This is a genomic window from Xanthocytophaga flava (assembly GCF_030068545.1).
Taxonomy (GTDB): Bacteria; Bacteroidota; Bacteroidia; order Cytophagales; family 172606-1; genus Xanthocytophaga; species Xanthocytophaga flava.
This window is the reverse complement of record NZ_JASJOR010000021.1, coordinates 57672-115342: the sequence shown is the minus strand read 5'-3', so window position 1 is coordinate 115342 and position 57671 is coordinate 57672. Positions and strand designations below refer to the sequence as shown.

General features: G+C 38.4%; 49 protein-coding genes and 1 riboswitch (2 of these 50 cut by a window edge). Of the genes, 26 read left to right on the top strand and 23 right to left on the bottom strand.

Features of this window, described 5'->3' with window-relative positions; all coding sequences use genetic code 11:
- Window positions 1-4: the start of a sugar phosphate isomerase/epimerase family protein gene (locus tag QNI15_RS26370; RefSeq protein WP_314034577.1), read on the bottom strand. 542 nt of this gene lie to the left of the window's left edge; 4 of the gene's 546 nt are visible here — the first part of the coding sequence; its start codon is at window positions 2-4; the stop codon falls past the left edge of the window.
- On the bottom strand, window positions 1-372 hold the 5' portion of the coding sequence (locus QNI15_RS26365) for a hypothetical protein (RefSeq protein WP_314034575.1). Its footprint begins 45 nt before the window's first position; only the first 372 of its 417 coding nucleotides appear in the window; the start codon lies at window positions 370-372; its stop codon lies beyond the left edge, outside the window. Before QNI15_RS26365 ends, QNI15_RS26370 begins: the two co-directional genes overlap by 49 nt.
- Before the next feature lie 237 nt (window positions 373-609).
- Window positions 610-1425, bottom strand: coding sequence for a 3-methyl-2-oxobutanoate hydroxymethyltransferase (panB, locus tag QNI15_RS26360; RefSeq protein ID WP_313986402.1), 816 nt, complete (start codon window positions 1423-1425; stop codon window positions 610-612).
- Window positions 1426-1565: 140 nt separating this feature from the next.
- Entirely contained in the window at window positions 1566-2789 is a 1224-nt protein-coding gene (locus QNI15_RS26355; RefSeq protein ID WP_314001768.1) for an ABC transporter permease, read from the bottom strand.
- 41 nt (window positions 2790-2830) lie between these two features.
- On the bottom strand, window positions 2831-3211 hold the full coding sequence (rbfA, locus tag QNI15_RS26350) for a 30S ribosome-binding factor RbfA (RefSeq protein WP_313986404.1): 381 nt from the start codon (window positions 3209-3211) through the stop codon (window positions 2831-2833).
- A 220-nt stretch (window positions 3212-3431) separates the two neighbouring features.
- Here rbfA and QNI15_RS26345 point away from each other — a divergent pair, with 220 nt between their 5' ends.
- From QNI15_RS26345 to QNI15_RS26320, 6 genes are all read left to right on the top strand, one after another.
- Window positions 3432-4862 carry a DUF6427 family protein gene (locus QNI15_RS26345; protein WP_314034573.1) on the top strand — a complete coding sequence of 477 codons (1431 nt, stop codon included), beginning with the start codon at window positions 3432-3434 and terminating at the stop codon, window positions 4860-4862.
- Window positions 4863-5278: 416 nt separating this feature from the next.
- A complete protein-coding gene (locus tag QNI15_RS26340; RefSeq protein WP_314034571.1) occupies window positions 5279-5866 on the top strand; it encodes an RNA polymerase sigma-70 factor in 588 nt (195 codons plus the stop codon).
- A 343-nt stretch (window positions 5867-6209) separates the two neighbouring features.
- A complete protein-coding gene (locus QNI15_RS26335) occupies window positions 6210-7268 on the top strand; it encodes a FecR family protein (RefSeq protein WP_314001771.1) in 1059 nt (352 codons plus the stop codon).
- A gap of 230 nt (window positions 7269-7498) precedes the next feature.
- Window positions 7499-11104 (top strand): SusC/RagA family TonB-linked outer membrane protein, encoded by a 3606-nt coding sequence (locus QNI15_RS26330; protein WP_314034569.1) that lies wholly within the window; start codon window positions 7499-7501, stop codon window positions 11102-11104.
- A 20-nt stretch (window positions 11105-11124) separates the two neighbouring features.
- A complete protein-coding gene (locus tag QNI15_RS26325; protein ID WP_314034567.1) occupies window positions 11125-12903 on the top strand; it encodes a RagB/SusD family nutrient uptake outer membrane protein in 1779 nt (592 codons plus the stop codon).
- A 62-nt stretch (window positions 12904-12965) separates the two neighbouring features.
- Complete coding sequence (locus QNI15_RS26320; RefSeq protein WP_314034565.1) at window positions 12966-14531, top strand: FG-GAP repeat domain-containing protein; 1566 nt, start codon at window positions 12966-12968, stop codon at window positions 14529-14531.
- 32 nt (window positions 14532-14563) lie between these two features.
- Here QNI15_RS26320 and rpiB read toward each other — a convergent pair whose 3' ends face one another.
- The 3 genes from rpiB to QNI15_RS26305 form a co-directional block, all read right to left on the bottom strand.
- Window positions 14564-14995, bottom strand: a complete 432-nt coding sequence (gene rpiB / locus QNI15_RS26315; RefSeq protein WP_390902216.1) for a ribose 5-phosphate isomerase B — start codon at window positions 14993-14995, stop codon at window positions 14564-14566.
- 165 nt (window positions 14996-15160) lie between these two features.
- On the bottom strand, window positions 15161-15739 hold the full coding sequence (locus QNI15_RS26310) for a porin family protein (RefSeq protein WP_314001777.1): 579 nt from the start codon (window positions 15737-15739) through the stop codon (window positions 15161-15163).
- Window positions 15740-15925: 186 nt separating this feature from the next.
- On the bottom strand, window positions 15926-16582 hold the full coding sequence (locus QNI15_RS26305) for a hypothetical protein (RefSeq protein WP_314001778.1): 657 nt from the start codon (window positions 16580-16582) through the stop codon (window positions 15926-15928).
- Window positions 16583-16734: 152 nt separating this feature from the next.
- Here QNI15_RS26305 and QNI15_RS26300 point away from each other — a divergent pair, with 152 nt between their 5' ends.
- From QNI15_RS26300 to treZ, 4 genes are all read left to right on the top strand, one after another.
- The gene (locus QNI15_RS26300) at window positions 16735-17487 is read left to right on the top strand and encodes a LytR/AlgR family response regulator transcription factor (RefSeq protein ID WP_314034563.1); all 753 of its coding nucleotides are present in this window, start codon (window positions 16735-16737) and stop codon (window positions 17485-17487) included.
- Between the two features lie 168 nt (window positions 17488-17655).
- Entirely contained in the window at window positions 17656-18102 is a 447-nt protein-coding gene (locus tag QNI15_RS26295) for a hypothetical protein (protein ID WP_314001780.1), read from the top strand.
- A 103-nt stretch (window positions 18103-18205) separates the two neighbouring features.
- Window positions 18206-19825: an alpha-amylase family glycosyl hydrolase gene (locus QNI15_RS26290; RefSeq protein ID WP_314034561.1), complete on the top strand. Its 1620-nt coding sequence runs from the start codon at window positions 18206-18208 to the stop codon at window positions 19823-19825.
- A gap of 116 nt (window positions 19826-19941) precedes the next feature.
- Window positions 19942-21795, top strand: a complete 1854-nt coding sequence (treZ, locus tag QNI15_RS26285) for a malto-oligosyltrehalose trehalohydrolase (protein ID WP_314034559.1) — start codon at window positions 19942-19944, stop codon at window positions 21793-21795.
- Here the strand turns inward: treZ and QNI15_RS26280 are convergent.
- Both QNI15_RS26280 and QNI15_RS26275 read right to left on the bottom strand, forming a co-directional pair.
- Window positions 21744-22286 (bottom strand): DUF6992 family protein, encoded by a 543-nt coding sequence (locus QNI15_RS26280; protein ID WP_314034557.1) that lies wholly within the window; start codon window positions 22284-22286, stop codon window positions 21744-21746. The two genes, treZ and QNI15_RS26280, sit on opposite strands and share 52 nt — an antisense overlap.
- Before the next feature lie 196 nt (window positions 22287-22482).
- Window positions 22483-23367 carry a LysR substrate-binding domain-containing protein gene (locus QNI15_RS26275; RefSeq protein WP_314001784.1) on the bottom strand — a complete coding sequence of 295 codons (885 nt, stop codon included), beginning with the start codon at window positions 23365-23367 and terminating at the stop codon, window positions 22483-22485.
- Between the two features lie 151 nt (window positions 23368-23518).
- Here QNI15_RS26275 and hutH point away from each other — a divergent pair, with 151 nt between their 5' ends.
- The 4 genes from hutH to QNI15_RS26255 are packed head-to-tail and all read left to right on the top strand — an operon-like array spanning window position 23519 to window position 29013.
- Window positions 23519-25039 carry a histidine ammonia-lyase gene (gene hutH, locus QNI15_RS26270; protein ID WP_314001785.1) on the top strand — a complete coding sequence of 507 codons (1521 nt, stop codon included), beginning with the start codon at window positions 23519-23521 and terminating at the stop codon, window positions 25037-25039.
- 28 nt (window positions 25040-25067) lie between these two features.
- Window positions 25068-26744, top strand: coding sequence for a urocanate hydratase (gene hutU / locus QNI15_RS26265; RefSeq protein WP_314034556.1), 1677 nt, complete (start codon window positions 25068-25070; stop codon window positions 26742-26744).
- Between the two features lie 35 nt (window positions 26745-26779).
- Window positions 26780-28012 (top strand): imidazolonepropionase, encoded by a 1233-nt coding sequence (gene hutI, locus QNI15_RS26260; RefSeq protein ID WP_314034555.1) that lies wholly within the window; start codon window positions 26780-26782, stop codon window positions 28010-28012.
- Window positions 28009-29013, top strand: a complete 1005-nt coding sequence (locus tag QNI15_RS26255; protein WP_314034554.1) for a formimidoylglutamase — start codon at window positions 28009-28011, stop codon at window positions 29011-29013. Before hutI ends, QNI15_RS26255 begins: the two co-directional genes overlap by 4 nt.
- A gap of 102 nt (window positions 29014-29115) precedes the next feature.
- Here QNI15_RS26255 and QNI15_RS26250 read toward each other — a convergent pair whose 3' ends face one another.
- The 3 genes from QNI15_RS26250 to QNI15_RS26240 form a co-directional block, all read right to left on the bottom strand.
- Window positions 29116-29967 carry a hypothetical protein gene (locus QNI15_RS26250; RefSeq protein ID WP_314034552.1) on the bottom strand — a complete coding sequence of 284 codons (852 nt, stop codon included), beginning with the start codon at window positions 29965-29967 and terminating at the stop codon, window positions 29116-29118.
- Window positions 29968-30582: 615 nt separating this feature from the next.
- A complete protein-coding gene (locus QNI15_RS26245; RefSeq protein ID WP_314034551.1) occupies window positions 30583-31146 on the bottom strand; it encodes a hypothetical protein in 564 nt (187 codons plus the stop codon).
- A gap of 138 nt (window positions 31147-31284) precedes the next feature.
- The gene (locus tag QNI15_RS26240; protein WP_314034549.1) at window positions 31285-33660 is read right to left on the bottom strand and encodes a TonB-dependent receptor; all 2376 of its coding nucleotides are present in this window, start codon (window positions 33658-33660) and stop codon (window positions 31285-31287) included.
- A 1027-nt stretch (window positions 33661-34687) separates the two neighbouring features.
- Here QNI15_RS26240 and QNI15_RS26235 point away from each other — a divergent pair.
- Together QNI15_RS26235 and QNI15_RS26230 are read left to right on the top strand one after the other, a co-directional pair.
- Entirely contained in the window at window positions 34688-34897 is a 210-nt protein-coding gene (locus QNI15_RS26235) for a hypothetical protein (RefSeq protein ID WP_314034547.1), read from the top strand.
- A 14-nt stretch (window positions 34898-34911) separates the two neighbouring features.
- On the top strand, window positions 34912-35361 hold the full coding sequence (locus QNI15_RS26230; RefSeq protein WP_314034545.1) for a hypothetical protein: 450 nt from the start codon (window positions 34912-34914) through the stop codon (window positions 35359-35361).
- A gap of 487 nt (window positions 35362-35848) precedes the next feature.
- Here the strand turns inward: QNI15_RS26230 and QNI15_RS26225 are convergent, their stop codons facing one another.
- The gene (locus tag QNI15_RS26225; RefSeq protein ID WP_313986439.1) at window positions 35849-37513 is read right to left on the bottom strand and encodes a S41 family peptidase; all 1665 of its coding nucleotides are present in this window, start codon (window positions 37511-37513) and stop codon (window positions 35849-35851) included.
- Window positions 37514-37944: 431 nt separating this feature from the next.
- Here QNI15_RS26225 and QNI15_RS26220 point away from each other — a divergent pair, with 431 nt between their 5' ends.
- Complete coding sequence (locus tag QNI15_RS26220; protein ID WP_313986440.1) at window positions 37945-38691, top strand: hemerythrin domain-containing protein; 747 nt, start codon at window positions 37945-37947, stop codon at window positions 38689-38691.
- 51 nt (window positions 38692-38742) lie between these two features.
- The gene (ruvX, locus tag QNI15_RS26215; protein WP_313986441.1) at window positions 38743-39156 is read left to right on the top strand and encodes a Holliday junction resolvase RuvX; all 414 of its coding nucleotides are present in this window, start codon (window positions 38743-38745) and stop codon (window positions 39154-39156) included.
- A gap of 76 nt (window positions 39157-39232) precedes the next feature.
- Here ruvX and QNI15_RS26210 read toward each other — a convergent pair whose 3' ends face one another.
- Window positions 39233-39643: a 3-hydroxyacyl-ACP dehydratase FabZ family protein gene (locus QNI15_RS26210; RefSeq protein WP_313986443.1), complete on the bottom strand. Its 411-nt coding sequence runs from the start codon at window positions 39641-39643 to the stop codon at window positions 39233-39235.
- A gap of 163 nt (window positions 39644-39806) precedes the next feature.
- Here QNI15_RS26210 and def point away from each other — a divergent pair, with 163 nt between their 5' ends.
- Window positions 39807-40358 (top strand): peptide deformylase, encoded by a 552-nt coding sequence (gene def, locus QNI15_RS26205; protein WP_314034543.1) that lies wholly within the window; start codon window positions 39807-39809, stop codon window positions 40356-40358.
- A gap of 104 nt (window positions 40359-40462) precedes the next feature.
- Here def and QNI15_RS26200 read toward each other — a convergent pair whose 3' ends face one another.
- From QNI15_RS26200 to QNI15_RS26180, 5 genes are all read right to left on the bottom strand, one after another.
- A complete protein-coding gene (locus tag QNI15_RS26200; protein WP_314034541.1) occupies window positions 40463-41065 on the bottom strand; it encodes a 5-formyltetrahydrofolate cyclo-ligase in 603 nt (200 codons plus the stop codon).
- A 9-nt stretch (window positions 41066-41074) separates the two neighbouring features.
- Window positions 41075-42352: a hemolysin family protein gene (locus QNI15_RS26195; RefSeq protein ID WP_314034539.1), complete on the bottom strand. Its 1278-nt coding sequence runs from the start codon at window positions 42350-42352 to the stop codon at window positions 41075-41077.
- Between the two features lie 401 nt (window positions 42353-42753).
- The gene (gene lptC, locus QNI15_RS26190; RefSeq protein WP_314001798.1) at window positions 42754-43299 is read right to left on the bottom strand and encodes an LPS export ABC transporter periplasmic protein LptC; all 546 of its coding nucleotides are present in this window, start codon (window positions 43297-43299) and stop codon (window positions 42754-42756) included.
- Window positions 43300-43343: 44 nt separating this feature from the next.
- Window positions 43344-44639: a hypothetical protein gene (locus tag QNI15_RS26185; RefSeq protein ID WP_314001800.1), complete on the bottom strand. Its 1296-nt coding sequence runs from the start codon at window positions 44637-44639 to the stop codon at window positions 43344-43346.
- Window positions 44640-44728: 89 nt separating this feature from the next.
- Window positions 44729-45460, bottom strand: a complete 732-nt coding sequence (locus QNI15_RS26180) for a type III pantothenate kinase (protein ID WP_314034537.1) — start codon at window positions 45458-45460, stop codon at window positions 44729-44731.
- 274 nt (window positions 45461-45734) lie between these two features.
- On the opposite strand from QNI15_RS26180, the gene QNI15_RS26175 reads away from it, so the two are divergent.
- From QNI15_RS26175 to QNI15_RS26150, 6 genes are all read left to right on the top strand, one after another.
- Window positions 45735-46934 (top strand): hypothetical protein, encoded by a 1200-nt coding sequence (locus tag QNI15_RS26175; protein ID WP_314001803.1) that lies wholly within the window; start codon window positions 45735-45737, stop codon window positions 46932-46934.
- 129 nt (window positions 46935-47063) lie between these two features.
- Window positions 47064-47654, top strand: coding sequence for a TetR/AcrR family transcriptional regulator (locus QNI15_RS26170; protein ID WP_313986458.1), 591 nt, complete (start codon window positions 47064-47066; stop codon window positions 47652-47654).
- Window positions 47655-47951: 297 nt separating this feature from the next.
- A complete protein-coding gene (locus tag QNI15_RS26165; RefSeq protein WP_313986460.1) occupies window positions 47952-48194 on the top strand; it encodes a hypothetical protein in 243 nt (80 codons plus the stop codon).
- A gap of 20 nt (window positions 48195-48214) precedes the next feature.
- Complete coding sequence (locus QNI15_RS26160) at window positions 48215-49480, top strand: MFS transporter (RefSeq protein WP_314001805.1); 1266 nt, start codon at window positions 48215-48217, stop codon at window positions 49478-49480.
- Window positions 49481-49702: 222 nt separating this feature from the next.
- Window positions 49703-50173 carry a hypothetical protein gene (locus QNI15_RS26155; RefSeq protein ID WP_314001807.1) on the top strand — a complete coding sequence of 157 codons (471 nt, stop codon included), beginning with the start codon at window positions 49703-49705 and terminating at the stop codon, window positions 50171-50173.
- A 112-nt stretch (window positions 50174-50285) separates the two neighbouring features.
- Window positions 50286-51317: a bile acid:sodium symporter family protein gene (locus QNI15_RS26150; protein ID WP_314001809.1), complete on the top strand. Its 1032-nt coding sequence runs from the start codon at window positions 50286-50288 to the stop codon at window positions 51315-51317.
- Window positions 51318-51449: 132 nt separating this feature from the next.
- On the opposite strand, the gene QNI15_RS26145 is transcribed toward QNI15_RS26150, so the two are convergent.
- From QNI15_RS26145 to QNI15_RS26135, 3 genes are all read right to left on the bottom strand, one after another.
- On the bottom strand, window positions 51450-53429 hold the full coding sequence (locus tag QNI15_RS26145; protein ID WP_314034535.1) for a tetratricopeptide repeat-containing sensor histidine kinase: 1980 nt from the start codon (window positions 53427-53429) through the stop codon (window positions 51450-51452).
- Window positions 53430-54052: 623 nt separating this feature from the next.
- A complete protein-coding gene (locus tag QNI15_RS26140; RefSeq protein ID WP_314034533.1) occupies window positions 54053-55183 on the bottom strand; it encodes a nitric oxide synthase oxygenase in 1131 nt (376 codons plus the stop codon).
- Window positions 55184-55346: 163 nt separating this feature from the next.
- The gene (locus QNI15_RS26135) at window positions 55347-56024 is read right to left on the bottom strand and encodes an SOS response-associated peptidase (RefSeq protein WP_314034532.1); all 678 of its coding nucleotides are present in this window, start codon (window positions 56022-56024) and stop codon (window positions 55347-55349) included.
- 614 nt (window positions 56025-56638) lie between these two features.
- Between QNI15_RS26135 and QNI15_RS26130 the strand changes: the two genes are divergently transcribed.
- Complete coding sequence (locus QNI15_RS26130) at window positions 56639-57214, top strand: DUF4468 domain-containing protein (RefSeq protein WP_314001817.1); 576 nt, start codon at window positions 56639-56641, stop codon at window positions 57212-57214.
- Window positions 57215-57441: 227 nt separating this feature from the next.
- Window positions 57442-57545: riboswitch (SAM riboswitch) on the top strand.
- The last annotated feature ends 126 nt before the right edge of the window (window positions 57546-57671 follow it).

Sequence of the window (57671 nt, the reverse complement as noted above, 5' to 3'; positions counted from 1 at the left end):
CCATTCGTCTGACACATCCTTTTTATTTGCTTGCCAATCTGTTAGCCGAAATACAACATGACTGCTGGGTTGAGTTAATCCCATACCATCCAGAATCTTACGCAATTCTTTAGATGAATATCCATATATCTTTCGACTCTCATAGACAGATTGTTCCAGGTAAGCCGCTGGTTCCACTTCTTTATAACCTACAGATGCTAATTGTTTGAGAGTGCCAAGTGCATCTTTTTTCATTTCATCCCGAACTGAATACAACTGTAGAGGGATATGAAACTTCTCTTTTTGTGAAAATATATTTCCTGAAATAGCTGCTCCTGCCAAAAAAATAGAGCCTTTCTTTATAAAATTACGGCGCGAGGGATACGAATTCATAGGTATAAAGTTGGATGAATAGAATAATAGGCTTTATATAGTCAAATCTATTATTTTTATCCAACTTATCCGTATTGTAGTCTTATTTTAAAAAGTAGGTGAGGTATATGGAAACATTTATATAGTAATCACATATGAAAGTCTGTTTTGTAATCAGAACGATAGTTCTTTTTACAAAACAGGGCTAATAGATATGGATGTTCTATTTAAATAGTTTCATTGGAAGACCAGACTATTTCAATAGCCTTCCTTCTCATTAGGAAATTCGCGATTTTTAATATCTCTTACATAATGAGACACTGCATCTGTAATAGAAGTATATAGATCTGCGTAACGTCGAAGGAACTTGGGACTAAATTCTTTGTTGATACCAAGCATATCATGCAATACAAGTACCTGTCCGTCTACATGAGGACCTGCTCCAATACCTATTACAGGTATTCTGACAGATTCGGCTACTTGTTTGCCTAACGTTGCCGGAATTTTTTCCAAGACAACTCCAAAGCATCCAATATCTTCCAGTAGTTGTGCATCTGCCATTAATTTTTGTGCTTCTGCTTCTTCTCTGGCTCTGACCGCATAGGTTCCAAACTTATAAATTGATTGAGGAGTAAGCCCCAGATGTCCCATCACGGGTACGCCTGCACTTAATACACGAGTGATAGATTCCTTTATTTCACTACCACCTTCCATCTTTACTGCGTGGGCACCTGATTCTTTCATAATCCGGATCGCAGATCGGAGTGCTTCTGACGAATTACCCTGATAGGAACCAAAGGGTAAATCTACCACTACTAATGCACGTCTGACTGCACGTACTACAGACGATGCATGATAAATCATCTGATCAAGTGTGATTGGAAGGGTTGTTTCATGGCCTGCCATTACATTCGAAGCAGAATCCCCAACCAGAATGATATCCATTCCTGCGCCATCTACGAGACGTGCCATTGAAAAGTCATAGGCTGTCAGCATGGATATTTTCTCACCCCGCAGCTTCATTTCCTGCAATATATGGGTGGTAATACGTTTGATCTCACTATGTGTAGACATTGTATTCTTGTTTTACGCTTGGTTTATATTCTGTTTTGAAACAGAAATAATCTGTTTGAGGGCATAAAAATAGAATCTTTTTGAATACTCAGTCTGTAATACTTGTGATTTTAATACACAATAGTAAGTAAACAATTGTATTATAGGCGAATGTCGATGTCTTTGGCTGCTTTCACTGCGGGAAAGTATGAAGCTACAAAGGTAATAAGAGCAATTGTAATACCTGTTGCTACAAAATCCGGCAATTGCATCTTTACAGGGTATGCATCTACAATTGCACTTTCCATACCCATCTTAAAGATCCCAAACGTTTGTTGTGCAAGGCATATGAGAAAGCCTGATCCCAGTCCTGCCAGTGTACCCACTGTGGCAATAATAGCTCCCTCTGTCATAAAAACTCTTCTGATAAAATTAGGAGCAGCCCCCATGGCTGATAATACGGCTACATCCTTTCGTTTATCTATAGCCAGCATCGTGAGAGAGAAGAAGATATTAAAAGATGCTACAGCAAGAATCACAGAGAATGTGATGTAGACAAATAACTTTTCAATACGAATTGCTTGTAGTAAACTTGCATGTTGCTCATCTCTGTCTTGTACAAGATAGTTAGCTCCCAAAGCTTTTTTGAGTTGAACTTTTATCTGATCTACATCTTCTCCATCTTTAAGACTGATTTCCAGAGAACTCCGTTTGTTACCCATTTGCAGTAAGTCTGCTGCAAATGAGAGTGGAACAAATATATAATCTTTATCATACCGCTGTTCCAATGCGAAAACCCCACCTGCACGGATAGCACTCTTTCGAATAGATTCTGGCGAACTGACATTTATGGTTTTACGTGAGTTATCAGGATACCAAATCTGGATGGGATTCATTTCATCCTTAAGGGCAATGGATAAAATATATTGTACACCGCTGCCAACAATTGCATAAGATTTGTCATTATATTTTAATCGGGCATTGCCTGCAATAATAGCCTGGTCAAGCCCGTTTTGCCGGATAAACTGATCTGGTACCCCACGCATTCGTGCAGGCATATGTCCCTTTCTATAGGATAGAAACACATTGTCTTCAATAATTTCTGCAACAAAGCCTACCCCTTCTACTGCCCGAATCTTCGCTAATAGTTGTGGTGTTACAGTGAGTGATTTGCCATAGGCTGGCTTGATATTAATTTCAGAATCAAATGTGCCATGCAAGCTACGAAACAGGTCCTCTAATCCATTGAATACTGACAGAACAATTACCAGTGCCATTGTGCCAACTCCAACTCCAATCATAGAAATAATGGATATGATGTTGATGAAATTGGTTTTCTTTTTGGATAGAAAGTAACGCCGGGCAATAAAATAGGATAAGTTCATTTCAGCTATTGAGATGCATAGTGGACCTTAAACAAAAAATATTATTCTTCCTCGTCTTTATCTTTGGATGCTGCCGGAATAGTAAGACCAGAAATCAACGCATCCATTTTGGCTGCATATTCAGCTGTGTCATCCAGATAAAAAATCAATTCAGGAATAATACGAACCTGATGTCGTATCTTGGCTGCTAAAGTTTGGCGAATTGCTTTGTTTTTCTCATTTACATCTGCCAGACTTTGCTCTTTGTTATCAGTCATCAAAAAGCTAAGGTACACTTTTGCTACACTTAAGTCAGGACTTACACGTACCTGAGTAACGGTAATCCATACATTTCCAAACAGACTTTTACTGTCTCGTTGAAAAATTTCTCCCAATTCCTTTTGGATTAAACGGGAAAATTTCTGTTGTCTTTTACTATCCATAGTCGCAAAGATAATGAATCTGGTAAGGAATGACGGTTTTGGTTGCCATATTTATTGAATAGTTGCAATAAATATGGATTTTGCCGTTAAATAGCGATCGGAGAACTATCTTATTATAATTCTCTTCTTAATTTTGCAATAATCTTTTACTAAAGAATTTATCCTGTATTCATTTATACCTATAGATAAGGATAAGTCGTGAATATATTATATTTTAGATATGCTTCGTTTTTTACTTACAGGAGGGTTTAGTTCTGTTTTTGTTGCCTGGTTTTTTCTGGTAGTGATACGATTGCCCTTGCTTATACATGGGTTGCCAATGATACAGCCTGAATTAAACTGGCTGCTGATAGGAGAAAGGTTGCATCGGGGGTTTATGATCTATACAGAAACATGGGATAGTCTAAGTCCTTTATCTGCTGGTGTATATGCATTAATTGATATACTATTTGGGCGATCCCAAACGGCTTATCATATCATTGCCATGTTATTAGTGATGCTTCAATCAGCCTATTTCAGCATGTTTTTACAAAGACATGAATTATATACTGAACGGACTCATTTGCCTGCATTATTGTATTGTTTGTGTGCTACTCTATTCTATGACTTTTATACTTTATCACCTGTCTTACTGGGGCTTACATTTCTGTTGATAGGCCTTAATGCATTATTTACCCAACTTGACAGAGATGATGTTGATGATGAGGCATTTGGGATTGGATTTTATCTGAGTATGGCAACACTCTTTTATATTCCTTTTGGTTGGTTTATCGGATTTGCTTTTGTCGCATTGGTTTTATTATCTGCAGTTCGGCTTCGTAAGTTTTTGTTGTTATTATTCGGTTTTACATTACCACTTGCTATTCTTTTATTATCTTTTTATCTGGTAAATGAATACGATGCTATTTATTTTAACTGGATTGCTGTGTTTTGGGAGCGATATAGTGTGATTTACGCAGACTTTAAAACTTTTATTATTATTCTGCAACCATTGGGATTATTACTGGTATTAGCTGCTAGTCAACTGATTGGAGGAAATACCCGTTTTATTAACTATCAGATACGTTGTCAGCAGGCTATGTTTATGTGGTTATTGGCTGCGGGTGTATCTCTTTTCTTTGCTGATGATTTTGCTCCTTATGTTTTCCTGGTATTTGTACCCCCTGTTGCTTTTTTTGGAACTTACTATTTTGCATTAGTCAGAAAGGCATGGTTGGGAGAACTGGTATTCTGGTTGCTGCTCGTATACATAGGATTCAATAATTTAGGGAAATTCTACCTTCCTGCATCTGCTACACTTTGGAATGATACTGCTCTGATTGTTAAGAAGAATCCGGAACACTATAATTTTCGTCAAAAACGCTTACTGGTGATAGGGCAGGGTTTAGATGAATATAAAGATAACATCCCTGCAACTCCCTATCTCACCTGGCGTTTATCTCGCAGGCATTTTGAAAATCTAGACAGTTATACAACGGTTATAGATCTTTATAATAACTTTCTGCAAGACCCACCAGAAGTTATCGTTGATAAACACAATATAGTACCTACATTATTTAAGAGGTTACCAGCTTTGGGACAAGAATATTCCAAAGGGACAGATCCGAATGTCTATTTCCGAAAGAGCCCTATTAAAACCGCAAAACACTAATTCCCTAAATGTAAATAGCTATCACTGGCAGGTATCTCTGCTAGTGATAGGTGTATATATGGTATAACTTATCTGGCTGTAACAGTTTAACAAGCTGCACCTCTTGACTTTAACAGGAAAATAACCTGTTTATCCTTCTCTATTCTTCTTTATTTTTAAGTGTCTTTTTCACATTTTAGTTAAAAAATAGGTTATTATTATTCAATAACTAGTAGAAATACTAAGAAATATTTGTATTAAATAAATATTAAATATAATTTATGTCAAAAAAAGGTTTTGTGTAATGGATTGGTTATTTTTGTACTTAATATGTTCGAAAATGGATGAAATTAAGATTTTTCACTATCTGAAATGACCTTCTTATTTTTCATATTTGACTCTACTACAACCACAATTTCAGCATACTTTCATTCGCGATGGATAGCAAGAATACAGAATTATCTGAACAGGAGTTATTGGAAGCATTCTTGAGTGGAGATAGAAAAGCCTTTACAGCTATTTATCAACTCTATTGGCAAAAAATGTATCTGGTGGCTTATCGGAAACTGAAAGATAAACAAGCCGCAGAAGAGATTATTCAGGATATATTCGTGAAGTTATGGAAGAATAGAGCAACTGTACACATTACCAGACTGGATTACTATCTGTTTACTGCTGTCAGATATTCAATTATAGATCATATTCGTTCTGAAATAGTTCATGGAGAATATGAACAGTACTATAAAGCATTTTTATCAATAGAAGATTCAAATACAGAAAACACAATAGCTTTTAATGAATTAATATCTACTATTACAAATGGGTTGGATATACTCCCAGAAAAATCAAGGGAAGTTTTCAGACTGAACCGGTTGGAACATTGGCCTGTTGCTCAAATTGCCGAACATCTGGAACTTTCTGAGAAAGCGGTTCAGTATCATTTGACTAAATCGCTGAAATCTATGAGAGTATATTTGAAAGACCATTTACTCTTGATCCTTGTTGTACTTTCAGCTTTGTTCTAAAAAATACGTTGTTTTTGGTTCTTCCTGTTAATGCTCTCAGTATAAGCAATATTTGTTTGTACTGAGAGCATTATTTGTTAAATAATAAACTGGCTACCATACTTTTATCCGATTACTTAGCTATTCCTTCCTGTTTTTAATTAACAGGTAAAATTATTCTGATTTATATCGACCCTCCTTCTTTATATCGGCAAGAATAAGTTATATATTTTGAAGAATATTACATATTTATATTCAATAATATATAAATTTTTCAAGAAAATATAAAAACATTTAGGATAAGTGTCTAGTTGTACGACTTCTATATATGAAAGGGTAATCTGCTTTGTTCATCTCTGAAGTTATGACTAAAATAGAATTTCATCAATTACTGCAACGATATCTTCAAGGTAACTGTACCAAAGAAGAAATGCTGAAGATACATCGATGGTATTCTCTTCTGGAAAATCAATCACAGTTGGATTTAACACATGAAGAGAAAGACCAGTTAGAACACAGATTATGGGCGAATATCAATGATGAAATAGATGAGTCAGAGAAAGTCATTCCGTTAACATCTGGCAGAAGGAAAAATAAGGTTTTTGTTTATGCAGGAGTCGCAGCAGCTTGTGTTATAATAACCGTTGCTTCTTTTCTTTTTTTTACAAGAAGGATCTTTCCTGAAAAAGAGATTAGTGTATTTGAAACAAATATCGAATTAGTCTCTGAGCAAAATCAAAGTACTATAATAAAAAAAATAGTTCTACAGGATAAGAGTATCATACATCTTTCACCCAATAGTAGTATTTCATATCCCAAAATCTTTGATTCTCATAAAAGAGAAATACAATTAGTTGGAGATGCATTCTTTGAGATTACTAAAGATCCTGAAAAACCATTCTTAGTATACACAGGCCGACTTGTTACAAAGGTATTAGGGACTAGCTTCTGGATCAAAACAAAAGATCAATCAAACTCTATAGAAGTAGATGTAGCAACGGGTAAAGTCTCTGTATATGAAAATTCAGCCGAGTCAGATCAAAATATTACAGCTAGTGAGAAGCCTACTAATAATGGTGTAATTCTTACTCCAAATCAACGAGTTGAGTTTTTCGAAAAAGGTGGGCATTGGGTGACAGGGCTGGTCGAAAAGCCTATTGAAATCAAAGAGATTAAGAATACACCTTTACCAGAGAAGTTAGTTTACAATGATAAGCCAATTCTGGAAATATTGAGTGGTCTGGAACAACGCTATGGGATAGAGATTGTTCCTGCAAGTGAAAAACTAAACGCCTGCACCTTTACGGGTGACATTACCGAGATGCCATTATACGAGAAGCTAGATTTGTTGTGCCAGTCAATTGGAGCAACGTATGAAATCAAAGGAACTCGGATATTGATCTCAGGTAATGGATGTGACTAAGTATTGAATTGCCTCATATTTTTTCAATCAATGTTTATTAATCCATCACCTTGTTCAAATGATATAACAATCCACCATTTACTAAATCAGAGAAGCTAAAAAAGCCAATAGTGCGCTACCACCATTGGCTTTTATGAGCCTTGTCTCAAAAAGACACATTTATCCTGCTAAGATAAATGAACGGCTCCCCTTTGTCCTATTTTTTCCACAAAACAGAAACAGTTAAAAGTATGAAAAGAATCCGACAATTGCAACCGTATGCATTATTCTGCATGCTTATGAAGATCTCTTTAACTCAATTATGTATAGCTTTTGTTTTTGCATCGTTCTCGTATGCACATGAAATAAAGGCTCAGGATGTACTCGATCGAAGTATATCATTGAAAATGGAGAATACCGATCTACGAAAGGTATTAAGTTCAATTGAAAATCAGATAGGAGTAAAGTTTGTGTACAGTAGAAAAACTATCAAAGCAGATCGTCCGGTTTCTATTCACACAGTGGATCAGAAGCTTTCCACTGTATTAACAACTATCTTAAGTCCTCTGGATATTTCCTATCAGGTTGTCTCAGGACGCATATTATTAACTGCCGACCAGATGTCTGCTATTGATGCGGGCATTTTTGAGGCAAGTGCTAATGTGGCTCCTGCACTTACGGTAACAGGTAAAGTTACAGATGATAAAGGGGAAGGAGTACCAGGGGTGAGTGTTGTTCTCAAAGGTACAACAACTGGTACAGTCACTAACACAGAGGGAGTTTATTCTTTAACAGTACCTGATGGGTCAGGAACATTGGTGTTTTCGTTTATTGGATATACAACGCAGGAAGTTGCTATTGGCAACCGAACCACTGTCGATGTTACATTAGGTGCTGATATTACAGCTTTAAATGAAGTTGTAGTTGTTGGTTACGGAACTCAGCAGAAAAAAGATCTGACAGGCGCTGTGGCAGTTGTAAATGTAGATCAGATGACCAAACAACCCACTGCACAGGTAGAAAACATGTTGCAAGGTCAAGCTGCTGGGGTAACGGTATTAGGATCTGGTCAGCCTGGTCAGTCTCCAAGAGTGCAAATTCGCGGATTTAACACATTTGGTAATAACCAGCCTTTATATGTAATCGATGGTGTACCTACTCAGAATATCAATGATATCAACCCAAATGATATTCAAACCATGCAGGTATTAAAAGATGCAGGCTCTGCTTCTATCTATGGTTCACGTGCTGCTAATGGAGTTGTGATTATTACAACAAAGAAAGGTGCAAGTAAGGTTAAAGTTACGTATGATGCTTACTATGGTGTACAGGTACCTAAAGGTGGAAATGTATGGAATACTCTTTCCCCTCAAGGAATGGCAGATCTGCGACGCGTAGCCAAAATTAACTCAGGTGCTGCCACAAATAATGATGAGCAATACAGAGAAGTGAATAATGCTTTTGTTCTTCCTGATTATCTGGTGGCTGGTACTACATACGGAGCACAACTACAGGAAGGAAATCCTGCCTTAAATGAAAGTCTGTATAATGTTAATCCAAATTATACAAGTAAAGGTGAATATGATAAATTTTATCGTATAGTACGTGCTAATAAATCTGGAACTGATTGGTTTCATGAAATCTTTAAAAATGCACCCATTACAAGCCATAACTTATCATTAAGTGGTGGTGGAGATCAAGGAAGCTACTTCTTCTCTGTAAATTACTTTAATCAGCAGGGAACCTTGATCAATACTTATAACAAGCGTTATACTATCCGCTCAAACAGCCTGTATAACGTTTCCAAGCATATTCGAATAGGGGAAAATCTTGCATTCTCTGTTACAGATAATCCACGTGTTGCTACTTTGGATGAAGGAAGTGCAATAGGTCATGCTTTTCGGGAACAACCTATTATTCCAGTCTATGATATTGCAGGAAACTTTGCAGGGTCTTTTGCCAAAGATATGGGAAATGCTCGCAATCCGGTTGCTATTCAAAAACGTACAGCTAATAACAGAGGGCTTTCTAACAGATTGATTGGTAATGTTTTTGGGGAGGTCGATTTTCTGAATCACTTTACTGCCCGGACTAGTTTTGGTGGAGAAGTCTATAACTGGAATAGCCGCTCATTCTCATTCCCTGAGTACGAAAATGCAGAAAATAATCCTGCAAACTCATATACTGAACAAAATGGTAATGGATTTAACTGGACATGGACAAATACTGTGAGTTATCATCAGAATTTTAATCAGATTCATGATATAAAGGTAGTAGTAGGTACTGAAGCATACAATGCCGTAGACAAAACATTGGGTGGAACTACACAAGATTATTTCTCATTTGATCCAAATTATACTAACCTGACTACAGGTGCTACCTCTCCTACAAATTATAGTTCCTATTTATCTAATTCCTTATTTGCACTGATTGGCCGGGTTGACTATAATCTGAAAGATAAATATTTATTAGGATTTGTCGTACGTCGTGATGGCTCTTCTAAGTTCTTGAAAACCCAATATGGTTGGTTTCCTGCCGTAAGTGCTGCATGGAGATTATCACAGGAAGAATTTCTGAAGGGTATTAGTTGGTTAACAGATTTAAAACTTCGTGTTGGATATGGTTCACTAGGAAATCAGTTGAATGTAACTCCAGGAAATGCTTTTACTGCTTATGGTCCCAATCGTTCCAGTACCTATTATGATCTTGGCGGTACTAATTCAACAACTGTTTTTGGTGTAAATAGAACCCGGATTGGTAATCCAGATGCGAAGTGGGAGTCAGTAATTAATAGCAATGTAGGGCTGGATGCAACCTTATTCAGTGGTGCATTAGATGTTACAGTTGATTACTATAATAAGGAAATCAAAGATCTTTTGTATAATCCTGAATTACCAGGTACGGCTGGATCTGCAACAGTTCCTTTTGTAAATGTTGCTCAAATGCGTAATCAGGGGCTGGATGCTTCTGTGACTGGGCATATTAATGTAACCAATGATTTGAAACTGAATATTACAGGAACAATCACTACTTATAACAACAAAATCCTTAAAGTTTCAAATGGTGCAGGATATTTTGATGAAGAAGGTCGTCGCTTTAATGGTAGCTTTATTGTAAGAAATCAAGTAGGAAGTCCATTAGGTTCATTCTTTGGATATAAATTGAATGGTTTCTGGGATGATCAGGCTGAAATTGATGCTGCCAATGAGGAGGCTCGTTCTGCTACTGGTAATGCAACTGCGGTATATCAGTCAGATATAAAAGTGGGTCGTTTCCGGTATGCAGACATTAATGGTGATGGTCGTATTACAGATGCTGATCGGACTGTATTAGGCAATCCTAATCCTAAGTTTACATATGGTCTGAATATTTCAGCAACTTATAAAAACTTTGATTTCTTTATATTCCTGTATGGTTCTCAAGGAAATGATATATGGAATAATGTGAAATGGTGGACAGACTTCTATCCTAATTTCCTGGGTGCAAAAAGCAAGACTGCTCTATATGATTCATGGACTCCAGAACACCGAAATGCAAAAGCACCTATTCAGGAAACAGGTGGATCTTTCAGCACGACTAGTGTACCAAACTCTTACTATGTAGAAAAAGGATCTTATCTAAGAGCTAAAAACGTACAATTAGGTTATTCACTACCTACGAGTTTGCTGCAAAAAGTTCGTGTAGAAAGACTACGTGTTTATGTACAGGCAGCAAATCTATTTACGATCACGAAGTATTCTGGTGTAGATCCTGAAGTAGGATTTACAAATGCTGACAGAAATACAACATTTAATATTGATGAAGGAGCTTATCCAAATCAACGTCAGTTTATCATGGGTCTTAATCTTACATTTTAATTACTGAAAACCGAATTGAAATGAGAAAGTCTAAATTTATATTGTTTCTTGCAATTTCCTTGCCTCTGTTTTATTCCTGTGGAGATAGTTTCCTGGATAAACCAGCTCAGGGTGCATTGAGTGATGCTCAGTTGGCAAATAGAGCAGGACTAGATGCTGTATTGACAGGTGCTTATGCCGCACTGGATGGGGCTCGTCAGGATAACCAAAACTTTAGCGGAAGTAATGCATGGGAAGCTGCCCCCGATAATTGGGTTTATGGTAGTGTAGCTGGTGGTGATGCTCATAAAGGAAGTGATGGCTCTGACCAACCTGCCATTGATGCCATCGCCAGATATCTTGTTGATCCAAGCAACGGTTATCTGAATAGCAAATGGAGAACTTTGTATGAAGGAATTACCAGAGCTAATTCTGTACTTGTCCTTGTAAAACTAGCTAAGGATATTACAGAGGATGAGGCTAAAAGCTTTGAAGGACAAGCGCGCTTTCTGAGAGGACATTATTATTTTGAACTTCGCAAGATGTTTAAACATGTACCTTGGATCGATGAAACCACCACTGACTTTAACCAGCCCAATACAGAAGAGATCTGGCCAAAAATAGAAGCTGACTTTTTATTTGCCTACCAGAATCTTCCTGCTACACATTCACAGGTTGGACGTGTGAACAAATGGGCTGCAGGGTCTTATTTAGCTAAAACATATCTATATGAGAAAAAATATAATGAGGCAAAACCTGTCTTTGATGATGTAATTGCGAATGGAGTTACTTCCAATGGTTTAAAATATGGATTAACAGATAATTATGAAGATAACTTTAATCCAGCAGTAGAGAACAATAAGGAGTCCATATTTGCCATTCAACAGGTTGCTAATGATGGAACAAATATGATCGGAAATGCCAATAATGGTGGTATGCTGAATTTTCCATACAACAGTCCTTTCCGTTGTTGTGGTTTTTATCAACCATCACAAGACTTGGTTAACTCATTTCGTACCAGTGCTACAGGTTTACCTTTCCTAGATACTTATAATACCAATGCTGTAAAAAGTGATATGGGAATTAAATCAGACCAAGCCTATACTCCAGATGCCGGTTCTCTCGATCCACGATTAGACTGGACTGTTGGGCGTAGAGGTATTCCTTACCTGGATTGGGGACTTCATCCGGGAGCTAGCTGGGTTCGTGACCAAAGTTATTCAGGACCCTATGCTCCTAAGAAAAATGTATATTGGCAGGTTACCCAAGATAAATATGCAGACCAACATACATGGGCTCCTGGTACTGCAATTAATATTTTAGTAATTCGCTATGCTGATGTACTCCTGATGGCGGCAGAAGTTGAAGCTCAATTAGGCAATCTGGATCAAGCACAAGCGTATGTAAACCAAGTGCGTGCAAGAGCTGCAAATCCTGCGAGTTATGTATATCAGTATAAGGATAATTCTGCTCCTTTGACTGGGTTTTCAACTACTCCCGCTGCTGATTATAATGTATCACAATATCCTGCAGGTAATTTTGCTGCAAATGGACAAGCATATGCGTTAAAAGCAATTTACTTTGAACGTAAACTTGAATTGGCAATGGAAGGTCATCGTTTCTTTGATCTGGTACGTTGGGGAATTGCAGAAGCAACATTGGATGCTTATTTAGCTTACGAATCCAAGATTACGGGTGATCTTAAAGGAGGAGATTTTACAGCTCCTCAGGATGAGTATTATCCAATACCTCAACGGCAAATCGATTTGCAAATGGTGAACGGCAAGTCGACTTTGACACAGAATGATGGATATAAATAAAAAATAAAACTTTAGTGAAAAGGTAGCTTTTAAAGCTACCTTTTTTTATAACCTGTAAGTAAATGCGGATACATAATAGCAGTCATTCATTTCTTATAAACAAAAGTCTGTTAACCCATTTTGTAGGGTTAAGTATTGTTATCTTATCTAGTATTGGATGTCAATCCAGAAAAGATTCGTTACCAGAATTGCAAAGTGAGTTAACAGGTGAACAGATGGTTCAAAAATATTGCTCGGGTTGCCATCTCCCTGTCTCACCTAAGTTAGCAGATAAAGATTCCTGGGACAATCATATTTTACCAGCCATGGCTCCCAAACTAGGAATTCCTGTACTAAGAGGAAATCAGTATTACCAGGTGGCTAAACCACAAAACCAATCTGCTATATCTTTTGAAGATTGGTTAAAGCTGGTTGCTTATTTCAAATCCATGGCTCCTGAAAAGCTGGATTCTGCTAAATCTCCTGTTGTACTTGAGAAAGCATGGTCACTATTTTCCCTACGAAAACCTGATTCTCTGAAAAATGCTTCTTTAACCACTTTTGTAAGTATCAACCCTTATACTCACCATATATACACGAGTAATGAGGAGGATAATAACCTATCGGTTTGGGATACCCAACTAAAGAAGAATTATTCTGTACTTCTTTCCTCTCCTGTTACACAATCCATACATTTCAATAAAGACCAATCAGCTTTTGTCTGTATTGGCTCTATGCTGGCTGTTGATGTACCTAATGGCAGTATGGTGCATACACATTTTGATCAACAAAAAAACCTTATTCCTGAGACATTATTCTCAGGTTTACTACGACCAGTGCAAGCTGACTCTGGCGATTTCAATAAAGATGGACGTCTCGACTGGGTAGTATGTAGCTTTGGACATAATACAGGTAGCTTAGATCTGTTTACACACAATGTCGATCATACGTTTACAAAAACTGTTGTTCGGGAAATAGCTGGTGCTACACAAACAGTAACTGGGGACTTTAATCAAGATGGCTGGCTGGATATAATGGCTCTTTTTGCCAGTGGTGATGAAGGAGTCTGGTTATTTTCTAATAATCAGAAGGGGGGATTTACCTCAAAAAATCTTCTTAGGTTTCCTCCTATTTATGGTTCAACCAGTTTTCAATTAGTGGATTTTAACAAAGATGGGAAACTGGATATATTGTATACCTGTGGAGACAATAGTGACTATTCCAGAATACTAAAGCCTTATCATGGAGTGTACATTTATCTGAATCAGGGGAACTTTCAATACAAGCAAACCTATTTTTATCCAGTTAATGGATGTACGAAGGCAATAGCAACAGACTTTGATCAGGATGGAGATCTGGATATTGCCAGCATTGCCTTCTTTGGTGACCTTGTGAATAAACCGGAAGAAACATTTATCTATTTTGAACAGACTCAGAGATTACAATTTAGTCCTTACGCAATCCCTGTACACCAATATGGTCGCTGGATATGTATGGATGTGGGAGATGTGGATGCTGACGGAGATTCTGATATTGTATTAGGAAATTATTCCAGAGGTTTTATTAACCAGAAAGAAACGAAACAATACTGGAGTAAAAATCTTCCTTTTATTGTACTGGAGAATACAAAACAAAAACGGAAAGACTGATAACACTTTCCGTTTTGTTTAAAAAAGAAGTATTAACAAAATGCGATTTTATCTACTCTGTTCTGGTGGCGTCCACCTTCAAATGCTGCTGTAAGAAATATGTTGACACAGGCTTTGGCCTCGTCCACGCTGATGAAACGTTCCGGTAGGCATAATATATTGGCGTTATTATGCTGACGGGCCAAGCCTGCTAGTTCTGTGTTCCAGCATAAAGCTGCTCTGATGCCCTGATGTTTATTGGCTGTGATAGCTACTCCATTGCCACTGCCACATACCAGAATGCCAAAATCAAATTCTTTGTTTTCTACTGCTGTAGCCAGTGGGTGAACAAAGTCAGGATAGTCCACCGAAGAAGTACTATAGGGACCAAAATCTTTTACTTCAATACCTTGTGTTGCCAGCATTTCTTTAATGGCTTCTTTGTAGGTAAAACCAGCGTGATCACCACCAATTGCTATTTTCATAAAAATGGAATCTGATAAGTACGAAAATTATATTTTGACTGAACAAATATATAGTTTTTCCAGTAATGGAAATAGGTCTTTGTGGGTTGATAACTATATACAGGGTATGAAAGCACAAAAGCCAGCAGTACTGCTGGCTTTGTATTTTTCGTTTATAAAAGGGTATTAGTTACCTCCTAATGGGATAGCCCAAAACAGACTAAACTGAATAACACTGTTTTTAAAGTCAGGGTCAATAGTTTGACCTGAGAAATTACCGACTTTTGATAAACCCGCAATGTAACGACCTTCAACACCTAAACCGATGTTAGATTGATAACCTATACCCACTCCGGCAGACAGGTCAAGATTTTTAGCAAAGTTACGAATGGTTTGATCAGGTACATCTTGCGAAGTAAGAAATCCAACCTGTGGACCTGCTGTAATAATGAATCCACCATTGGTTCTGAATTTCAACATTACCGGAACAGTAACGTAGTTGATTTTGAAATCAGTTTTTTGTCCATCATTGTCAATTTGGGCACCTTGTGTGGAAAATAATACTTCTGGTTGAAGAGCGAAGTTCTTGCCAAAGCCAAAGCTAAGAATACCACCCAGATGGTAGCCAACAAGAGCCTGTGATTTGATATTACCTCCTGTATAGTTGCTTATATTCAAACCGGCTTTGGGTCCAAAGCTAAATGTCTGAGCAAATGAGACTACACCTACTAAAAGGAGTATGGCGGTAAGGGCTGTTTTTTTCATTTTTTAAAAGAATATAGGTGATTGAATGTGTCAGGATAATACCTGTAAAAAACTTAGGTTTGTTTTATGTAACTAAAATAGTATGCCAGATCTATCTGACATTTGATGCATACAGTTACAAATTCTTTGCCAGAGTTTAGGTAGCTAAAATATTCCTGACTACTATTCACCTATACCTGGTCTGTCTTATAGTATCTGCTTTGTTGTTTTCTGTCTTGGTGTATTAATCTGAGTCCATATAAAATAGCCCATAAGCCACAAGGAAATTACCGAAGGGCCTAGCTGACTATAAGGATGCCAGTCGGGTAAGATGGTTCCCATGAATGCACTCAAAAGTGCACTGAATGCTGAAAACATTTTGTATATGTGTTCATAAATCCACCAGTTTTTGAGTTGGTTGTATAGCCAGAAATATTTGATTAGATCATATACTGTTACAATAACAATGGCTGCCAGGGTAGAATAAATAATAGAAGAAGGCCATTTGGTTTCGAACTGCTTCAGCCAGATTACATAGCCTATGCCTACTAACAATACTATCAGTGCAATCATAACATCCGAAAGTGTACTCCGTTGCTGACGTAAATGCACAGTACGATACCCTGCATAGCCTACATACCCTGACAGAAGAGTAAGCATAACCAGAAATGCATTGATACGAAAGAAAAATAAACCTACAATAGCTGATCCGACCACAATAGATAATAACCAGAGGAAATATCGTCCGTATCGTTTGTGTGTCAAAGCTTTTTTATAATTGACAATAGCAATAATTCCTATTCCCAGGCTCAGAGTACCTGCTATAACATGGAGTATAATAAGAGTAGAATGAATGGGTGACATATGTTTTCAGATAAAAGTTGAGAAAAGAGACTGAATGAAAATTATGTACTCTTTTCTGTGTTGCCAATGACTTTGTGACCAGATATCCTGGTCAGTGACAAACATCTTTTGTCACCGGGATTCCTATTCAATAAGTTTTTCTAAATTGCTGTATGCTTATTTCTTCGTTTCTGAATCGTACTATTGTTCGAAATATTCTAGGGCTTACAGCTTTGCTTACTGTACATTTTATAGCGGATCAGGAAAATCTTTTTCGGAGGGAGGGGTTCAATCAATGGATGCCTTATTTGTTTTTGGTGATGTTATACGGAGGGATGGTGTTACATCATCGCATCTTGTTTGATCGGTTTTATCTCAAACAACGAAGAAAGTTATACTGGATAGGGTTGCTTTTAGCATTGGCAGTTAGCTCTGTTAATATGCACTATATCCTGCGAAAAGGATTTAGTGTTGAGAATACTTTACCAAAACTGATAAGCTTTTGGGTATATGTGCTGACCGGACTGGGTGTATATGTTCTTTTTCGCTATGTAAGATTGGATCAGCAACCGTCAGTATTTATACAAACTTCGGATTCTACCTCTAAAAACGCTGATTCATTTACTTGTACAGTAGATAGTGAGACGATAACTATTTCGCATGCCAGTATTATATACATGGAAAGCATGGAGAATTATGTGAAAATTTATACCCCTTCAAAAACCTATATTACACGCCTAACACTGAAACAGGCAGAAGAGCGGTTGCCTAAGCCCTACTTCATTCGTATTAGCCGATCACATATTATACACAGAGCTTATCTTAAGGACTATACTCCTGATACTATAAAGATAGGTAGTGAGAATTTCTCAATTGGGAAAGTATATAAGCGTCATGTTGCAGAATTACTAAGCAGTAAGCTATAACTGATTGCTGGATAAACATACTCTCTGGTTATGTTCATCACAGGAAAATATTTCTTCCTGCAAATGATTAAAAGCTAAGGGGTTCAGTTACATAAACCTACTTGTACTGTATAGTAGGTATGATTTTTTGCACAATTCGTACAATGTTAATTTAAAACAAGACATTCTATGAATTATATAAAAGCCTTAGGAAGCGGATTAGCAGGTGCTCTTTCCGTAACCCTGATTAATGAAAGTGTACGACGTTTTGTTCCCAATGCTCCTCGTTTGGATTTACTTGGCTCACGTGCTGTTGAGAAGTCTGCCTCTGCCATGGGGTATTCTCTACCATCTTCTGCCAGATATCCTGTTGCCATAGCGGGTGATTTGCTTTCCAACAGTTTGTATTATAGCATGAGTGGTGTTGGAAAAGAGAAAAATACTTTATTAAAAGGAGCACTATTGGGATTGGCTGCCGGTGTAGGAGCTGTTGCCTTGCCTGACAAAATGGGATTAGGTGAGCAACCCACTAATAAAACAGGACAAACGCAATTGTTAACCGTTGCTTATTATTTGGTAGGTGGCTTGGTTACAGCTGCAACAGCCCGTTTTCTGACAGACAGGTTTTTCAAATAAGCATTTTTCTGAATATGTACCATCTATTAGCTTAGATAGTAGACGGTAGATGGTACATACTCATGCTGAACAATCTTATACCATTCTACTTTTTTATCTGGCTATGAGTGAAATAAAAAACGATTACCTCTGGTGGCAAACAGGTGTAGTGTATCAGATTTATCCAAGATCTTTTCAGGATAGCAATGGCGATGGAATTGGAGATTTGCAGGGAATACTAAAGCGTCTGGATTATTTGCAGTGGATGGGAGTGGATGCAGTCTGGATTTCCCCAATCTACCCTTCTCCGATGGCCGATTTTGGCTATGACATCTCAGACTACACAGGTATCCATCCATTATTTGGTTCGCTGGATGATTTTGATAGGCTTATTCAGGAAGTTCATGCACGGAAGATGAAGCTGATTCTGGATCTTGTACCCAATCATACGTCAGATCAGCATCCCTGGTTTCTGGAATCCCGTTCATCGCGGGATAATCCTAAGAGAGACTGGTATATCTGGAAAAATCCCCGGCCAGATGGAGGGCTACCTAATAACTGGTTGAGTGTATTTGGAGGTAGTGGTTGGGAATGGGACGAAAAAACAGAGCAATATTATTATCATGCGTTCTTAAAAGAGCAGCCTGATCTGAACTGGAGACATCCGGAAGTGCAACAGGCTATGCTGAATGTGATGCGTTTCTGGCTTGACAGAGGGGTAGACGGATTTCGAATTGATGTGATGTGGCATATGATCAAAGATCTCCAACTACGGGATAATCCTGTTAATCCGGATTATCAGAATCATATGGCAACTTATGAGCAGTTATTACCTGTTTATTCAACAGATCAGCCAGAAGTGCATGAGATTGTTCAGAAGATGAGGAAGCTTCTTGACTCCTATACAGATCGTATGATGATAGGAGAGATTTATCTTCCTATTCATAAGTTGGTTACGTATTACGGAATTGATGGCAAAGGAGCACACCTCCCTTTTAATTTTCAGCTAATTTCTTTACCCTGGGAAGCAAAAGTGATTGCTGCTGCTATAGATCAGTATGAAGGTGCTCTTCCAGCTAATGGCTGGCCTAATTGGGTATTAGGTAATCATGATCAGCCCCGTATTACTAGTAGGGTTGGCATCCAACAGGCACGAGTAGCAGCTATGTTACTGCTGACTTTGCGGGGAACACCTACTATTTACTATGGGGACGAAATAGGTATGCGTGATGTACCCATTCCGTTTCAGGAAGTGCAGGACCCGCAAGGATTAAATATGCCAGATAAAAATCTCAGTAGAGACCCGGCACGTACACCAATGCAGTGGGATGCCAGTTTACAAGCTGGATTTACAGAAGGTAAACCCTGGCTGCGTTTAGATAGAGCATTTCAACGAACCAATGTACAGCTTCAGAAAGAAGATCCGTATTCTATGTTATTGCTCTACAAACGGTTAATTGACCTGCGACACAATGAGCCATCACTGACTGTAGGAGACTATACCCCTGTTTGTTCTGACAATCAGATGTTGGCCTTTACCCGGCAGGCGGAAGGGCATCCAAAATTTCTGATCATTCTGAATCTTAGTCATCGGCCATGTTATTTTAAGCCATCTACCTTAACCTTTACGGGGACAGTTGTATTGGCCACTTCTCCAGAGTTGGAAGGCTCTGTTGTGGATGAAAGCATTAGCTTAAGTGGAGACGAAGGTGTTATTATTCGTATAACTGATACTAGATTGTAGTAGCGATTGCTGAAATAAAAAATAACTAAACGAATTGAAAAGATAAGCGATCGCTTATACGATCTGTTTTATTTTAATTTTTTGAACTATAAATTCCCTTTGGAAAATTTTTAGAGATGAAATTCGTAGGTGCGGAGTACTTAGGTAACAATCGCTGTGCATTTACTGTATGGGCTCCACAGAAAAAAAGTATGACCCTGCATTTTGTGTATCCCAAGGAACGCAAGATTGAGATGCAAAAAGATGAGCAGGGCTATTTCAACATATTGCTCGATGAGGTGTCTCCTGACGATCGTTATTTTTTTGTTCCGGATGGAGACAAAATAGAACGCTATCCAGATCCCGGCTCCTATTACCAGCCTGAAGGAGTAACGGGACCCTCTCAGATAATTGATCACACAGCTTATCACTGGCAAGATCAGCAGTGGAGGGGTATTCCTTTTAATGAGTTGATATTTTATGAACTACACGTAGGTCTATTTACTTCTGAAGGTACATTCGAAGCTATTGTTCCTCATCTGGATGAGTTGGCAGCTATTGGTATCAATGCTTTACAGCTAATGCCAGTTAATCAGTTTCCTGGTAGCCGTAACTGGGGCTATGATGGTGTGTACCCATATGCTGTGCAACATTCGTATGGTGGACCAGATGGATTAAAGAGATTAGTAGATGCTTGTCATCAAAAAGGAATAGCTGTTTTTCTGGATGTAGTCTATAACCATCTGGGACCTGAAGGCAATTATTTTGACAAGTTTGGACCCTATACTACTAATGCGTACTGCACGCCTTGGGGAGATGCTATTAATTTTGATAAAGAGTATTCTGATGGAGTACGCGATTTCTTCTCAAACAATCCCGTATTCTGGTTTGAATTGTATCACATTGATGGACTTCGCTTTGACGCCATCCATCTGATGTATGATCATAATGCAGTTACTATCTGGGATGAAATACATGCAAAAGTGCACATGTGTGAACAGAAGCTGGGAAGACCTTTGTATCTGGTAGCAGAAAGTGATTTTAATAGTCCCAAAGTGATGCAGGTTCCAGAAATAGGAGGGTTGGGTTTCCATGCTCAATGGCTGGATGACTTTCATCACGCTATGTATGTGCTATTGGATAAGAAGGGACTACAACGGTATGAAGATTTTGGACGGATGGAACAACTTGTCAAGGCATTTAAGGAAGGATTTGTACATACAGGAGAATATGTAAAAGCACGTAAACGTAAGTACGGTGCTTCTTCTGCCGGATTATCCGGTGATAAGTTTATTGTATTTACAATGAACCATGATCAGGCTGGAAACCGGGTAAAAGGAGAGCGATTGAGTAAACTGGTTGACTTTGAGCGACTAAAAGTAGCCGCAGCAGGAATGTTATTATCACCGTATCTGCCTATGTTGTTTATGGGAGAGGAGTATGCTGAAGATGTCCCGTTCTTTTATTTTATCGATTATTCTGAGAGAGACCTGATCAAAATGGTACAAAAAAGTCGCAAAGAGCAACTAGCTGGTTATGGTGATGTCGGTAACCCTCCTGATCCGCAGGCAGAAGCTACTTTCAAGGCTTGTATATTACAATGGGACAAACGAAGAAAAGGTAAGCATGCCAGTATGCTCGAATGGTACAAAACGTTGATCGCTGTACGAAAACAATATGAAGTATTGCAGAACTATGCAAAAAATGATCTGACAGTTACTGTACTGGGCCAGTCAGGTATCGCTTTACTCAGACAAAGTAAGGATGGACAACAGAAATTACTGTGTTTACTCAATCTGAAAGATGTGACTATAAAATATACATTTCCCAGTCTATCTGGATCATGGGAAAAGTTGCTGGATTCTAAAGATACTCAGTGGCTTGAAAAAAAGCAAAAAGTAAAGCAGGCTCCCACAAGAGTCAAGGCTGAAGAAACTATTCAGATACCATCTCTTGGTGTATTACTATATGAACAAAAAATGGATGAGTAGTCATAGATAGAATCAGAAGGAGTTTTAGATTTATGCTGCAATGATGTAAACGCTAGTTTCTTTCCATTGCCTACATGCAAATAATAAAACAGACTGTCCTGTAGTAATAGAAAAATACCCTGCATACAAACAGCTATCCCAAAGCCTTCCCATAAGTTCTGGTAAAGTTCTATGGCTGACTGTTGTTTATATAACAAAATACCAATAAGCATGTACATCACATCAAGGAGACTATTTAGTAACAACATTTTCTTTACATGTTGTTGTAGCTGCATTCTTTTGACAATGGTTTTTTGTTTAGCTGCACTTTTCCGGGTGTGCCAGTAAACAAAAGCTGCTACCCCCGAATTAATTACTCCCCATACCAGGTTCATAAGTGAGAAAAAGTACATTTCCTCCTGGGCAAAAACACTACATAAAATTCCTGAGGTGATATTCAAAAAGGCCCAGGTTAAGAGAACTCCTGCATGTATTTTATTTAGCTTGTTCATTTGTTTGTCAAATGGTATCAGACTAGCAGTAGGAGTCGCAATAGATATATGTATTGTCCAGAAGAGCGTAAAAGGCAGATGAAATATGGTGAGAATCTTTAGAAAATAAAATTAGTTCTCTACCTGATGAATCTATATGATAACAATCATGATTTACACTAGTATTAAGCAACGTGGGTACAGAAAGTAATAATGGTTAGATAAAGAATATTTCATCCAGTAGTTCGAGAAAGAAATGTAAACTTGGATTAGGGTTGTGCCTATCCCAAAGAGCTGTGATTTCTGCCCGTTGAGGTATATTGGGTAGCTCAATAAACTTAACGGATGCGTTGGTAATATCTTTAAAGGATGTAGGAAGTAATGAAATTCCTAAGTGATGGTCAATTAGTTTCAGTACTGTATGACCATGCACAGTTTCATGGGCTATTTGAGGTAAAAATCCTGCATCTTCGCAGATACTCCACTGTAACTGATAGTATTGTTCACCATCTGCACGGGTTGGTAAAATAAACTTCTCATGAGCCACCTGGTGCATTCCTTCGAAGTTATGTTGATTTAAGTGATGTTCCTCCGGTAAGACCAGCGCAAAGGTTTCCTGAAAAATTAACTTTTCACCAAATCGTTTGTTGGCTGGCGGATTTCTTAGAAAAGCTACATCCAGTTCACCCTTTTGTATTGCCTGCAACTGAGAAGCAGAAGTCATCTCAGAAAGATATGTCTGGATTTCCGGATGCCTTTCATTGAGTACAGTTAACAGATCTGGTAAAAATGTGTGAATACATGATCCTACATAGCCGATGCGTATTTCTCCTTTCTGACCTTCTTCAACAAGGCGCACCTTGTTTTTGGCTTCTTCGAGTTTCTCCAATACCTGAATTATCTCATTTCGGAAGAATTCACCTGCTATCGTCAGCTTTACTTTACGCTTATTTCGCTCAAACAACTGTACACCTAGTTCTTTCTCCAGATCCTGAATCTGTTTGGTAAGAGCTGGCTGTACAATGAATAATTTCTCTGATGCCTTTTTGAAGTGTAATTCTTCAGCAAGAGTAAGGAAATATTTTAGCTGACGTATCTCCATTTGATCAATAAAAGTGATTACTAATGCAAGAAAATACTATTTTTTATTATTACTCAAAAAAGCGTATTTTGTTTTAGCTCACCACTGAGGCCTACAAACAATTGATATCCACCAGTAAATACATATAAGAATCATTTTAAAGTTGTTTACAATGGCTTTATTATCTGTTCAAGATAAATTACATTATATCAATCCTGAGTTACTGACCAGAGACTTGATAGAAAAGATGATAAATCAGCAAGCTAAGCTGATTCTTTCAGATGACTCTATTGAAAAAATAACCCATTGCAGAGCATATCTGGATGACAAATTGTCCCATTCGGATGCCCTTTTTTATGGTATCAATACTGGTTTCGGTTATCTCCAGAATGTACAGATTGACAAAGAACAAATAGCCCATCTGCAATACAATCTGCTCCAGTCACATGCCTGTGGACTAGGTGAAGAAGTACCTGCTTCCATTGTAAAGCTGATGCTCTTTCTGAAGATACAGTCTTTGGCCTATGGGCATTCAGGAGTACAGTTGCAGACAGTACAACGCCTAATAGACTTTTACAATTATGACATTCTGCCTGTAGTATATACTCAGGGATCATTGGGAGCCTCAGGTGATTTGTCTCCCTTGTCACATATGAGTTTATCCCTGATTGGACTAGGTGAAGTCTATTTTCAGGGAAAGAAATATCACTCACAGGATTTGTTGACTAAATTTGGCTGGACTCCGATAGAGTTATCTTCTAAGGAAGGAATTGCTCTGATCAATGGGACTCAGTTTATGTCAGCTTATGGGTTACATTGTCTGATGCAGGCTGCCCGACTGATCAAATGGGCTGATGTGATTTCGGCTATTTCCGTGGATGCTTTTGATGGCTCTGCTGAACCATTTCATGAAAGAATCCATGCCGTCAGACCGCACAAAGGCCAGATACAGACTGCTACCCGCTTACGTAATCTGTTAAAGCATAGCCCTATTTGTAACCTTCCCAAGAAACAGGTTCAGGACCCTTATTCCTTCCGCTGTATCCCACAGGTGCATGGTGCTTCCAAAGATGCTTTTGCTCATGTAAATGATATTATTTTACAGGAAATAAACTCTGTTACCGACAATCCCAATATCTTTCCGGATGATGATCTGATTCTTTCCGGAGGAAACTTTCATGGTCAGCCACTGGCATTAGGGTTTGATTATCTCTGTATGGCTATGGCTGAACTGGGAAATATCTCCGAACGGCGTACCTATCAGCTACTATCTGGTCAGCGAGGTTTGCCCTTGTTTCTGGTGAAAAATCCCGGCCTGCATTCCGGATTGATGATTCCTCAATATACAGCAGCAGGCATTGTCAGTGAGAATAAACAGTTATGCACGCCTTCTTCTGTAGATTCTATCACCTCATCCAATGGGCAGGAAGATCATGTGAGTATGGGAGCTAATGGAGCCACAAAATGTCTACGCGTTATCAATAATCTTGAAAAAGTGCTGGCTATCGAACTTTTGACTGCTTCTCAGGCACTGGAATTCCGAAGACCCTTGCAAACATCCGTAGTACTGGAAGATATCGTTGCAAAGTTTAGACAACTGGTGCCTTTTAATGAGACAGATCGTGTATTATCAACAGATATGCATCGGGCCATTGAGTTTTTAAGAGCTTATCCTTTATCTGCTATAGACTAATATTCTCCACTTTTTTCAGAATACCTATATGGCTACAATGGTTAAAAATTATGACCCTGTACGTTATAAGACACCAACAGGATCTCAATTGCACTGTAAAGGCTGGATACAGGAAGCCGCTTTACGCATGTTGCTGAACAATATCAATCCGGAAGTAGCAGAAAGGCCTGAAGACCTGATTGTATACGGAGGAAGAGGGAAGGCCGCCCGAAATTTTGAAGCACTGGATCTGATTATTAAGGCATTGAAAGATCTAAGTGAGGACGAAACCTTGCTGATCCAGTCTGGAAAGCCTGTTGGAATTCTGCCAACACACAAAGATGCGCCTCGCGTAGTAATTTCTAATTCGCAATTGGTACCCAATTGGGCTAACTGGCAGCATTTTAATGAACTGGAGCAAAAAGGGCTGATGATGTATGGACAAATGACAGCTGGTTCCTGGATATATATAGGCTCACAGGGAATCGTACAGGGAACCTATGAAACGTTTGCTGCTATTGCGAGAAAACATTTTAATGGCACGTTAAAAAATACGTTATCTGTGACTGCTGGCCTCGGAGGAATGGGGGGAGCACAACCATTAGCTGTTACCATGAATGAAGGAGTGTGTCTGGTAGCAGAAGTGGAGGAATGGCGTATTCTGAAACGACTAGAGACAAAATACCTCGATGTATTCTATACGAATATAGATGAAGCCATTGACAAGGCATTGCTGGCAAAAAAACAAGGAGAGACTTTGTCTATCGGGGTTCACTGCAATATTGTAGACTTACTTCAACGGCTTATAGACCGGAATATTACACCAGATATACTTACCGACCAAACTTCTGCACATGATCCATTGATTGGGTACTTCCCACAACATCTTTCTGTTGAGCAAGCGAATATAATACGTCAGGATAACCCGGAGAAGTACCTTGTACTCGCATATGAGTCTATCGTAAAACATGTGCGTATGATGCTGGAGTTACAACAACGTGGAAGCATAACCTTTGACTATGGAAATAATATCAGAGGAAGAGCATTTGAAAAGGGATTGACCAATGCATTTAATTTTCCAGGATTTGTGCCTGCCTATATTCGTCCATTGTTTTGTGAAGGGAAAGGACCATTCCGATGGGCTGCATTATCCGGTGATCCGGACGATATTCGGGTAACAGATGAATTGATACTGTCGTTGTTTCCTGAAAATGAATCTCTTCGAAGATGGATTACTCTGGCTCAGAAAAAAATTGCCTTTCAGGGATTACCTGCCCGCATTTGCTGGTTAGGACAAGGAGAGCGGGAAAAGGCAGGACTTGCCTTTAACGAACTGGTACGAACCGGTAAAGTAAAAGCACCACTAGTGATTGGCCGGGATCATCTGGATACAGGTTCTGTTGCATCTCCTAACAGGGAAACAGAAGCTATGCTGGATGGTTCGGATGCAGTGGCAGATTGGCCGGTACTGAATGCATTAATTAATACTGCTGGTGGGGCAAGCTGGGTATCACTGCATCATGGAGGTGGAGTAGGAGTCGGGTATTCTATCCATGCTGGAATGGTAATTGTGGCAGACGGTACAGAGGATGCTGCCATTCGTTTAAAAAGGGTACTACATAATGATCCGGGTTTGGGTGTGATTCGTCATGCTGATGCTGGCTATGATATTGCAAAAGATACCGCCAGAACGCATCGGCTAGACCTGAAAGAAAGGTTGAAATAACGTATTATATCCTCACCCCTGTTATTTACGTTTTCATGCTTATTGTTAATATCAAACAACTCGTTGGAATAAGAGAAGAAACTACCCTGCTGAAAGGTAAGGCAATGGCCGAATTACCTTATCTTGACGATGCATTTTTGCGAATTATTGATGACAAGATTGTTGAGTATGGAGAGATGAAAGATCTGTCAGAGAAAGGGTGGGATAATGAAGAGCAGATAGATGTTGCCGGACAGTATGTATTACCTGCCTGGTGTGATTCACATTCTCATCTGGTGTATGCCGGAAGCAGAGAAACCGAGTTTGTTGATAAGATCAAAGGAATGAGTTATGAGACCATTGCTAAAAATGGGGGAGGGATTTTAAACTCAGCCCGATTGCTGAATAACACATCTGAAGAAGAGCTCTTTCAACTTGCCTGGCAACGGCTGGAAGAAGTGAAAAAGCTAGGGACTGGTGCTATTGAGATCAAAAGTGGTTACGGGCTTACAGTAGAAGGTGAACTGAAAATGCTACGTGTAATCCGAAAGTTGCAGAAAGAGTCAGATGTATTAATCAAATCAACATTTCTTGGAGCACATACCTATCCATCTGTATTTAAAGACAATCATCAGGCATATATCCAGCAGATTATAGAAAACATGTTGCCTGTTATTGCAGAGGAGCAACTGGCTGATTATATAGACGTTTTTTGCGAACAGGGATTTTTTAGCGTTCAGGAGACAGAACAGATACTGGAGGCGGGAATACGTTTTGGACTGAAACCTAAGTTACATGCAAATCAGTTACATGTATCAGGTGGAGTACAGATAGGGGTAAAATACAAGGCTATTTCGGTAGACCATCTGGAAAGTATAGGGGAAGCAGAAATTGATTGTTTAAAAGAGAGTAATACCATTGCGACACTATTGCCTTCAGCTGCTTTCTTTTTGAGGATGAACTACCCACCTGCCCGTCAGATGCTGGATGCGAATTTGCCATTGGCAATTGCTACAGATTATAATCCTGGATCATCTCCCAGTGGAAATATGCCTTTGCTGGTAGCACTAAGTTGTATACAACTTAAAATGACGCCCGAAGAAGCTATCAACGCTTCAACTATCAATGGAGCTTTTGCTATGGAATTGCAGGACATTATAGGAAGTATTAGCCGAGGCAAAAAAGCCAATCTGATTCTGACAAAGCCTATGCCTTCTCTTGCTTATCTGCCCTATTCGTTTGGTTCTACTCTGATTGACAAAGTAATGATACAAGGCCAATGGGTATGAAACATTTTTATGCTTATGAGGCTGTCGATAGCAAACCCTATATCAGATATCGGGAAGGGGAAACCAAATTGGGTGAACAAATCGTAATTTCAAAAGCTGGCATTGCCAACAATTGCCAGTTTGTGCTACTAGGTATCAAAGAGGACATTGGTGTGAAAGCGAATCTGGGAGTTGGAGGAGCCAATACTGTATGGGACAGTTTCCTGTCTGCCTTTCTGAATATTCAAAGTACAGATTTATTTACCGGAAAAGAAGTGCAATTGCTTGGATATTTTGATTTCACAGAGCCCGTACATTCCTCAGATCCATATATATATCGTAAGCAAGTAGAAGACATCGATAGTGAGGTTGAGGCTCTGGTTATGGATATTGTGAAGCAGAACAAGATCCCAATTGTTATAGGAGGAAGCCATGCCAATGCCTATCCTATTATAAAAGGTGTTTATATGGGACTTCAGCACCTACATCCACTCTCTCATCCTTCTATAAATTGTATCAATCTGGATGCTCATGCTGATTTTCGGCGAAAAGAAGGCCGTCATAGTGGCAACGGTTTCCGATATGCTTATGAAGAGAAGTTCTTAAAGAAATATGCTATTGTAAGCTTGCATGAAAATTACAATCCCCAAACTATTATCACAGAAATAAAGCAAAATGCAGATATATGGTTTTGCTTCTGGGAAGATATATTTCTGCGGGAAAAGTTATCTTTCAAGGATGCCGTATACTCGGCTATAGAATTTACCAATGATACTCTGACAGGGATAGAATTGGATCTGGATTGTATGGAAGATGTATTGTCAAGTGCCATGACTCCTTCTGGTATTTCGGCTACACTCGCCCGGTGGTATCTATATACAACAGCCTTACAGTGTACGGTGGCTTATCTGCATATTTGCGAAGGAGCTACCCAGTTGACAGATGGCCGGAAAGATCCCACCACCGGAAAATTAATTAGTTATCTGGTTTCGGATTTTGTGAAAGGGTTTCTGGAAAAATAGTCCACAATCACAGATACTACAGGTGAAAGGATTTTAATGGATTTAATGTGTGAATGATGGATACCATAACCTTAACTCTGTGTCATCTGTGATTCAGACGGATTATTTACTGAGATTGAGTCGTAAATTTTCGACAAACTCTTCCGTAACATCAAAATAAGATGCCAGTTGTTGGGTGGTTAATACATTATCTTTGAGGAACTTACGGATTGTTTCTGTTTTTTCTTCGATTCGCCCTTTTTGCTCGCCCTCGATTTTGCCTTCTTGTATTCCTTCGATCTTTCCTTTCTTAAACAGGAAATCATCTTCTTCTCTGATATATTGGGAAATGGATTCTATCATGATTTCTACAAAGGGTGTTAGTTTACGCAAATTAGCTAATATACGCAATTGTTGCAAGTGTCTGTCTCGTTCGACTTTATTAGTTGAAATCTGATTTAACCGTTGATAGATACGTTCAGCAGCTTGTTTGGGTTGTGTATTCCCAAAGCTACCCAACACCGCAAACACGACTTCATCACCTTTCTCTGAAGAGAGAAATAACTCATAGTCAATAGTGGAGAATTGTACCAGATAGAATGAAAATCTCAGATTTTCTTCTTCAATCTGAGTAGGCATGGTTGGTTCCTGATCAGAAAGAAATAAGACATACTGTTTTACTGGCAGATCATACTTCCGTCTGAGCAGACCTCTGTATTCCAGCATCCGCTTTACCATATCATGTTCATCTGCAAGCTGAAATTCAAGTTGCAACAAGAATGTATCACCACTCTTGTCGGTGATTTTCAGAAGCTGGTCGGGCTTGCGTTCCACAGTGCGCTGTAGTTCCTGTGGATACTTTTCGTAGGAAGCCACCTGAATATGAAGTATTTTCTCAATAAGGGCCAGCGTAACAGATTCTAGATTTTCTTTGAATATCTTATCATATTGATTGCCTTCTTTTTTGTTGCTCATAGAACTATATAAAAATGAAACAGAAGGCAAAAGTAACAATTCAAGTCAATGAAATATATGTTTAGCAAAAAAGTCCTGGATCACCAGTTAGAAGAAATAGAAGCTGTTTAAACAAATTTTAAAGAAGCTCAACGAGCAGGTTTTAGGGCGAGACGAGAGATTTACTTATAGGCCAATCGCAACATAGCCAGCGGCGTCCCTCAACATGGATGAAATCGCGGCCTAAAATCGGCCTTTGCAGCTTTCAATCCCCAAGTTGGTGTTATCACCAACTTGCATGAGGGGAAAGTGGTCGTTGGTGATAACACCAACGACGGGAAAAGGGCTTAGCCTAAAAGATGCCTTTGTAGCCTTTATAAATTTGTTTAAACAGCTTCTTATACAAAGAATGGCTTTTGTATTGTATAGCTAAAAGTTTTTTCTGCTGGGTTCTCTGTGGTTGTGACCATCTTAACACCTATTTCACGGCAACAAAACTTTGCTGTGAAATAGGCGTAGGAAGCACTTTTGTTGTGAATTAAGCTCAATGGTTCTATTTATCATGCATCCAGTAAACATTGCTGGGAGGTAAGCCTTACAAGACAACTCAAGTCATAGGGTATGAGTCAGGATTGATTATTGAATCTTTACAGGAAATATCACTTCTACATCTGTTTCTCCTTTCGTAATAGCATCCCCTGCTGCTTTTTCGTCAGGTTTATGTTTTAAGGTGATTTTTAATGTCCCTTTTGATGCAGTACTGGTTGCAATAGTAGATTTTAGACCCAAAGGTAGATTCTTACTGTCTACATCTGTGGTTGTTACTGTTAACTGTGCGCCTGTTGTCTGATAATAGAATTGGTGTGCGTTGCTTTCTTCTTCGATCTCAGCTGTTACATTGTATCCTTCTGCTGTAGAAGAAAGCGTTTCATTTAGGATAGTTAAAGCGCCTGTGTAGCTTGCGTTGGCTTCAAGTACCAGGGTATCCGGTGTGATAGTACCACTTCCATCACCTTCAGGGTCTTTAAATGAAATACTTACAGGAGTCGAACTGCCTGATTTAGTTAGTGACAACGTAACTGTCGTAATCAACTCTTGTTCTAAAGGTTCCGGATCATCTTCTTTGGAACAACTGCTGAACACAGCCAATGAAGCGATACCCGTCCATAGTAGCATGGTTTTGAATGTGTGGTTTGTCATAGCAATCTGGATTAAGGTGAAACTATTGCAATTGTGTTGCAAATCTAAGGAAAGTTTTTGTTTGTGCTACATTGTTGCAAGGAATTTCTAAAGAATAATTGTCTCGCTATTCCAAATTTATCTGAGCAAAGAATATGATTAGAAACTGAATTTTAACCGTATAATTATATTTCGGCCGATTTCATCTGAGAAGTAGCGAAAGCGGTTCAAATAGTCCCTATACCGGACGTTGGTCAAATTCTGACCTGATACCCCAATATCTGCTACATACTTCCCAATAGGCCATGCAAAGCCCATATCTGCACTCAGTAGCATATATCCTACCGGAGGAGGTGCAAAGTCGCCCACATAAATAGTCCGGGTAGCCCCGCCTTCAGTAGTGGTTGTTGTGTAAGTAGGAGGGACGCGTCTTTGTTTAGACACATTCAACATACTAACAGCCACATATATATTGGTAAGCTTCTTCCACTTTGTTTTCTCATAGCGGAGAGTGTTTTCAATACGGTCTGTGGGTATCCAGGGCAAATACTCATCGGTAGTTCTGTTCAGTGCCCGTACCATAGCGAGTTTGCCCTGCCAGGACAGGTAAGACAGAAACTGATATTTCAGAGTAGCATCCAGGCCTTTAAAGAGTGCATTGGTTTGGGTATAGGTATACGCTGGAAATGCGCCACGGATGGTTACAATCGGTACAGAATCGGGTTTGAGATAAATATAGCCTGGCATATAGTTAGCATACACACCAATATCTGCACTGAGTTTATCAGTAGGCTTCCAGTTGAGGCTAATGGTTGTATGATACGACTGTTCGATAGAAAGTGCTGAATCACCTTTTTCATAGGCTGCCGCTCCATGATGCACACCTGCACTATATAGTTCTGCTGCAGTTGGTGGACGCCATGCCGAAGAGAAGTTTAGATTAAGACTAAGGTTCTGGTGAGGCTGATAGGTGGCACCTAATGTACCTGAAAAACTTGTATACGTATAACCAGGAGATATTACACTTTGACTCCCTTGCTTTCTTCGATACACATCAAGATGCCGGTAATCGTAACGAATACCTGCTTCTGCCTGCCACTGATTTTTAGCCCATTTTTCAATTATAAACCCGCCTACACCCTGATTATTGAAGTTAGGGATCAGGTATACGTTTCCACCTACATTGTTACCCTGATAGACAGTAGATACGCCTATTGTTCCAGTTGTATTGGGTAGTAAAGGTTTGTGTTCCCACAACAACTCATAGGTATATGTATACAAACGGAATCTGATATTGGTACTGCGTATAGAAGGGGCATCGTATTCCTGGCGGAAGTTGTACTGATACCCAAATAGTAAACTGAATTTACCCAATGCCGGACTGATGTAAAATGCATTGACTTTAGCCAGATTGTGAGATATATCCTGATAAGGCCTGCCTATGTTATAGGAAAACTTGGATGATACCAGTGGACGATCTGCATTGATGGCATTTTCCAGATCCGTTTGGTTGCCGATATGTGATCCAGTGAATATGCCTATCTTGGTTGAGAAGTGGCTGAAAAATACATCGAAGCCATACTTAGCGGTTTTATACCCTGTTGCTGTAGAAACGTTTGCTTCCTCAAATTGGGAATTGGTAAGATAATAGTCTGGAGTACGTGAAGTACCTGCTTTCTTATAAGTACCTTGTACACGCCATCCTAAGCCATTTATTTTCTTTAATCCCCCTTCCACCAAACCTGATACTGTACCTTGTCGGTTATTACTAAATGCATGAAGATTTAATTCACCTGCAATCTTATTGGTTTGTGGTAACGGATCTGGCTCTACCAGAATCACACCACCTATAGCATCTGCCCCATATCTGACACTGGAGGCTCCTTTGATAATTGTGATTCGTTTGGCTACAAATGGATCTATCTCAGGTGCATGTTCACTACCCCATTGTTGCCCTTCCTGCCGGATACCATTATTGAGGATCAGTACCCGGTTGCTATGAAGGCCATGAATGACAGGTTTGGAAATGCTGGGACCTGTTTGAATAGAATTCAGACCTGGCAGTGTCTTGACCATTTCACCCAGTGCTATGCCTTGTATGCGTTCCAGATCCTTGCCTTGTAACGATTGTTGTGGCAGTAAAGTCGAATTTTCCTGATGAGTGCCTTGTACCACAACAGTTTCCAGCGTTTCTTCCATCTCGTCCAGATGAAAGTTAAGATTGCCTTGCGACTTCGTTAGTTGAATATGAGTAGAGTCTGTATGGTGACCTACATATTGGCAAATAACGGTATAGGTACCTGGACAAACATGATCAATATGATAACGCCCTTTCGCATCTGTAGTAGTCCCCTGTTTTAGCTCAACAATGAATACAACCGCCCCTGGAAAAGGCTGCTGCTGGGAATGTACTACTGTGCCACTAACCGATAACTGACAGTTCTCCTGAGCTTGCAGGTTGTTACCGAATATGCCTCCAATGAATAGTAGTAAGCTGTAGAGTGCTATTCTTGGGAGTGTCTCTTGCGTATTCATTACCTATTGAAAATGCTATGCTTGATGGTCTGCTTCTGAATAATATACAAATATACTAGTTTTTGCAACATGATTGCAATTTTACTTTTGAATGAAAAGAAATTATCTGAATGCTTAGTTGAAACCAATAGATGAGTTTGCAGCTATCGCAACCAGATAAGACGTATACCTAGGACAATTTCCCAAATTTTAGTTATTAAATGAACTCTTTAATATTGCTATAGGGGTAGCCGTGGAGGGATTGGGGAGGGATTGGGGGAAGGTGTAACTGTCTGTATATCAGACGGGGTGAGATGGGTGAGATTTTTGGCCTGAAAAACTCCTAGAATATACAGAAGAAGAGGAAAAATATACAGCTATATATACTATTAATAGAATAATATATCTATATATAATATAGAGCGAATCTTACCCCTCTTACCCCGCCTCTGTATGAGGCAGTTACTCTTACCCCAGATCTTTCCCCAACTCTACCCCATCTTACCCCAAACGCAAGAAAGTACAATTTGAATAACTAAAAACACAAGTATTGTCTGAATCACGGATTAGCACAGATTAGGAGGATTTCACGGATTAAAAAGATTGGCCGACTAATCATCCGCTAATCCACCATCAGCAGAGTTTGACCACTGTATCCAAGACGCGAATGACACAGATTGAGTGCATAAAAATCCGTGAAAATCTGAGCCATCCGTGTCATCTGTGATTCAAGACACTATCTGTGAAATCTGTCCCATCCGTGACAATCCGTGATTCGGACAAACAGGCTTATTACATATGAACAACAAGACCTCTCAAAACGCTATTAAAGGCGCTTTAAATCGATCTATGGAAGTTGCCAAGGGAGTTGGGCTCTGGAATATTTCTATGCGACTACAGGCCATTTTAAACACAATCAAACACACCCAATGGTGTCGTCAGAACCGTGTAGGGGCTCGCCCCTGTCCAGATTCCCCACCGAACGATTGGGGTCAATCCGAACCGATGTAGGGGCGCACCCACGTGTGCGCCCAGGTTCCGTTCGCGAATGATTGTGATTATCCGACCATCATTTCGGATTAATCCAATCATGGTCTGTGGGAAACCAGGCGCACACGTGGGTGCGCCCCTACACGGTTCGGAATACCATAAACACGGTCTGTGGGAACGTGGGCGATCTGCCAATCGCCCCTACAAATACAATCACACACAACACCATTATTCAAATACCAATAACACAACACATTATTCACCCTAAAACCCAACAGCCATATGTATTTCAACACAAACGCATTTGATCAATACGAAGAAAGTCACAAAGAGTCTACCTCCTTCTGGCGCAAGGTGACTCACAGTTACAACGTGTCTTGCCTGCATTTTCTGGGTTGGAGTATACAACATCCTGACCCTAATAAATCATCTATCAAGCTGGCACTTTCCGGAAGAAACAAACGCTACTCAAACATGCTTTACGACTTCTTCCAGTCCAAAGGCTTAGTGATCAATGTAGCAGGTACTCTTAAAGACAAACAGGCTGTGTACACCTTCCAAATCCTGCAAGATGCCAATATCAACTATCAACTCACAGATCCGGAAGAACTCATTGGGAACCATGACTACTCTACCCGATACGATGCAGAAACCGCCGCCTTCAGACTGGCATTTACCATACTCGACAAATGGATAATAGACCAGCATAAGTTTGGCCTCCGACTCTGGTAATCTGCTTGCATGCGGTAAACAAACCGCAGTCGTAGTCTTGCGGTAAACAAACCGCAGCCGTAGTCTTGCGGTAAACTCAGCGCAAGGAAAATTTTGCGGTTAATTCCGCTCAAAATTATTTCTGCGGTTTATTCACCGCAAAACGTTTCGTGATCGGAATTAAACGCAAACTCTTTTCTACATGGACAATGAGTGAAAGTAATCGCAAAACTTCCCATGCGCTGAGTTTACCGCAAAACAGATCCTGCGGTAAATAAAACGCAACCCGACTCATATAGTTTTTTCAATGCATACGTTAAGTTGAATTGAATAAAGGTCGGACTTGTCTGTGAGTGCTTCATCCATTAAATTCAAGAATATAAAATGATGTATACGCATGCCTTGGTTTATCCATTCTTATTTTCCATGAAATAATGATTTGCACTATAACCAAAAGGCCTTCGCTATAAATCAGCGAAGGCCTTTTGGTTATATAAATGAGCTATGATTATTTGCTGCTTGCCAGTTTTCCTTGTTCCAGTGCCGCTGCTTTAGGGAAAGACTGTAGAGCTTTCTGGAATACAGGATCTTGTTCCAGAGTAATCTGATAATATTCATTATTTAAACCATCTTTCTCTGAACGTCTCCATACTGTACGTGCTATCAGTGCTTTTAACTGATTGGATAAGAATGCTTTGGAGCGCTGAAAGTCTTTATCGTTATACGTAATGTTGGCTTGGTTGGCCATCTTGATTACATCCTGTAACATGGCATCTGTGATGGTAACTTTTTTGCGAAAATCAGCAAAACTCATTTTGTCCAGTTCCTTGCGATGATCTGTTGCATAGTTAAGTGCATATTCCCGAACAATATTGCTGTTGTAGAGTTCCGCAAGGTATTTGGTATTATAGTTGGTGTCCAGACTTACAAATACATCAGGCATGATTCCACCTCCACCATATACTGTACGACCTTTAGCTGTTTTGTACGTTTTAGATGTATTAAATTTAATACTATCTGCATTAAAGAACTCTCCATGTTCATAGCGTTTTTCTATATCACGATCATAGTCATCTGTACCATCATGCGTATATTCTTTTTGAATGCTACGGCCACTAGGAGTATAGTATCTGGAGATCGTAAGGCGTAGTTCAGAACCATCTTCAAGAGGGATTGGAGCCTGTACGAGTCCCTTTCCAAACGAACGACGTCCTACTACCAATGCTCTGTCATTATCCTGCAAGGCACCTGCTACAATTTCAGAGGCAGAAGCACTTCCTTCGTCCAGTAACACAATGATAGGACCTTTTTCGAAGATACCTGGCTGAGAGGCATTTACTTTCTGATCATAGCGTGATTCTTTGCCATCTGTATAGACGATTAACTTGTTTCCTGCCAGTAGTTCATCAACCATATTGGTAGCTCTATCCATATAGCCACCAGGATTGCCACGCAGATCTAGTACGAGTTGCTGCATTCCCTGCTTTTTCAGATTCCCAAGAGCTTTCTTGAATTCATCATAGGTATTGGCTGCAAAGCGGCTAACTTTGATATAACCCGTAGCATTGTCAACCATATGTGATGACTCAATAGAGAATTGAGGTATTTTATCTCTGGTAATATTGAAATAGACTACCTCTTTTACACCTTTTCTGACAATGCCGATTTTAACTTTTGAGCCTCTGGGACCTCTCAAAGAGGTAAACACAAGATTGTTATCCAGACTCTTACCTGTAAGCTTTACACCATTGGCTTCAACAATTTTATCACCAGCCCGAATGCCCGCTGATTCTGACGGACCACCCGCAAGAGGGGCAATCACAGAGACAGTGTCCCGAAATATATTAAATTCAACTCCGATTCCATCAAAATCACTTTCCAGTTGTGCACGAGCCATCTGAATGTCACTGGCGGGTATATAGGCTGTGTGAGGATCTAGTTTTTCCAGCATCTTCTCAATGGAGTAATCTACCAGCTTTTCAATGTTGACAGTATCCACATAATCCCGGTCAATTAGCGAAAGTATCTCCCGATATTTCTGATAACTTTTGGCCACATTACCATTGTTACTGTTTCCTCCGACTTTTGCTCCCAGAAAAATCCCTCCAGCCAGAGTTACGGCCAGCAAAATAGGTAAACGCACATAAAAGCTGGAATTTCGTATTGTACTCATGTGTTTAAATAATTAAAATTAATACTTACTATCTCTACCATCTGTTAGGTAAGCAGTTTATATACAGAGTATAGTTTATGCTATTTCCATTTTGCCCCTTCATTGTAAGTGAGGCTTTTTCATTTAATACATTCTCCAAAGAAGAATGATTCAGACTGTAATGGCAAACTTAAGGTTAAATTTTTTAAGCTAGAATGTATCTATAAAAATAAAGAAAAAAGTGCAATGATAGTGGAGAAATTTGATAGACGGGATTCGCACGTTTTTTGCTGGCAATAAAAACACATAAGCTGCGTTTTTTCTCAATTAAACAATAAAGATATACATACAATGATTTTTATCATTGGTAGTCTTTTCTGTATATTGTTTTTTTGCAGGCTAAACCACTTCATTAAAAGATTTTTCTACCTTTGTAAGAAAGACAAGTACTTATGGAACATACCATTCTTCGCCGTAAAATTACTGAACTTGTAGATGATAACTATGTGTATGCACATGTATTGTATTATTTTGGTATTCGGTTTTATGAATATGCAGATGATACACTGGAACAAGTTTGTCGGCGTCGGGGATTGAATGTGTCTCAGGTAGTGCATAGTTTGGAATATGCTTTACAGCAGAAGAATACCAAATCTCTTACCCTGGAAAATCTTCCGGTTGATTTGATTATAGAGTTTCTGCGTCATACCCATGCTGTTTTTGTAAAGCAGACATTGCCTTATATGGCTCATCTTGTAGAGACGCTCCGATACGAATCAGATCCATGTATAAAAGACCTTCAGCTTTTGTTCCCTCTTTTTGTTGAAGACTTTATTCTACATATTCACGAAGAAGAAGATACCCTCTTTAACTATGTTGCGTTACTTCAAAAGGCTCAACAACGTAAAGTATCTCTGGGAAAAGTGTTCTTTGAACTGGGAAGCAAGTCTGTTCAGCATTTTGCGGATGATCATGAAACACATGACGATGAAATGGTTGGTATACGTGAGATCACTAATAACTATACTTTACGTCCGGGAAGCAGTCAGCATCTGAAGGTTGTTTTTGCAGAGTTGAAATCCTTTGAGACAGAACTGCACACACATGCCCGTATAGAAAACGAAATTCTGTTTCCAAAGGTGCTTGAACTGGAAAAAGAGGTACGAGAGGTGGTAAAGCAGATTGCGATTTTAAATTAAAAAAGACATACATAAGATTCCAGTATATAGTTGGAATCTTATTGACATACTATGCCACGCATTTTAGCAATTGATTATGGGTTGAAGCGAACAGGACTAGCTGTAACAGATCCTTTACAGATTATAGCTTCCCCTTTGGATACAGTTGCTACACACCAATTGATGGAATTCCTCAAATCCTATATGGTACAGGAAGAAGTAGAGGGCTTTGTGGTTGGGCAGCCAAAACAGACAGATAATACACCATCCGAAATCGCCCCCCATGTAGAAGGATTTGTTAAGCGGTTAAAGGCACAATTTCCTGATACCCCTGTTCATCGTGTGGATGAACGCTTCACTTCCATCATGGCTCAACAGACTCTGATAGCTGGTGGAATGAAAAAGAAAGATCGTCAGGATAAATCAAACATAGACAAAGTCAGTGCTGCTATTATTCTACAATCTTTTATGGAATCAAGAAAATAACAGACCTGTCTACTGGTTTTCTTCAATAGTACTATCCTAAAACTGTTGAAAGGAGGCAATGCTTATGAAAGATAGGTTATTGAATCTTAATACATACCCAGGTTGCTTCTGCGACAGGAACTTCATCCACATAGGCTATACCTGATTGTTTTACGATCTTGGTGCTTATTTTAAGATTTTTAATAATCATTTTGACTGTCTTACCAAATTCTACACCTGCGTGAAAACACGCCATTTCGATACCTGCCAGGCCAAAAAGCCCTTCGGTTGCGTTTATTTTTCGGGCCCCGGCTCCACCACATTGTGCCATTGACTCAATTAAAATCATTCCAGGCACATAAGATGTTTCCGGAAAGCTGCTATTCAGAAATGAATCAGAACTATCAAATTGCTTTATTCCGATTACTTCTTCCAGTGTGGCCGAAATAATAGAATCTACATAGAGAAAAGGGTCTCTATGAGGTAATAAACTTTCAATTTCCTTCATATCGATGTTTGGTATTTATTTGTTCATAAAAACAGAATAAATGCTGTAATCTATCTAGCTATACCAAATATATTAAAAACATGCTGACTTTCAAATTCTCCTTTTTTTTCCTGCCCGCCTTTTTTTGCCTATCTTTGTAAAAACGTTTTCACTGATTTAGTTTATGATTTATCCTATTACAGCGTATGGCGACCCTGTTCTGAAAAAAGTCGCACAGCCAATTGAGAAAGGAACTGATATTAAAAAGCTGGTAGATGATATGTATGAGACCATGTACAATGCCAGTGGAGTAGGCTTGGCTGCCCCTCAGATAGGAATGAGCGTCCGGATATTTGTAACAGATGGTAGCCCTATGGATGAGGAAGATGAGGTATTGCAGAAGTTTAAAAAGGTATTTGTGAATCCAACAATCCTGGAAGAAACTGGTGACGAATGGGCATTTGAAGAAGGATGTTTGAGTATTCCCGGTATTCGTGCCGACGTAAATCGTCCTCCAAAAGTAAAGATTCACTATTTTGATGAGAACTGGAACGAATATACTGAAGAATATGAAGGTATTCCTGCCAGGATCATTCAGCATGAATATGACCACTTGCAGGGAGTATTGTTTGTAGATAAGGTGTCTGCTATGAAGAAGCGCCTGATTCAATCAAAGCTAACTGACATTAGCAAAGGGAAGGCTCGGGCTGATTATCGCTTACGTTTTGCCAAATAATAATTCAGTATCTACCTTTATCTGTTGGTTGACGCCAGGATAAAGGTAGATTTTTACTGTATGAGTATCATATGTATCGGTATGTATATAAGACCCAAGAGCTATCAGAACATCCATACTGTTTCAGGAGTGACACAATAGTCCAAAGGAATATCGTATTGATCTATATCCTCTATTTTTTCTACGGGAACATTGTAAGATAATCCTATCTTTATTACATCCGGACGGCATTGTGCCAGAAACCGATCATAGAATCCTTTTCCATATCCTACACGATATCCTTTTCGATCGTAAGCTAAAAGTGGGACCAATACATAATCTATTTGTGTAGGTTCTATTCTCTCAATAACTTCCGGCTCCTGAATACCCCAGTCTGATACTGTAAGAACTGTATCCTGTGCCAGCAAACAGCTAATCATTGAAAGGGATGCTGCATCTGTTTTAGGTATTACAATCTGAGTATTCGGGAAGTCTTGCTGGAGCCTTTGTATTATCAGCCATGTATTGATTTCATTGTTCTTTACAATGGGTAAAAAGCAATGTATTGTCTGGAAAGTCTGAAAGTTGAAAGTCAGAAATAACTGATCAGAAATTTGTTGACTTAAGCTCTGGACCTCTTGCTGTGACAACTTTTTCTGATTGGTAAGGTATGTACGACGTAAACTGGCTTTTGTTTCGATGGTTGTATCAGGTATCTTTTCTGACATAGCGCAAATTTAATCTTTACTCTCCTCAATGGATAATTTAACAACATCAATATGCGAATCCTTCATTGACAGGATTGTAAATGTAAAAGGAGATAGCTGAATTTGTTTATTTACAGAAGGGAGATCTTCATAGATTGAAATAATCAGCCCTCCCAATGTACCGTATTCGCCTGTTGGAAGGTTTAAATTGTATTTATCATTCAGATAATCAATCTCATGACGTGCACTCAGTAAGTAGGTCGACTCATTTAGCTTTTCTTCTACCCAGTCTTCACTTATATCATATTCGTCCTGAATCTCACCCAACAATTGCTCAATAATATCTTCAATACTAACCAAACCAGAAGTGCCCCCATATTCATCCACAACCACTGCCAGACTCTTTTGTGACTGTGTCAATTCTATTAATACATCTGTAACAGGAGTAGTTTCGGCTACGATTTTTACAGGGGTCAAAAGTTGTTGAATCTCCTTTGGCTTTTTAAATAACTCTATCGCATGACAATACCCAATGATATTATCAATAGAGTCTTTGTATACCAACACCTTAGAATGCCCACTCTCTACAAATTCTCTTTTTAACTCACTCATACCCTCTTCAATATCTATTGCAGAAATTTCTGTTCGGGGAATCATGCAATCTCGCACCTTGATTCGTTTGAATGAAAGTGCATTGTTAAAGATCTGAGTATCTACCTCATCTTCTTCTTTAGCTGTTTCTGTATAGTCCAGCTGTTCCAGATATACAGTTAATTCTGTCTGGCTAAACAAGGGTTGTATGTCTTTTTCCGGAATACGTAGTACATGCTTGATTACCCATCGGGAAATAGTAGCCATACCAGTCATAAAGGGATACAGAAGAATATAGGCAACCCGAAAGGGAATGATGGCAATTTGTAACCAGCGATGAGGATTCACCAGAAACAAGAATTTTGTGAGACATTCTACAACCAGATAATACCCTGTAAATGTCAGAAGTAAGGATAGTGGCAATAGAATGTAACTATGATTGTACAGAGTAGTCTGGAGAAGATCTTTTAACCAGGGATATAATTGGCTGAATGCCAATATCGCATAAGCCACGGTTGAAAGGATCTTTCCGATCAACGTTGTACCAATTAATCCGGAAGTGTTTTTAACAAACCGAGATAATACCTTGCCTGAGTATAAGCCTTGCTCTTCCTGTAACTCTATGTGAAGTTTGCTGGCAGAAACAAAAGCAATTTCAATACTGGTAAAAAAAACAGCAGATAGCAATGCCAGAAATATACCCAGTACAGAATTCATGAAGTGTCAGATAAGATATTTTAAATAGACTAATGCTTCATCTCTTTTCTTCTAAAGACAGCATATTAATTATTATTTTTTCTTTCTGGTGGCTTTTGATGTTGACTGTGGTGGTTTTTTACTTGTCTGCTGAGTTGCCTGCTTTGTTCTACGCCATTGGTATCCAAACAATAAAATCAGAGCAAACATCAAAATCCAATAACTCTGGGCAAAACCTCTTAACAAGATTTGATGCAGTCCAATAAGCAGAAGTGCAAATGCCGGATATAATAAAAGTACGTCAATAAGTTTCACTGTCGGAATTGATGTATAATGAATCCGGAAATAGATAGTTGCATAATTACAGTTTACACAAATATCTATTTCTTCGTTAAAATAAAGCGTATACTTAAAATAAAATATTATTGGTCTACAGAAAATACTCCTGAAATTTTGCGCATTGTATAAGAGCTAAAATCCTGCTTGGCTTCCAGACCTGTCCCCTCTATCCGTTCTTCTGGAGTAAGAATTGTAACAAATTTATCTGTATACAATTTTTTAGTATCCGGATTCCAGTTAAGGCGCTCTGTTTTCAATGTCTGATTCTTTTCCAGGTTGGTAACTATTACATTTCCAAGCGCAATGTGTATGTTAGTAGCCCGATATTGAACACCTTTATCAGCTCGTAGTGTAGTAGTTTTAACGCCGTTTTTATTGTAAAACTCAATAAAGATCCCTTTCGTAAAATGTTGATCTTCATTTTGCATCACCAATAGCTTAGGTGCCTGCAGCCGAACACTTAATCGGGCTGAATCCGTCATAATCAACTCCATGTTATCCTCTTCCCGTTTTGGGCCTTTGTACTTTCCTGTTTGCTGGGCAGGTGTATCCTCTTCACAGGAAGTCATTAAAACACAAAATACCAACCCCAGGGTCAGTATTTTGCTTTTTGTTTGTATATTTTTCATAGCGATATATAGATGGAAGAAAATACAGCACCAAATACCATGCCTTAATCAATCTTATACCTGCGGAACCAGTCAAATGCACTAATACTAAAGTCAAATACAATTTTGAAGTAATTCTCCTTAACCATCGCTTTGTCACCACGCTGACCCAGAACAAATGTTGCATTCAGATAGGAAAGTGCACTTCGATCCTGAGTAGTAACTGGGAACGATGCCCCAAAACTTATGCTTCGGTCAGATAATTGTTTATCATTATACTTGATTGGCATCTGACTGTAGTTAAAACCTGCTCTGAGTGTTACACGTTTCAGATAACTGTTGACAGAGTTAATGTCGGGAGTATATTCGGCTCCTACACCAAATCCATAGGCTGATGATAGTGAATCTGTATTATAGGAGATATCGTAACCTGACCAGTTTTTGTAATAGAAGTCTCCGGATACAGCCCATTTGAATGGTTTCTCTATATTAAAGCCTGCTCTGAATCCACCTGGCATCAATACCCTTCCTGATTCATTTTTTACCAGACTATCTTGTCCGAAGGGGCCCGATTCTCCATTATCTGAACGATTTTCCAGTACCCGATCTCTTTGAAGATTAATTCTTCCTGGTATATCATAAGTACCTGCAAAACTCACATATACAATTTTTAAACTATCTTTTTTGTCATAGTTAACTCGTTTCCGATAGGCAAATCCCGGTTTGAAGGTAAATCCGGATGCTGTGATATTCTGAGTATACGCAGAGGTAAAAGGAAGTCCATGAACTTGACTGATATTCTCCTTAGTTGTAGCCCCAAAAATATAAGAGGTTTGCAATCCAAGGTATAACCGGTTCTTTAATAAGCTAAATCCATTGTTCCAGTTTAAACTGGTAAATCCGCCTTTACCTAGGTAACGTGTGGTTGCAGTATAAGCTGTACCTGTTAATATTCTTGTATCACTAATATCATAGTTTACAGAACTAAGAGGAGACAAAACCAATCCAGTTGTCCAGTAACGCGCTACAGGAAGTGCCAGTGCCAGGTTATTTAGCGTACCGCCCGTTACTGTCTTGGATGCATCACTTGTACTCATTTTTTTATACTGACCTATCACGCCAACTTCCAGTGTAACACTTCTGTTTCTGGCCCATAAAGCAGGGTTCATATTATTAATAAAGAAACCATTGGAATAAGCAACACCTGCACTTCCCATCGCTTGTTGAGGTCCAAAGGCAGGATTTACGATATCTCCGATCCCTAATTGAGAGTAAGGAGAGCTCCCCATATTCTGGGCCTGTAAAACAGTATTACAAAGAATAAAAGCAAAGACAAAAGATAATCTGAGAAAAAAACGCATGTGAAATAGGTTCAGAGTTCAGGATTTTAGAATAAAAGTATACGAATCAATGCTCTACTAAGAAAATGAATCACTATACTTCTATATTACTATCTCTTTAAAGTGTCAATAGTATAATTTAGAATATGATTTAAACCAATCAGAACTAATTCCGAAACAACAAATATCGGAGTTTTAAGCTGCCTTTCAAAAAAATGTGCATCTCCCCCACAAATAATTACATTACTAACAGAGTATTGTTGTTTGTATTGCTCAATAATCCCTTCAATTTCTGCTGTCATACCTTTGATAACTCCACTTTGTATTGCTTCCTGTGTCGTAGTGCCTGTAAGAAATACTTCTTGTTCCGGTTCCAACAAAGGTAATTTACGGGTAAACGTATGCATAGCCTGAAAGCGCATATGCAATCCGGGTGATATACTTCCTCCCCTGTAGTCTATGCCATTTTCCAGCCATTCATATTTAATACAGGTTCCCGCATCAATAATCAGACAGGATTGCTGTGGGTATAATGCCTGCGCGCCAGCTACTGCTGCAATACGATCAGTTCCAAGGGTATGAGGAGTTTTATAATAATTGTTAAATGGTAATGGTAACTGACTGTTTAGAATCCAGATATCAGACGTTATATCTGAAAGAGCCTCTTTCCACGTTTCAGCATCTCCTGTAACGGATGAGATTAATATAAAGTCGGGCTTTATCTCCGTTGCTATAGCTGGTAATTCACTGGAATCGACTCTCTTATAAACAGTGTGAGAAGAGTCTGCTCCGAAATAACCTATTTTTGCAGAAGAATTGCCAATATCAATAACCAGATTCATATATAATTTCAGGAACACATTTCATTAGCAGATGACACATGTTGTATGCTGAATGAGATCTTTCAATGAGAATAAAACAATCAATCAGACAGAAGTTACTAGTGCTTTACCAGCTTTTAGAAAAAAAAACGGATTAAATGGCTGAGTTACCTTTGGCTTATCTGTTGATAATCTTTTGTTTTATGTATTTTGCGCCTGCTTCGACTGACAAAGCTACTACCTTTGTTCCGGATTTATATAATTTTAACAACTTTTAACCTTGCACCTTATTTACATGAAAGTTCAGGTATACTGTTCTTATTTTTTACTATTGTGTTGTATTGGATTTTTTGCCTGTGGTACTGATACCCAAAACGAACAAAAAGAGAATGTTGCCACAGTTGACTCTGTTTCTCACAAAGATTCTGTAAAGTCAGAACCTACAGCAGATCCCATATCCTTTGATCGTACGGATGATTATACATCACGAATTATTGCAGGAATGCAGGATGGAGATACCAATCCTTATAAAGCTGTAAGTGAGTATACTTCCTGGAGGAAATTTGCCGCAACAATGGATAGCAGCTGGGCTCGTGTCAACAGACAACGCCTGGATAAGATGCGCAACTGGTCAGAGACTGAACTAGAAAATTTATCTGCTACAACTGTCTTCTATCCGTTTTCCGGGCCTGATTTTATTCACGCTACTACTTTCTTTCCTAAGGCAGATACGTACTATTTATTTGGTCTGGAACCGATAGGTGATCTACCTGATTTAAGTGACAAATCAGAAAAAGAAGTTGCAAGCTATTGTGAAGCCATGCAAGGTGCATTGAGAGATATTTTTCAGCGTAGTTATTTTCTGACAAAAAAAATGTCGGCAGATATGCCAAAGATAAATGGAGTTGTACCCATGATCTGTACTTTTCTTGTACGTACTAATCATATAGTTACAAAAATACAACCCTTATTATTGATGGAGAATGGACAGACAATGAACTGGGTTGGTACAGCAAGCGATTCTCCTAAAAAATTGCCTCGTTTGGTTCGGATTGATTTCCTGGATACAGATATGCGAAAGCCTAAATCAGTATTTTACTACTCTGGAGATCTTTCCGATAATGGAGTTAAGGTGAAACCTGCTATAAAAGCTTTTCTGGATGCTTTGCCTGAAGGATGTGTTGGGTATTTGAAGTCTGCCAGCTATCTGATGCATTATGAGTCATTTTCAATAATCAGGAATGCAATGCTTGGAAAATGTAAGGCCATTTTACAGGATGATACAGGAATTGCCTATAAATATTACGACTCTGCTCAATGGAATGTACAACTATACGGAGTGTATACACCTCCTATTGAAGAGTTTAAAGGGCGTTTCCAGAAAGAACTTGACCATGATTACAAAGACAGTAGTCGGGTTAAACCCTTACCGTTTGAAATAGGGTATCATTGGGGTACCCATAAGGATAATTTACAATTGGTAACAAAGAAATAAGTATACTAAACTGCTTCTGAAAATCCATTGCATACCAGCAATGGATTTTTTTATGTGTCGTGATCTTTATAAAAAATATTTTGTTTTTTACTTTATAAGTAAACGAACATTCATTTATATTTGTATTCAATGAGAACAAGAGATGAAAATAAAGAAAGTATAGTAAAGGTAAAAGCATTGGAAATGCTTGTGAATGAAGGGTTTGATGGTTTTAGTATGCAAAAGTTGGCAAAGGCAGCAGGCGTATCTCCTGCTACTCTTTACATCTATTATAAAGATAAAGATGATTTGATTGTAAAGTTGGGGATAGAAGAAGGAAAGAAGATGATTGCCGCCACATTTGAGAGTTTTTCTCCTGAAATGCCATTTGCAGAAGGATTACGTGTTCAGTGGTATAACCGGGTTCGGTATTGTATGGAGCAGGGTATCTCAACCTGTTTCTTTGAACAAGCTAAACATTCTCCTTATAGAGATAAAATAACTGCGTCTATTGTCGAAGACTTTAAAGAGGTTATGGGGAAGTTTATACAGAACGCTATACAAAATAGAGAGTTAGTTAGTGTACCTGTTGAAGTATTCTGGTCAATAGCCTTTGCCCCACTTTATAACTTGATTCGATTTCACCAAACCGGCAAGAATATGGGGAACCGGGATTTTAGCTTAACAGATGATTACATTGAACAGACACTTACCCTAGTCATAAAGGCATTAAAACCATAAGTGTAGTCAATATAAGAATTTAACTATTCTGGATACCACTCATGCAAATTTTTTTCAGATGAATATATAGTCACAGTAAATTGAGCCTTAGTAGATACGTGTAGTCTATTTACTATATAGTTCAGAAATAAGCCGCCTCAGTAAAATAACTCAGTAGTTTATAAAGTAAAGCATCTGTCTGATACGTCTTCCCAACAGACAAGTATTACCTGTTGCCTATCAGTATGGACTGATTGATGATCAGATGTGATTTACATTTTTTATGTACACCAATGCCTCATTGCAAATTTTACAGTTATGACTATCACTACAACGCAAAATGACATTTTAATTTTTCGGACCAATATTCGAAACAAAAAAGATCTGCTGACAATAACGCCTGTCCTGAATGCTGATACCCGAATCCTTCATTGGAATATAGCTCAGGATGATACAGACAGGGTATTACGTGTGAAATCCAATTCGTCTGTGTTGTACCCGCAGGACATTATCTTTTTACTAAGAGAGGCTGGCTTCTTCTGTGAAGAGTTGCCAGACTAACAACTTAACTACACCTGTTCATGAAAAATAAAGCTACATCTAAGGAAAAAAAATTTACCAGCTATCAGATATTTATTATCGCCATACTAGCTATTCTTCAGTTTTCAATCATTTTGGATTTTATGGTACTGTCACCTTTGGGTGCACAGTTAATGAAAGAGCTTACTATTTCAACCAAACAATTCGGATGGGTTGTTTCTGCCTATGCATTTAGTGCAGGTGCATCCGGATTACTGGCTGCAGGATTTGCAGATAAGTTTGATCGTAAAAAATTACTCTTGTTCTTTTACGCCGGTTTTATTATCGGAACGCTATTTTGTGGGATGGCGCCTGATTATCAATCTCTGTTGGCTGCTAGGGTAGTTACAGGTATATTTGGTGGTGTAATAGGATCTATCGGGTTTGCTATTATTACAGACCTTTTTCCAATGGAAGTAAGAGGGCAGGTCATGGGATTTGTACAAATGGCATTTGCGTCCAGTCAGATTCTTGGTATTCCAGTAGGTCTATATCTGGCCAATCATCTTGGGTGGCATTCTCCATTTCTGATGATTGTAGGAATAAGTATATTGATATGGATTGCTGTATTTATATATATGCAACCTATAGATGCTCATTTAAGAATTCGGTCAGACAAGAATCCATTTCTGCATCTGGTCCATACAGTCTCACAACCTGAATATCTGAAAGCATTTGCTGCTACAGCCCTTCTGGCAACAGGCGGATTTATGCTTATGCCATTTGGAAGCGCATTTAGTGTGCATAACCTTGGGTTGTCGCTGGATGACCTGCCTATGATTTATATGGTTACAGGTGTCTGTGCCATGATAGCTGGGCCTGTTGTTGGAAAAATCAGTGATAAAATTGGTAAATATAAAATGTTTTGTATTGGTTCTGCCATAAGTAGCGTGATGATATTTATTTATTGTCATTTGGGAATTACTCCTTTGTGGACAGTTATTCCGATCAATGTTATTCTCTTTGTTGGAATCTCTTCCCGTATGATTTCTTCCTCTGCTTTAGTGAGTGCCGTACCCTTACCTCAGGACAGAGGTGCTTTTATGGGAATAAACTCATCTATACAGCAGATCTCAGGAGGAATAGCCTCTGCTGTGGCAGGTTTAATTGTTTTTCAACCATCAGAGAATGCTCCTCTGGAACATTATGATCTTTTAAGTTATGTAGTGATTGGTTCTATTCTGGTTACAGTAGCAATGATGTATATGATTCACCTGTATGTTACCCAAAAAGTAGTAACTACTCAGGTGCCAAAACCTGCTCTGTAGTATATTTCTGGATTCTTTCAACCTCTCTGTCTTTGCTGCTAATACTTAGTAGCAAGGACAGAGAGGCTTTTTTATTAGAAAGTCCTTTGGTGGGAAAGTAACTACCTTTAAAAAAGGTTATACCTACTATATGTGAATTTATGCATGTCGTATTGTATCTTTGAGGCCTTGAAGTTGTCTAAAATATTTTAAATTATTTAATTCTATATTCTAACCCGGAATATGCTTAGCAAAAACATTTTTTCCAAAATTACCTTATTACTACTCTTAAATGTAGTCTTATTAAATTGTTCGAAAGATGAAGAGCCTTGTGTGACTTCACCTCCAGCATTGGTATTTGCGTTGTTGGATAGTACTAATCAATCTATTATTACGGCAGATAATCGTGGCTCTCTTAAGATCTCATATACAAATAAGGGTGGCTCCAAGGCCTATATTTCTGATGTAACTACTGGGAAGCCTACTAATTCGCAACTATTTTATGGCAGTAGTTATTTGGTTATAGCAACTGCCAGAGGAGAAAGTATTTCCTCATTCGATCTGGAAATTTCCGGAAAAGTAATAGGCACTCTTTCGGTTGATACTTATCAGAGTAGCAATAATTGCGGGAGCTGGGTATATGCTTCTGCTTTACGGTTTAATAATACGCCTGTTACTCTCACAGATGGTGTCTATATGATCAAAGTTAACTGATTGATCAGTAACTTATTTTACTATTAATTAAAGTGTTGTTTTATACATAGGGAACAAATAACATAATTGGAGCAGTTACACTAATAATTCTTTGATTACAAATTTGTTCTCTATGAGTAATTACCCTACAGGCTTTCAGAAAATAGCAGCTATTCTGCAAAAAGCTGGATTAGATGGTTTTCTGCTTGCACTTCTGTCAATGATTGGCTTGGCTTATCTATTTCCTTATCCAGGCACAAAAAATAGTCCATTTCATCTGGATGAAATAGCCAATTATGGTGTGTCATTGATTTTTTTCTTTTATGGATTACGCCTAAGCCCGGAGAAGTTAAAAGCGGGATTGAGCAACTGGCGATTACATACACTGATACACTTTACTACATTTATACTTTTCCCTTGCCTGATTCTGTGTCTGCAAGGCTTGTTTAAAGCCCAACATGGAGAAGTATTATGGTTGGCTGTATTCTATCTGGCTACTCTTCCTTCTACAGTTTCTTCTTCTGTAGTTATGGTGTCGATCGCTGGAGGTAATATGCCGGCAGCAATTTTCAATGCCAGCATTTCAAGCTTACTGGGTGTTTTTATTACTCCTTTGTGGATGAGTTCCTTTCTGAACGCTAATTCTGGAGATTATCACTTGGGTGATGTGATTGCCAAGCTGGCCTTGCAGGTATTGCTGCCTGTTGTATTAGGTGTATTGTTACATTCCCGATGGGGAGAGTTTGCTGAGAAGAATAAACAAAAGCTTCGGATGATGGATCAGACCATTATTCTAATGATTGTCTATACTTCGTTTTGCGAATCTTTTTCTGAAGGTATCTTCCATAGTTATACATTGATAGATATTTTTCTGTTGGGAGTAGGTATGCTGGCTTTATTTTTCCTGGTATTTTCTGTGGTACATCTGATTAGTAAGTTATTGAAATTTTCACAAGAAGATCGTATCACTGCTTTATTTTGTGGCTCGAAGAAATCACTGGTACATGGTACCGTTATGTCTAAAGTATTATTTCCAGATGTAGCAATGGCTGGAATTATGCTGTTGCCATTGATGCTTTACCATGCCTTACAATTGTTGGTAGCAAGTATTATGGCACAGTCAATTGCCAGAAGTGAGCAGGAAAAAAAGAAGAATACTGTTTGAGTTATCACCTGCCAATATCTTATGGCAGATTTACCAATTTTACTCTGCGAGAAGATTTGATCAGAATTTTGATGAATCCTCAAAACAATCGGAATTCCGAATCTCTTTTGAGTGACTATGATTCCAGTTAAATCAGCAAATACTGGCTTCATGTATTTTGCTTCTCTCTTGTGGGAGAGTAAACGTGAAGATACTACCTTCTCCGGGTATACTTTCAATATGTAGATGCCCATTATTTAATGCCAGGAATTCCAGACAAAGATGTATTCCAAGTCCTGTACCTTTCTCACCTGATGTGCCCACTGTAGAGTAAAAGCTTGTGGGAGTTAATATCTTTTTTCTGACCTCTTCATCTATGCCCTGCCCTGTATCGTGAACAGATACAGAAATATGACTTCCCTTCAAGATTGCACGAATACAGATTGTATCATTTTCTTTACAGAACTTGATTGCATTACTAACCAGATTACGTACAATAGTTTCAATCATATCAGGGTCTGCATACCCTTTCAAGGAAGATTCTATTTCTGTCGTAATGCTGATTTTTTTCTGGTTAGCCTGGATTTCTAGTATTTCGGTGCTTCTGAAAATTACTTCCGCTAAATCAAATGTTTTAGGATTTACCTGAAAGCCTTCAAGCTGGCTTTTAGACCACAGCAACAATTTATCCAATAACTCGGAAGACTTATGTACCTGAGTTCCCAGCTTCTGAACAACAATCTGCATCTCCTGAGGATCAAGTAATTCCTCTTCGAATAGAGTAATTGTACCTTCAATAGACCGGAATGGAGCCCGTAAATCATGCGCAATAATACTAAATAGTTTATTGAGGGCTGCATTTGCTTTGGTAAGGTCCTCTCTCTGAATAGAAATCTGATCATTTTGGGACCTGATTTCTTCATTTTGCGCTTCTATCTCCTGTTGTTGTAGAGCCATCGTCTGATTCATTCTTTTCTGGCGCTTGTATGTAATCCGATAGAAAACCGTAGTCGCAATAAAAATTAGTAGTAGCCCAAGAATAAACCTACGCCTTGTCTTATTACGATCAAATTCTTCTTCCTTGAGTTTTTTATCTTTTAGTAGAGATTGATTAATAAGGTCTTTCTTTTCCAGTTGATAGTTGTATTGTAATTTTTCAATCTGAAGTGCTTGCTGAACATTATTCAAACTGTCATTCAAGGAGATATATAAATCCTGGAAGTGTACTCCTTGTTTATAGTTTTCCTGTAATGTAAATATGTGAGCTAATTGTTTGTAACATTTTACCTGCCATCGGCTGGATTTTGTTTTTTTTGTAAATGCCAATGCCTTAAAAGCTTGATCTAAAGCATTTTGAAGCTGATTACTGGCAAGAGAAATTTCGCTTCGATAATAGTATATCTGAGTAAGTATGGAATTACTATGATTTTGCTCTGCTATTACCAATGCTTTAGTAAGGTAGTTAGTTGCCTTTGTATATTCTTGTTGACGGATATATACGTTGCCAATACTTGTTTGCGTCCCTGCTATCAGCCAGGTGAGTTTCAGTTGTTGAGCTATTTTCAGCGACTGTTCATACATTTGCAAAGCTTGCTTGTACTGTTTCTGCTCAAGGTAGATATCTCCAAGATTGGATAAGGCTATACATGTTCCTTCAGGACCATCAGATAAAGGTTTCCATATATTAATAGCTTTGAAGAGGTTATTTTGAGCCTTATCCCATTCTTTCAGATCCATATATACACTACCGATGTTATTAAAACAAGCACCTACAAAGAATGACTCATGTATTTTTTCATACAATGGAATGGCTTTTAGATAATATTCAATTGCTTGCACACTTTTACCCTTATGTGCATGGGAAATTCCGAGATGTCTGTAGGCAGAGGCTTCTCCTAAAGTATATTTTAGTTTTAATGATAAGCTTAATTCTTTCTGAGCAATTATTCTAGCTTGTTCATGGTCAGAATAACGATATTCATTAAATAATAGCCGAAGTACCTCTACTTTATTGGTATCTTCTGGCATAGTTTTCAACAAGGCCTGCAAGCTATCTGTGAGATGCTTGTTTTGTGCATGACCAGATAGGCTAAATAATAAGATATGGAGAAGACTCAGGCTGAGTACTCTCATAAGAGAAGCAACAAATCCTGATTCTATCTCATCTTGTGAGAGGTAAGTTTTATATAAAGTATATCCTTTATAAATCATTTCATTTTTTAACAATACCTGATTTCTGCTCTGTACTATTATTTGGCTTATTGCCTGGATGTTTATCTGGTTTAGAATGTATTAGTGGTATGGCAAAAATGGAATGTATGTAATGGTGCTATTTTGAAAAACTTTCTATAATTAATTATTCTTTTGTATCCTATCTTCTCCACATCCCCTTGAACAGTTGCCAGGTTTGTCAATGAGTATGATCTACTGTCTTACCAAAGAAAAACAACATAAGATTTGTTTTGTCGACTAAGATAGCATTCAATTCATTTACTATTACAAAAGGAAGCGTGTGGTTGGATTTTATAAGAATTGAACGAGTAGAATACCTATTATGCAGGTACATTTATGTGTGTGTTTACGTATGTTTACATAACAAATAAAATCTATCTTTTTATTTTATGCTAGTATAACTCAATGATTTACTGTCATAAGTAAGATTAGTGAAGATTCTGATAAATTAGTATGCATGCAGAGAGGCCCACTTTACAAAACATTTTTAACTTTATCTTCTCTTCTGTAGATATTGTAGGTGGTTAGTGAGAGGATTCCCGCGGACAGGTTTTAGCGGAAGTGAATAGGGTATCATCCTGAGTAAGAAAATTTGGTTTGCACATCGTATTTTTCCATGCCCTATGAAAGACTTCGGTTGCTGAGCCAGAGATCGGAGGAACAATCCAAGCCCAATCTGCAACTACTTCACGCTGATTTTTGGTTTCCAGACTTGTATGGGTAATAAACTGATCAGATGCTGTATGGTGATCGACTATTTTAACTCCAGCCTGCTGATATGAGTATAAGACTGCGATGTTGAGTTCCACAAGCGCACGATCTTTCCATAATGTATGATTGGCAGATGTGCTCAGTCCCATTTTGTGTGCTATCATAGGGAGAAGATTGTATCGTTGAGTATCTCCCAGATTACGGGCACCTATTTCTGTTCCCATATACCAGCCATTAAAGGGGGCTGCTGTATATTCGATTCCACCAATTTCCAGCTTCATATTGGATATGACAGGAACGGCATACCAGCGAAGTTGTAAGTCTGTGAACCATTCATAATCTGGATGAGATAGTGTAACCTCTTTTATTTTTTCTGATGGAATTGTAAACATACGAGCCTCCCCATGAGGTAATTGTATAAGTAGAGGCAAAATATCGAAATGTGTATGGGAGCTTTGCCAACCTAATTGCTGACACTTCTTTGTAAATTCATATTGAGCTGGATCTCCAATATATGTATGTGTATCCGTTGAATAGTAGCCCGCATACCTGACTAACTGATGGTTGAGGATACGAATACCTGTAGTTTGTGAAGGATGTTTAGGTGAGAAGATACTGATTACAGAACGAATATTTCCATCATTGGTTGCATAATCAAGATGCTCAAGTAATGCAGTAAATATATCTTTTTCTGTTTGGATATGTCTCATATCACGCACTTTAAGGGATTTCCAGTAAAGTCTGCCAATACACCTGTTGCTATTCCTCCAGGCTAATTTGGCTCCATAATCAAGTTCTTCAAAGGTATGGATATAGGTTCCAGAGATGTTTATTTCATCAATCACCTGATTGATTCGTGTGGGAAGATCTGCTTCTAAGGCGAGTTCTGTATAGGTCTGAGTTAGAAATTCTATCGCTTCTTGCTTCAAGTAATCGGGATTCATACTTCATCAATGGTATTCTGAGTGAAAACCAGAATACCATTGATATGGTTTCGATTCTGGATATTGTTGAATGCTGTTTTGGCTAACTATTTGAGAATGAGTTTTGAATAGAGAAAATAAATTGGGGTGTGAAAGATATTGGCCGTGTAAATGGATCTATAGCTTATTCAAATAAGACATAATTGCCAAACTGGTCAGTAGGTTGCGATGGAAGTGTAACTTCAGGTATATTCATATCCAATTGATTAATCTGACCAGACACTGGAAATAAACGGAGTTGATCACTGGAATAGGGTTTAATAAGAGATAGAATCTCAGGTAGTGCAGTGTTTGTTTGTAACCAGATTTTTTCCTGTTCAAGAGGAAGCATCAGTGGCATTTTAGTAGTAATAGGTGCAATCAGTTCATTAGCATCTGTAGTTATCATTGCACATGAGATCTGGTTGTTGTTTTGTGATTCATATTGCCATACACCAGCAAATGCAAACGGAATATTCCACTTAAGTGTAATCCGGTAAGGAATACGACTTTTGTAGGAGACCTTCTTCCATAAATAGAAACCATCGGCAAGGATAATACAACGTTGGGTGAGAAATTGGGTTGTTTGGGGTGTTGTCTTTTGAGTATCCTGCTTGATAAATACCTTGTTGATTGGTATTTTTCTATTCTCTGAAATACCCCATATAGCCTTTGTTAACTGTCTAGGTTGTAAGTCCGTAATAATAGCTACACTATTTCCCGGAGAAATATTGTATTGAGGTTCTATGGTTCCTGGGACCTTTATCTCAAAACGACGTATAATTTTTTCTTTTGGAAGACTAAAGGAATAACGATCGTACATACACTCACAAGATATTCAATAAAACACGACTCAACAAAGCCATAAAAATACAGAAAATATAAATACCTCGTTGAACAAACAACTTCACTCATGGTAATAACTTTATTAACAAAATAGTTTGTTTTTGGTTGCCATAAAAAATGATTTACTCAAATTGCCTGGTATAAGGGGAGAAGTATAAGTACTTATACGTGTTTTTTATATATGTAAGTTTTTCTAAAACTCAGTGGATGGCAGGATCATTTGATTCATAGAAAAGAAGAGATTTTTACTAATGCGAATTTGTTCTTTTTTCGGATAGATAAAGTGTGTCACTCTTTAATTAATTGATATACAGATTGTTGTCTCTGTATATTTAGAGGATGATATGATAAAAGTTATCTTGTAGAAAATAGGTTCCCTATTGAAAAGGAAGGGCTTCATCGGAAATTCTACTGCATGGATCAATAATAAATAGAGCGAAAATAGGGTTTTTGTGTTGATTATTAGGTGTTTAGATGGTTATAATGCGCCTTCGTCAATAGCACACTTACGAGCTAAACTACAACTTCTTACAATTTGTGACATATTTGTAAACAGTAATAGACAAGAGTGAATCATATTATATTTTAGCTATGAAAAAACTGATACTGACTATTGGCGTTGTTTTGATTGCATGTTTAATGAGTAATGCTCAACATGCTGAGTTAATGATGTTTTCTGGAGAGATAAAAGTAGATAAACTGGAAAAAGATGAAGTTTACAAGCACTTATCTGCCTGGCAGCAAGAATATATGCCTAAAGAAACCATACGCGAATCGGATAGAGGAGCAGGAGAAATAAAAGGAACATCCTATCTGGTCTATAATAGTAATGTACACGCAGCAAGTGAAGTTACAAAAGGTTTTATTCTATTTGATTTTAAGTTTGTGGCTATAGAAGATGGATTTCGTTATCAGATAACAAATTTTAGACATGAAGGAAAGATTCGATTCCATACCATTCTAATGACGCCTAGCTTTCCCTACAAGATCAATGCAGTAGAAAAGCCTTGGTATGACCTAGTTTGGAAAGATATAAGAACACAAATAACTCAACAGACACCTAAAATGGTAGCTTCAGTAAAAGAGACTATAGAAAAAGCTGCTTTACTAGCTAGAAACGAAAATGAAGCGAAAGATAGCCTACTAACTCAAATAGGCAACGAATGAACATTTACTATGTGATTCTTCTTGTATCAAACACAAAAAAAGCTTTATAATTGCAACTATAAAGCTTTCTTTGTGTTTGATAATGAGCATTTTATAGGTAAGGCTAACAATGGGGTAAAATAATTCTACAATCTCTATAAAAAAAGTAGACAATTTGTTTGTTATATTATAAACTGACTTTATATTTGTGACATAATCCTGCTAATTAATACCACCATTAATTAGTTAATTTATACAGAGGAAGGGAGAGAACAGGCTCGCAGAACTTCCAGCAACCTTCCGACCACCCGGAAACAGTGCTACATCCTGACCGAATAGGTAAATATAAATTAACAATCATATGCTAAAAAAGACTTATCACCCTACCTGCGAACGAATGTGTTGTTGTTAAGATAGATACATTTTTTCTGTATCGGATCACGCAATACATAAGAGGTTAACCTCTATCCAGACAGTA

Excerpts from the sequence above, each read along its gene's own strand:
- QNI15_RS26240 (WP_314034549.1), bottom strand. The coding sequence starts at position 33,660 with ATGAATACGCAAGAGACACTCCCAAGAATAGCACTCTACAGCTTACTA.
- QNI15_RS26320 (WP_314034565.1), top strand. The coding sequence starts at position 12,966 with ATGCGGATACATAATAGCAGTCATTCATTTCTTATAAACAAAAGTCTG.
- QNI15_RS26155 (WP_314001807.1), top strand. The coding sequence starts at position 49,703 with ATGCTTAGCAAAAACATTTTTTCCAAAATTACCTTATTACTACTCTTA.
- QNI15_RS26140 (WP_314034533.1), bottom strand. The coding sequence starts at position 55,183 with ATGAATCCCGATTACTTGAAGCAAGAAGCGATAGAATTTCTAACTCAG.
- QNI15_RS26325 (WP_314034567.1), top strand. The coding sequence starts at position 11,125 with ATGAGAAAGTCTAAATTTATATTGTTTCTTGCAATTTCCTTGCCTCTG.
- QNI15_RS26180 (WP_314034537.1), bottom strand. The coding sequence starts at position 45,460 with ATGAATCTGGTTATTGATATTGGCAATTCTTCTGCAAAAATAGGTTAT.
- QNI15_RS26225 (WP_313986439.1), bottom strand. The coding sequence starts at position 37,513 with ATGAGTACAATACGAAATTCCAGCTTTTATGTGCGTTTACCTATTTTG.
- hutU (WP_314034556.1), top strand. The coding sequence starts at position 25,068 with ATGGCTACAATGGTTAAAAATTATGACCCTGTACGTTATAAGACACCA.
- QNI15_RS26300 (WP_314034563.1), top strand. The coding sequence starts at position 16,735 with ATGCTTATTTCTTCGTTTCTGAATCGTACTATTGTTCGAAATATTCTA.
- QNI15_RS26355 (WP_314001768.1), bottom strand. The coding sequence starts at position 2,789 with ATGAACTTATCCTATTTTATTGCCCGGCGTTACTTTCTATCCAAAAAG.
- QNI15_RS26310 (WP_314001777.1), bottom strand. The coding sequence starts at position 15,739 with ATGAAAAAAACAGCCCTTACCGCCATACTCCTTTTAGTAGGTGTAGTC.
- QNI15_RS26230 (WP_314034545.1), top strand. The coding sequence starts at position 34,912 with ATGTATTTCAACACAAACGCATTTGATCAATACGAAGAAAGTCACAAA.
- QNI15_RS26195 (WP_314034539.1), bottom strand. The coding sequence starts at position 42,352 with ATGAATTCTGTACTGGGTATATTTCTGGCATTGCTATCTGCTGTTTTT.
- rbfA (WP_313986404.1), bottom strand. The coding sequence starts at position 3,211 with ATGGATAGTAAAAGACAACAGAAATTTTCCCGTTTAATCCAAAAGGAA.
- QNI15_RS26290 (WP_314034561.1), top strand. The coding sequence starts at position 18,206 with ATGAGTGAAATAAAAAACGATTACCTCTGGTGGCAAACAGGTGTAGTG.
- QNI15_RS26165 (WP_313986460.1), top strand. The coding sequence starts at position 47,952 with ATGACTATCACTACAACGCAAAATGACATTTTAATTTTTCGGACCAAT.
- def (WP_314034543.1), top strand. The coding sequence starts at position 39,807 with ATGATTTATCCTATTACAGCGTATGGCGACCCTGTTCTGAAAAAAGTC.
- QNI15_RS26210 (WP_313986443.1), bottom strand. The coding sequence starts at position 39,643 with ATGAAGGAAATTGAAAGTTTATTACCTCATAGAGACCCTTTTCTCTAT.
- QNI15_RS26345 (WP_314034573.1), top strand. The coding sequence starts at position 3,432 with ATGCTTCGTTTTTTACTTACAGGAGGGTTTAGTTCTGTTTTTGTTGCC.
- QNI15_RS26235 (WP_314034547.1), top strand. The coding sequence starts at position 34,688 with ATGATTGTGATTATCCGACCATCATTTCGGATTAATCCAATCATGGTC.
- QNI15_RS26245 (WP_314034551.1), bottom strand. The coding sequence starts at position 31,146 with ATGACAAACCACACATTCAAAACCATGCTACTATGGACGGGTATCGCT.
- QNI15_RS26160 (WP_314001805.1), top strand. The coding sequence starts at position 48,215 with ATGAAAAATAAAGCTACATCTAAGGAAAAAAAATTTACCAGCTATCAG.
- QNI15_RS26250 (WP_314034552.1), bottom strand. The coding sequence starts at position 29,967 with ATGAGCAACAAAAAAGAAGGCAATCAATATGATAAGATATTCAAAGAA.
- hutI (WP_314034555.1), top strand. The coding sequence starts at position 26,780 with ATGCTTATTGTTAATATCAAACAACTCGTTGGAATAAGAGAAGAAACT.
- lptC (WP_314001798.1), bottom strand. The coding sequence starts at position 43,299 with ATGAAAAATATACAAACAAAAAGCAAAATACTGACCCTGGGGTTGGTA.
- hutH (WP_314001785.1), top strand. The coding sequence starts at position 23,519 with ATGGCTTTATTATCTGTTCAAGATAAATTACATTATATCAATCCTGAG.
- QNI15_RS26330 (WP_314034569.1), top strand. The coding sequence starts at position 7,499 with ATGAAAAGAATCCGACAATTGCAACCGTATGCATTATTCTGCATGCTT.
- QNI15_RS26275 (WP_314001784.1), bottom strand. The coding sequence starts at position 23,367 with ATGGAGATACGTCAGCTAAAATATTTCCTTACTCTTGCTGAAGAATTA.
- rpiB (WP_390902216.1), bottom strand. The coding sequence starts at position 14,995 with ATGAAAATAGCAATTGGTGGTGATCACGCTGGTTTTACCTACAAAGAA.
- QNI15_RS26145 (WP_314034535.1), bottom strand. The coding sequence starts at position 53,429 with ATGAGAGTACTCAGCCTGAGTCTTCTCCATATCTTATTATTTAGCCTA.
- panB (WP_313986402.1), bottom strand. The coding sequence starts at position 1,425 with ATGTCTACACATAGTGAGATCAAACGTATTACCACCCATATATTGCAG.
- QNI15_RS26185 (WP_314001800.1), bottom strand. The coding sequence starts at position 44,639 with ATGCGTTTTTTTCTCAGATTATCTTTTGTCTTTGCTTTTATTCTTTGT.
- QNI15_RS26150 (WP_314001809.1), top strand. The coding sequence starts at position 50,286 with ATGAGTAATTACCCTACAGGCTTTCAGAAAATAGCAGCTATTCTGCAA.
- QNI15_RS26295 (WP_314001780.1), top strand. The coding sequence starts at position 17,656 with ATGAATTATATAAAAGCCTTAGGAAGCGGATTAGCAGGTGCTCTTTCC.
- QNI15_RS26340 (WP_314034571.1), top strand. The coding sequence starts at position 5,279 with ATGGATAGCAAGAATACAGAATTATCTGAACAGGAGTTATTGGAAGCA.
- QNI15_RS26170 (WP_313986458.1), top strand. The coding sequence starts at position 47,064 with ATGAGAACAAGAGATGAAAATAAAGAAAGTATAGTAAAGGTAAAAGCA.
- QNI15_RS26305 (WP_314001778.1), bottom strand. The coding sequence starts at position 16,582 with ATGTCACCCATTCATTCTACTCTTATTATACTCCATGTTATAGCAGGT.
- QNI15_RS26135 (WP_314034532.1), bottom strand. The coding sequence starts at position 56,024 with ATGTACGATCGTTATTCCTTTAGTCTTCCAAAAGAAAAAATTATACGT.
- QNI15_RS26175 (WP_314001803.1), top strand. The coding sequence starts at position 45,735 with ATGAAAGTTCAGGTATACTGTTCTTATTTTTTACTATTGTGTTGTATT.
- ruvX (WP_313986441.1), top strand. The coding sequence starts at position 38,743 with ATGCCACGCATTTTAGCAATTGATTATGGGTTGAAGCGAACAGGACTA.
- QNI15_RS26280 (WP_314034557.1), bottom strand. The coding sequence starts at position 22,286 with ATGAACAAGCTAAATAAAATACATGCAGGAGTTCTCTTAACCTGGGCC.
- QNI15_RS26255 (WP_314034554.1), top strand. The coding sequence starts at position 28,009 with ATGAAACATTTTTATGCTTATGAGGCTGTCGATAGCAAACCCTATATC.
- QNI15_RS26335 (WP_314001771.1), top strand. The coding sequence starts at position 6,210 with ATGACTAAAATAGAATTTCATCAATTACTGCAACGATATCTTCAAGGT.
- QNI15_RS26200 (WP_314034541.1), bottom strand. The coding sequence starts at position 41,065 with ATGTCAGAAAAGATACCTGATACAACCATCGAAACAAAAGCCAGTTTA.
- QNI15_RS26130 (WP_314001817.1), top strand. The coding sequence starts at position 56,639 with ATGAAAAAACTGATACTGACTATTGGCGTTGTTTTGATTGCATGTTTA.
- treZ (WP_314034559.1), top strand. The coding sequence starts at position 19,942 with ATGAAATTCGTAGGTGCGGAGTACTTAGGTAACAATCGCTGTGCATTT.
- QNI15_RS26220 (WP_313986440.1), top strand. The coding sequence starts at position 37,945 with ATGGAACATACCATTCTTCGCCGTAAAATTACTGAACTTGTAGATGAT.